Annotated in this window: 54 protein-coding genes (2 of these 54 running past the window's edge); 32 read left to right on the forward strand and 22 right to left on the reverse strand. The window is 63.1% G+C overall.

The annotated features are described in order from the left end of the window. Both JEQ47_RS06380 and JEQ47_RS06385 read left to right on the forward strand, forming a co-directional pair. Positions 1-175: the end of an RNA degradosome polyphosphate kinase gene (locus JEQ47_RS06380; RefSeq protein ID WP_198875515.1), read on the forward strand. It extends 1991 nt beyond the left edge of the window; 175 of the gene's 2166 nt are visible here — the last part of the coding sequence; its start codon lies off the left edge, out of view; the stop codon is at positions 173-175. Positions 176-177: 2 nt separating this feature from the next. Continuing rightward, positions 178-1713, forward strand: coding sequence for a Ppx/GppA phosphatase family protein (locus tag JEQ47_RS06385; RefSeq protein ID WP_198875516.1), 1536 nt, complete (start codon positions 178-180; stop codon positions 1711-1713). Here the strand turns inward: JEQ47_RS06385 and JEQ47_RS06390 are convergent. From JEQ47_RS06390 to rnd, 3 genes are read right to left on the reverse strand one after another with little or no spacing between them, the layout of a single operon-like run. After that, positions 1710-2060 (reverse strand): HepT-like ribonuclease domain-containing protein, encoded by a 351-nt coding sequence (locus JEQ47_RS06390; RefSeq protein ID WP_198875517.1) that lies wholly within the window; start codon positions 2058-2060, stop codon positions 1710-1712. The two genes, JEQ47_RS06385 and JEQ47_RS06390, sit on opposite strands and share 4 nt — an antisense overlap. Continuing rightward, positions 2060-2365: a nucleotidyltransferase family protein gene (locus tag JEQ47_RS06395; RefSeq protein WP_198875518.1), complete on the reverse strand. Its 306-nt coding sequence runs from the start codon at positions 2363-2365 to the stop codon at positions 2060-2062. The genes JEQ47_RS06390 and JEQ47_RS06395 overlap by 1 nt, the downstream gene beginning before the upstream one ends. A gap of 35 nt (positions 2366-2400) precedes the next feature. Next, positions 2401-3570 (reverse strand): ribonuclease D, encoded by a 1170-nt coding sequence (gene rnd / locus JEQ47_RS06400; RefSeq protein WP_198875519.1) that lies wholly within the window; start codon positions 3568-3570, stop codon positions 2401-2403. 185 nt (positions 3571-3755) lie between these two features. Between rnd and aspS the strand changes: the two genes are divergently transcribed. After that, positions 3756-5549, forward strand: coding sequence for an aspartate--tRNA ligase (gene aspS / locus JEQ47_RS06405; protein ID WP_198875520.1), 1794 nt, complete (start codon positions 3756-3758; stop codon positions 5547-5549). Here aspS and JEQ47_RS06410 read toward each other — a convergent pair. Continuing rightward, positions 5546-5797: a DUF3601 domain-containing protein gene (locus JEQ47_RS06410; RefSeq protein ID WP_198875521.1), complete on the reverse strand. Its 252-nt coding sequence runs from the start codon at positions 5795-5797 to the stop codon at positions 5546-5548. The two genes, aspS and JEQ47_RS06410, sit on opposite strands and share 4 nt — an antisense overlap. A 100-nt stretch (positions 5798-5897) precedes the next feature. Here JEQ47_RS06410 and JEQ47_RS06415 point away from each other — a divergent pair, with 100 nt between their 5' ends. The 14 genes from JEQ47_RS06415 to JEQ47_RS06480 all read left to right on the forward strand — a co-directional run bounded on the left by JEQ47_RS06415 (position 5898) and on the right by JEQ47_RS06480 (position 20812). Beyond that, positions 5898-7496, forward strand: coding sequence for an EAL domain-containing protein (locus JEQ47_RS06415; protein ID WP_198875522.1), 1599 nt, complete (start codon positions 5898-5900; stop codon positions 7494-7496). A 164-nt stretch (positions 7497-7660) separates the two neighbouring features. Continuing rightward, the gene (locus JEQ47_RS06420; protein WP_328768348.1) at positions 7661-9946 is read left to right on the forward strand and encodes an NADP-dependent malic enzyme; all 2286 of its coding nucleotides are present in this window, start codon (positions 7661-7663) and stop codon (positions 9944-9946) included. Continuing rightward, positions 9943-10233: a Dabb family protein gene (locus tag JEQ47_RS06425; RefSeq protein WP_198875523.1), complete on the forward strand. Its 291-nt coding sequence runs from the start codon at positions 9943-9945 to the stop codon at positions 10231-10233. The genes JEQ47_RS06420 and JEQ47_RS06425 overlap by 4 nt, the downstream gene beginning before the upstream one ends. Before the next feature lie 52 nt (positions 10234-10285). Beyond that, entirely contained in the window at positions 10286-11257 is a 972-nt protein-coding gene (locus tag JEQ47_RS06430) for a ribose-phosphate diphosphokinase (RefSeq protein ID WP_198875524.1), read from the forward strand. A gap of 57 nt (positions 11258-11314) precedes the next feature. Then, on the forward strand, positions 11315-11713 hold the full coding sequence (locus JEQ47_RS06435; protein ID WP_198875525.1) for an FtsB family cell division protein: 399 nt from the start codon (positions 11315-11317) through the stop codon (positions 11711-11713). Between the two features lie 114 nt (positions 11714-11827). After that, a complete protein-coding gene (pdhA, locus tag JEQ47_RS06440) occupies positions 11828-12847 on the forward strand; it encodes a pyruvate dehydrogenase (acetyl-transferring) E1 component subunit alpha (protein ID WP_198875526.1) in 1020 nt (339 codons plus the stop codon). A gap of 8 nt (positions 12848-12855) precedes the next feature. Beyond that, positions 12856-13248: a hypothetical protein gene (locus JEQ47_RS06445; RefSeq protein WP_198875527.1), complete on the forward strand. Its 393-nt coding sequence runs from the start codon at positions 12856-12858 to the stop codon at positions 13246-13248. A gap of 1 nt (position 13249) precedes the next feature. Further along, positions 13250-14641: a pyruvate dehydrogenase complex E1 component subunit beta gene (locus JEQ47_RS06450; RefSeq protein WP_198875528.1), complete on the forward strand. Its 1392-nt coding sequence runs from the start codon at positions 13250-13252 to the stop codon at positions 14639-14641. Positions 14642-14652: 11 nt separating this feature from the next. Beyond that, positions 14653-16005: a pyruvate dehydrogenase complex dihydrolipoamide acetyltransferase gene (locus tag JEQ47_RS06455; protein WP_198875529.1), complete on the forward strand. Its 1353-nt coding sequence runs from the start codon at positions 14653-14655 to the stop codon at positions 16003-16005. A 12-nt stretch (positions 16006-16017) separates the two neighbouring features. Next, positions 16018-16665 (forward strand): SGNH/GDSL hydrolase family protein, encoded by a 648-nt coding sequence (locus JEQ47_RS06460; protein WP_198875530.1) that lies wholly within the window; start codon positions 16018-16020, stop codon positions 16663-16665. A 24-nt stretch (positions 16666-16689) separates the two neighbouring features. Further along, entirely contained in the window at positions 16690-18129 is a 1440-nt protein-coding gene (gene lpdA / locus JEQ47_RS06465) for a dihydrolipoyl dehydrogenase (protein ID WP_198875531.1), read from the forward strand. 153 nt (positions 18130-18282) lie between these two features. Then, complete coding sequence (locus JEQ47_RS06470) at positions 18283-19323, forward strand: Gfo/Idh/MocA family protein (protein WP_198875532.1); 1041 nt, start codon at positions 18283-18285, stop codon at positions 19321-19323. Between the two features lie 92 nt (positions 19324-19415). Continuing rightward, a complete protein-coding gene (gene lipA, locus JEQ47_RS06475) occupies positions 19416-20366 on the forward strand; it encodes a lipoyl synthase (protein WP_198875533.1) in 951 nt (316 codons plus the stop codon). A 2-nt stretch (positions 20367-20368) separates the two neighbouring features. Then, positions 20369-20812 carry a type II toxin-antitoxin system RatA family toxin gene (locus JEQ47_RS06480; protein ID WP_198875534.1) on the forward strand — a complete coding sequence of 148 codons (444 nt, stop codon included), beginning with the start codon at positions 20369-20371 and terminating at the stop codon, positions 20810-20812. Positions 20813-21281: 469 nt separating this feature from the next. Here the strand turns inward: JEQ47_RS06480 and JEQ47_RS06485 are convergent, their stop codons facing one another. After that, on the reverse strand, positions 21282-21782 hold the full coding sequence (locus tag JEQ47_RS06485) for a CinA family protein (RefSeq protein WP_198875535.1): 501 nt from the start codon (positions 21780-21782) through the stop codon (positions 21282-21284). Then, positions 21782-23002, reverse strand: coding sequence for a bifunctional 2-C-methyl-D-erythritol 4-phosphate cytidylyltransferase/2-C-methyl-D-erythritol 2,4-cyclodiphosphate synthase (locus tag JEQ47_RS06490; RefSeq protein WP_236020660.1), 1221 nt, complete (start codon positions 23000-23002; stop codon positions 21782-21784). The genes JEQ47_RS06485 and JEQ47_RS06490 overlap by 1 nt, the downstream gene beginning before the upstream one ends. A 167-nt stretch (positions 23003-23169) precedes the next feature. Between JEQ47_RS06490 and dusB the strand changes: the two genes are divergently transcribed. The 3 genes from dusB to ntrC are packed head-to-tail and all read left to right on the forward strand — an operon-like array spanning position 23170 to position 26731. Then, the gene (gene dusB, locus JEQ47_RS06495; protein WP_268905702.1) at positions 23170-24150 is read left to right on the forward strand and encodes a tRNA dihydrouridine synthase DusB; all 981 of its coding nucleotides are present in this window, start codon (positions 23170-23172) and stop codon (positions 24148-24150) included. A 14-nt stretch (positions 24151-24164) separates the two neighbouring features. Continuing rightward, positions 24165-25286 carry a two-component system sensor histidine kinase NtrB gene (locus tag JEQ47_RS06500; protein WP_198875748.1) on the forward strand — a complete coding sequence of 374 codons (1122 nt, stop codon included), beginning with the start codon at positions 24165-24167 and terminating at the stop codon, positions 25284-25286. After that, positions 25283-26731: a nitrogen regulation protein NR(I) gene (ntrC, locus tag JEQ47_RS06505; RefSeq protein WP_198875537.1), complete on the forward strand. Its 1449-nt coding sequence runs from the start codon at positions 25283-25285 to the stop codon at positions 26729-26731. Before JEQ47_RS06500 ends, ntrC begins: the two co-directional genes overlap by 4 nt. Here the strand turns inward: ntrC and JEQ47_RS06510 are convergent. Further along, on the reverse strand, positions 26728-27630 hold the full coding sequence (locus JEQ47_RS06510) for a DMT family transporter (RefSeq protein WP_198875538.1): 903 nt from the start codon (positions 27628-27630) through the stop codon (positions 26728-26730). The two genes, ntrC and JEQ47_RS06510, sit on opposite strands and share 4 nt — an antisense overlap. A 360-nt stretch (positions 27631-27990) precedes the next feature. On the opposite strand from JEQ47_RS06510, the gene JEQ47_RS06515 reads away from it, so the two are divergent. The 4 genes from JEQ47_RS06515 (at position 27991) to hflX (ending at position 33513) form a co-directional block, all read left to right on the forward strand. Next, complete coding sequence (locus JEQ47_RS06515; protein WP_198875539.1) at positions 27991-30324, forward strand: sensor histidine kinase; 2334 nt, start codon at positions 27991-27993, stop codon at positions 30322-30324. After that, positions 30324-31706 carry a nitrogen assimilation response regulator NtrX gene (gene ntrX / locus JEQ47_RS06520; protein ID WP_198875540.1) on the forward strand — a complete coding sequence of 461 codons (1383 nt, stop codon included), beginning with the start codon at positions 30324-30326 and terminating at the stop codon, positions 31704-31706. Before JEQ47_RS06515 ends, ntrX begins: the two co-directional genes overlap by 1 nt. 182 nt (positions 31707-31888) lie before the next feature. Next, the gene (gene hfq / locus JEQ47_RS06525; RefSeq protein WP_035078721.1) at positions 31889-32140 is read left to right on the forward strand and encodes an RNA chaperone Hfq; all 252 of its coding nucleotides are present in this window, start codon (positions 31889-31891) and stop codon (positions 32138-32140) included. Between the two features lie 8 nt (positions 32141-32148). Then, entirely contained in the window at positions 32149-33513 is a 1365-nt protein-coding gene (gene hflX, locus JEQ47_RS06530; RefSeq protein WP_198875541.1) for a GTPase HflX, read from the forward strand. Here the strand turns inward: hflX and mazG are convergent. The 8 genes from mazG to JEQ47_RS21010 form a co-directional block, all read right to left on the reverse strand. Further along, positions 33510-34319: a nucleoside triphosphate pyrophosphohydrolase gene (gene mazG / locus JEQ47_RS06535; protein WP_198875542.1), complete on the reverse strand. Its 810-nt coding sequence runs from the start codon at positions 34317-34319 to the stop codon at positions 33510-33512. The genes hflX and mazG overlap by 4 nt on opposite strands. Before the next feature lie 219 nt (positions 34320-34538). Continuing rightward, complete coding sequence (locus tag JEQ47_RS06540) at positions 34539-35375, reverse strand: MBL fold metallo-hydrolase (RefSeq protein WP_198875543.1); 837 nt, start codon at positions 35373-35375, stop codon at positions 34539-34541. Between the two features lie 4 nt (positions 35376-35379). Continuing rightward, positions 35380-36159: a TatD family hydrolase gene (locus tag JEQ47_RS06545; RefSeq protein ID WP_198875544.1), complete on the reverse strand. Its 780-nt coding sequence runs from the start codon at positions 36157-36159 to the stop codon at positions 35380-35382. A 1-nt stretch (position 36160) separates the two neighbouring features. After that, positions 36161-37711 (reverse strand): methionine--tRNA ligase, encoded by a 1551-nt coding sequence (gene metG, locus JEQ47_RS06550; RefSeq protein ID WP_198875545.1) that lies wholly within the window; start codon positions 37709-37711, stop codon positions 36161-36163. Beyond that, positions 37708-38733, reverse strand: coding sequence for a DNA polymerase III delta subunit-related protein (locus JEQ47_RS06555; RefSeq protein WP_198875546.1), 1026 nt, complete (start codon positions 38731-38733; stop codon positions 37708-37710). The genes metG and JEQ47_RS06555 overlap by 4 nt, the downstream gene beginning before the upstream one ends. Further along, positions 38730-39416, reverse strand: a complete 687-nt coding sequence (gene tmk / locus JEQ47_RS06560) for a dTMP kinase (RefSeq protein ID WP_198875547.1) — start codon at positions 39414-39416, stop codon at positions 38730-38732. Before tmk ends, JEQ47_RS06555 begins: the two co-directional genes overlap by 4 nt. A gap of 393 nt (positions 39417-39809) precedes the next feature. Next, entirely contained in the window at positions 39810-40952 is a 1143-nt protein-coding gene (locus JEQ47_RS06565; RefSeq protein WP_328768363.1) for a D-alanyl-D-alanine carboxypeptidase family protein, read from the reverse strand. 64 nt (positions 40953-41016) lie between these two features. Beyond that, entirely contained in the window at positions 41017-42057 is a 1041-nt protein-coding gene (locus tag JEQ47_RS21010; RefSeq protein ID WP_328768365.1) for a septal ring lytic transglycosylase RlpA family protein, read from the reverse strand. A 252-nt stretch (positions 42058-42309) separates the two neighbouring features. Between JEQ47_RS21010 and metH the strand changes: the two genes are divergently transcribed. Both metH and JEQ47_RS06580 read left to right on the forward strand, forming a co-directional pair. Then, positions 42310-46077, forward strand: a complete 3768-nt coding sequence (gene metH / locus JEQ47_RS06575; protein WP_198875548.1) for a methionine synthase — start codon at positions 42310-42312, stop codon at positions 46075-46077. 171 nt (positions 46078-46248) lie between these two features. Then, positions 46249-46584 (forward strand): hypothetical protein, encoded by a 336-nt coding sequence (locus tag JEQ47_RS06580; protein ID WP_198875549.1) that lies wholly within the window; start codon positions 46249-46251, stop codon positions 46582-46584. A gap of 105 nt (positions 46585-46689) precedes the next feature. Here JEQ47_RS06580 and JEQ47_RS06585 read toward each other — a convergent pair whose 3' ends face one another. The 3 genes from JEQ47_RS06585 to folD all read right to left on the reverse strand — a co-directional run bounded on the left by JEQ47_RS06585 (position 46690) and on the right by folD (position 48610). Next, positions 46690-46986 carry a GIY-YIG nuclease family protein gene (locus JEQ47_RS06585; protein WP_198875550.1) on the reverse strand — a complete coding sequence of 99 codons (297 nt, stop codon included), beginning with the start codon at positions 46984-46986 and terminating at the stop codon, positions 46690-46692. A 164-nt stretch (positions 46987-47150) separates the two neighbouring features. Further along, positions 47151-47711: a DUF1643 domain-containing protein gene (locus JEQ47_RS06590; RefSeq protein ID WP_198875551.1), complete on the reverse strand. Its 561-nt coding sequence runs from the start codon at positions 47709-47711 to the stop codon at positions 47151-47153. Beyond that, positions 47708-48610 carry a bifunctional methylenetetrahydrofolate dehydrogenase/methenyltetrahydrofolate cyclohydrolase FolD gene (folD, locus tag JEQ47_RS06595; protein WP_198875552.1) on the reverse strand — a complete coding sequence of 301 codons (903 nt, stop codon included), beginning with the start codon at positions 48608-48610 and terminating at the stop codon, positions 47708-47710. Before folD ends, JEQ47_RS06590 begins: the two co-directional genes overlap by 4 nt. A gap of 76 nt (positions 48611-48686) precedes the next feature. Between folD and JEQ47_RS06600 the strand changes: the two genes are divergently transcribed. The 4 genes from JEQ47_RS06600 to JEQ47_RS06615 all read left to right on the forward strand — a co-directional run bounded on the left by JEQ47_RS06600 (position 48687) and on the right by JEQ47_RS06615 (position 51789). Next, positions 48687-49295, forward strand: coding sequence for a DUF1176 domain-containing protein (locus JEQ47_RS06600; RefSeq protein ID WP_198875553.1), 609 nt, complete (start codon positions 48687-48689; stop codon positions 49293-49295). Positions 49296-49298: 3 nt separating this feature from the next. Continuing rightward, positions 49299-49733 (forward strand): DUF1801 domain-containing protein, encoded by a 435-nt coding sequence (locus JEQ47_RS06605; protein ID WP_198875554.1) that lies wholly within the window; start codon positions 49299-49301, stop codon positions 49731-49733. Between the two features lie 331 nt (positions 49734-50064). Next, a complete protein-coding gene (locus JEQ47_RS06610) occupies positions 50065-51540 on the forward strand; it encodes an AMP nucleosidase (protein ID WP_198875555.1) in 1476 nt (491 codons plus the stop codon). 66 nt (positions 51541-51606) lie between these two features. Beyond that, a complete protein-coding gene (locus JEQ47_RS06615; protein ID WP_198875556.1) occupies positions 51607-51789 on the forward strand; it encodes a CsbD family protein in 183 nt (60 codons plus the stop codon). A 66-nt stretch (positions 51790-51855) separates the two neighbouring features. On the opposite strand, the gene eno is transcribed toward JEQ47_RS06615, so the two are convergent. Continuing rightward, positions 51856-53133 carry a phosphopyruvate hydratase gene (gene eno, locus JEQ47_RS06620; RefSeq protein ID WP_198875557.1) on the reverse strand — a complete coding sequence of 426 codons (1278 nt, stop codon included), beginning with the start codon at positions 53131-53133 and terminating at the stop codon, positions 51856-51858. Positions 53134-53273: 140 nt separating this feature from the next. Further along, on the reverse strand, positions 53274-54767 hold the full coding sequence (locus tag JEQ47_RS06625) for a hypothetical protein (RefSeq protein ID WP_198875558.1): 1494 nt from the start codon (positions 54765-54767) through the stop codon (positions 53274-53276). 128 nt (positions 54768-54895) lie between these two features. On the opposite strand from JEQ47_RS06625, the gene JEQ47_RS06630 reads away from it, so the two are divergent. Next, the gene (locus JEQ47_RS06630; protein WP_328768372.1) at positions 54896-55327 is read left to right on the forward strand and encodes a VOC family protein; all 432 of its coding nucleotides are present in this window, start codon (positions 54896-54898) and stop codon (positions 55325-55327) included. A 3-nt stretch (positions 55328-55330) separates the two neighbouring features. Here the strand turns inward: JEQ47_RS06630 and JEQ47_RS06635 are convergent, their stop codons facing one another. Then, entirely contained in the window at positions 55331-55777 is a 447-nt protein-coding gene (locus tag JEQ47_RS06635) for a GNAT family N-acetyltransferase (protein ID WP_198875559.1), read from the reverse strand. Continuing rightward, a complete protein-coding gene (locus JEQ47_RS06640) occupies positions 55774-56175 on the reverse strand; it encodes a rhodanese-like domain-containing protein (RefSeq protein WP_198875560.1) in 402 nt (133 codons plus the stop codon). Before JEQ47_RS06640 ends, JEQ47_RS06635 begins: the two co-directional genes overlap by 4 nt. A 59-nt stretch (positions 56176-56234) precedes the next feature. Here JEQ47_RS06640 and ftrA point away from each other — a divergent pair, with 59 nt between their 5' ends. Then, positions 56235-56592, forward strand: partial view of a transcriptional regulator FtrA gene (gene ftrA, locus JEQ47_RS06645; protein WP_198875561.1) — the 5' end (the start) only. Its footprint extends 629 nt past the window's final position; only the first 358 of its 987 coding nucleotides appear in the window; it begins with the start codon at positions 56235-56237; the stop codon falls past the right edge of the window.

Below are 56592 nucleotides of genomic sequence, written 5' to 3' on the forward strand. Positions count from 1 at the left end.
GGTTGCCTATCTCAAGGACAACCAGCAGAGCTGGGAAGTGCTTCCCGATGGCAGTTCCCATCGTATAAAGGTGAGCGAGGGCGAGGAACCGTTCAACGCCCACGACTACTTCATGACCAATCCGTCCCTGTCGGGTCGCGGCAGTGCAGGCATGGCGGAGAGCGACGAGGCTTGAGTTTGACACAGTTTTGGGGCGTCGACGCCGATCCGACCGCGCAGGGGCGCATCAAGGGTGCCCGACCGGTCGCTGTCCTCGATATCGGCTCCAATTCCGTGCGTCTCGTCGTTTATGAACGTCATGCGCGGGCGCTGACCCCGCTCTACAACGAAAAGTCGGCCTGCGCCCTCGGGCGCGGGATTGCCCAGACAGGCCGCCTGGCCGAAGCCAATATGGACAAGGCCATCGAGGCCATGAAGCGCTTTGCACTGGTCGCGCGGATGATGCGGGTGGGCAAGGTGTATATCCTTGCCACCTCGGCTGTCCGCGATGCGGCCAATCGCAAGGAATTCGTCGCAGCCGTCGAAGCGGTGATGGAAGCGCCGGTCAGGGTGCTCACCGGCGAAGAAGAAGCGCATTACGCGGCCCTGGGCGTCGTCGCCGGCATTCCCGGCTTCACCGGGGTGGTCGGCGATCTCGGCGGCGGCAGCCTCGAGCTTTCCGACATCGCCAATGGCCGGGACAACAATGGCGAGAGTTTCGAGCTCGGCGTGATCCGCTTGCAGGATGATGCCGACGGTTCCCCCAAGAAGGCTGCGGCCCTCGTCCGCGAGCGGCTCAAGAACTCGATCATCGCCAATGATGAAGAAGGCGCGCGCTTCGCCGCCATCGGCGGCACCTGGCGTTCGTTGGCCAAGCTGCATCAGAGCCATCGCGACTACTCGCTGCACATGGTGCAGGACTATGTGGTCAAGGCGGATGACATGATCGCCTTCTGCGAGGACATCGTTGCTGCCGACTCGCTCAAGGCCTATCCAGGCTCGACCAATGTCAGCAATTCCCGTCGCGAGCTCGTGCCCTTCGGTGCGGCGGTGATGGCGGAAATCCTCAAGGTCGGCCGCTTCGGCAGCGTGGTCTTTTCAGCCCTCGGTGTGCGCGAGGGTTATCTCTATGGCAAGCTCGACGAGCGGGAGCGGGAAATCGACCCGCTGATCCAGGGCGCCGAAGAACTGTCGGTGCTGCGCTCCCGTTCGCCCGCCCATGCCAACGACCTCATCGAATTCACCAGCCAGTATTTCGACTGCGCGCGCATCGCGGAAACCCCGGAAGAATTGCGGCTGCGCATCGTCTCCTGCCTTCTCGCCGACATCGGCTGGCGCTCGCATCCCGACTATCGCGGGCCGCAGAGCGTCGACTCGGTGGCCTATGGTTCGCTGACCGGCGTCGATCATCCTGGCCGGGCTTTCCTCGCTCAGGTCATCGCGGTGCGCTATGATGGGCCCAAGACCAAGGCGGCACAGCTTCTGGCGCCACTCGGTTCGCCCGAATTGACGGCACGGGCCAGGCTGATCGGGTCGCTGATGCGGGTGGCCTATCCCATGACGGCAGCGATGCCGGGCATCCTGCCGCGAACGCATTTCACGCTCGAGGGCACGACGCTGGTGCTGAACCTGCCGGCCGACTATGCCTTCCTCAACGGCGATCACCTGCGCAACCGCGTCCGGCAATTCGCCGAAGGGGCAGGGCACACGGATTCACGCGTGGTGGTGGGCTAGACGACGTCAGGATCGGCCAGCATTGCTGCGACGGATGACCTAAGCGGCCGCAGGTCCTGCTCGTAGATGCGCCACAATATTTCCAGATCCGTGAGGTGATAGGCATGGCGCAGAACATTGCCCAGCGCCGCCATTGCACGCCAGGGGATATCAGGGCCATGCGATGACTTCAGGTCGTCAGGAACATGGCGCGACGCCTCGCTGATGATTTCGAGGTAGCGCTCGAAAGCCGCGCGGGTATGCGGCCGTTCAGCGAGCGTTTCCACGTTGAGGCCGTCGAGCAGACACAATGCCAGGTCGGCGCTCTCTGCAATATGCTCAAGGCGGTTCCGGAGCGCGTCGACCATCAGAAGACAACAATCTGGTCAGCGGATGTATTGGCCAGGAATTTTGGCGGGGCGCTGCGGCGAAGGACGATCTGGGCGGAAAGCCCTATGTGATCCTCGACCAAGTGACCGATGCCGATGATGTCGAGGAGGGACAGCTTCCGGTCCGGATCGACTTCGATCATCAAGTCGATATCGCTGTCTGCCCGGTTGTCACCGCGAGCCCGCGAACCGAACAAAGCAAGATGCGTGACACCATCGCGCTCGAACCGAGGTTTCAGTTCGAGGAGTTCTTTCAGCAATTGTTCGCGGGCCAGATCACGCATGGTCCCAGAATATCATGCTGCCTCAGCCCGGCCAACTACTCCGCCGCTTCGGCCTGGTTGACGGCGAATTCGACCACGCCCTTGCGGGTGGCGATGAGGCCGATGCGGCCATGCTTGATGGCCAGCGCCTTTTCGCCGAACAGTTTGCGCCGCCAGCCCTTGAGGGCAGGGACATCGGCATCGTCATCGAGCACCAGAGCATCGATTTCGTCCGAGGTGGCGATGATGCGGGCAGCGACGCCATGCTGTTCGGCAACGGCCTTGAGCAGCACGCGTACCAGGTCACCCACCGCGCCCTTGGGCGAAGGGCCGCGATAGCGGTCCGGCATGGCGGGCAGGGCGGACTTCGGCAGGGCTTCCACGTCCTTGAGCAGGGCCATGATCTCGGCGGCCGCACCGGACCGGCCAAAGCCACGCGGCACGGCGCGGAGCTTTTCGAAAGCCTCCGAGGTCAGCGGGCGCTGCGTTGCGAGTTCACCCAGCACGTCGTCCTTGAGGATGCGACTGCGCGGCTGATCGGTATCCTGCGCCTTTTGCTCGCGCCACTGCGCCAGAACCTTGAGTGCCGCGAGATCACGCGGGCGGTTGAACTTCATCTTCAGCCGCTCCCAGGCCTGCTCGGGCTGGACGACATAGGTGTCGATGCTGCGTAGCGTGGTCATCTCGTCTTCGACCCAGTCCCAGCGCCGGGTCTGTTCGACCTGCTGGCGCAGCTCGCGATAGATGTCGCGCAGATAGGTCACGTCGGCCAGGGCGTAGGTGCTCTGCTTTTCGGTCAGCGGTCGGGCCGACCAATCGGTGAAGCGCGAGGACTTGTCGAGCTCGACCTTGCAGATGGCGCGCACGAGGCTGTCATAAGAAGCGCTGTCGCCAAAGCCGCAGACGCTCGCGGCCACCTGGGTGTCGAAGATATTGTGCGGCACGGCGCCGGTCAGCTTGACGAAGATTTCCACGTCCTGCCGCGCGGCATGGAAGACCTTGGTCACATTGGGATTGGCCAGGAGCTTGAAGAAGGGCGCAAGCTTGATGTCCGGGGCGAGCGGATCGATCAGCACGGCTTCGTCGTCGGTGGCAACCTGGATCAGGCAGAGACGCGGCCAATAGGTGGTTTCGCGCAGGAATTCAGTATCGACCGTTACAAATTCGAACTGGGCCGCGCGCTCACAGAATTCGGCAAGCTCGTCGGTGGAAATAATCAGGTCCATACTGATACCGTCTCAAAATCGTCAACATTCTTCCTAGCAGGTGGCGGGCGATAGCTCCACCTTCGATTTCCCTTGCGGTAAAGCCCGGAAAGCCGATATGCCCCCGCTGCTTGACAAGCGGGGACTGCCATGCGCTTTTCCCGCCCGAGATTCCGGCCTTTATCCAGCATTTTTCGAGACCTGACATGACCCTTCATCGCTACCGTTCCCACACCTGTGGTGCCCTCACGGCGGGCGATGCCGGCAATAATGTCCGTCTCAGCGGTTGGGTTCACCGTGTGCGCGACCATGGCGGTCTGCTGTTCATCGACCTGCGCGACCATTATGGCATCACCCAGTGCGTCATCGATCCCGACTCGGCGGCGTTTGCGGCGGCCGAGAAGGTGCGCTCCGAATGGGTGCTGCGCATCGACGGCGAAGTGAAGCTGCGCGACGCCGCGGCCGTGAACCCCAACATCCCGACCGGCACGATCGAAGTGTTCATCCGGGAGATCGAGGTGCTGTCCTCGGCCAAGGAACTGCCGCTGCCGGTATTCGGCGACGCCGACTATCCCGAGGACATTCGCCTCAAGTATCGCTTCCTCGACCTGCGCCGCGAGAAGCTGCACGCCAATATCGTCAAGCGCACCAAGATCATCTCGGCCATGCGCGCAGGGATGGGCGAGGCCGGCTTTACCGAATTCTCGACGCCGATCCTGACCGCATCGTCGCCGGAAGGCGCGCGCGACTTCCTCGTGCCCAGCCGCATCCATCCGGGCAAGTTCTTTGCGCTGCCCCAGGCGCCGCAGCAGTACAAGCAGCTCCTGATGGTGGCCGGCTTCGACCGCTACTTCCAGGTAGCGCCCTGCTTCCGTGACGAAGACCCGCGCGCCGATCGTCTGCCGGGCGAATTCTATCAGCTCGACCTCGAAATGAGCTTCGTGACCCAGGAAGACATCTGGTCGACGGTCGAACCGGTCATGACCGAAGTGTTCGAGAAGTTCGCCGATGGTAAGCGCGTAACCAGGGGCTGGCCGCGCATTCCCTATGACACGGCGATCCGCAAGTATGGTTCGGACAAGCCGGACCTCCGGAACCCGATCGAGATCCAGGGCGTCACCGAGCACTTTGCCGGTTCAGGCTTCAAGGTTTTCGCCAACCAGATCGAAGCCGATCCGAAGGTCGAAGTCTGGGCCATCCCGGCCAAGAACAAGGCCGGCGCCGAGCCGATCGGCCGCGCCTTCTGCGACCGCATGAATGCCTGGGCACAGGGCGAGGGGCAGCCTGGCCTTGGGTATATCTTCTTCAAGGACGGGCAGGGCTCGGGCCCGATCGCCAAGAACATCGGCGAAGAGCGCACGGCCGCCCTCAAGGCGCAGCTTGGCCTCGACGACGGCGACGCGGTGTTCTTCGTCGCCGGCCGTCCTGACAAGTTCTACAAGTTCGCCGGTGAGGCCCGCACCAAGGTCGGCACCGATCTCGGTCTCGTCGATACCGAGCAGTATGCTCTGTGCTGGATCGTCGACTTCCCATTCTACGAGTGGAGCGAGGAAGAAAAGCGCCTCGACTTCGCCCACAATCCGTTTTCCATGCCGCAGGGCGGGATCGAGGGTCTCAACGGGCCAGATCCGCTCTCGCTCAAGGCGTATCAGTATGACGCGGTCTGCAACGGCTACGAGATCGCCTCCGGGTCGATCCGTAACCAGGAGCCCGAGACCATGGTCAAGGCTTTCGAGCTGACCGGCAAGTCGCGCGAGGAAGTCGAGGAGCAGTTTGGCGGCCTCTACCGCGCCTTCCAGTATGGCGCGCCGCCGCATGGTGGTGCGGCCTTCGGCATCGACCGCATCGTCATGCTGCTGTGCGGCGTGGCCAACCTGCGCGAAATCACGGCTTTCCCGATGAACCAGCAGGCCGAAGACCTGCTGATGGGCGCGCCGAGCCCGGCCAGCGCCAAGCAGTTGCGCGAACTCAGCGTCCGGATCAACGTCCAGAACAGCTAAGCCGGCGTCAGATAATCCGACAGGCGTTCGATGATGGGGCCTTGCTCCTCATCGCGCCACTGCATGCGGATTTGCCGCTCATGGCCCGTCTCATCGGTGACAAAGATCGAGAGCCCGTCATCGTAGGGGAGGAAGCTGGTCCTCAGAAAGGTCCATTCCTCTCCCACTGGATGGGTGCGGCGGTCGAAGTCGACGAAGGCCTGGGTCACACGATATTTCGCGCCTGAAGTCAGGAAGTGATAGCTCATCTCGCCTCCATGGTTAGCGTCGGTTAATCAGCGTTAACGACCCGTTAAAACTTGCCTTGCTAGTCAGGTAGGCAAGATTTTCCGGGTTCGGATTCGCAGGTTGAAGTCCAGATTCTCACATGTCCTGATGCTGATGGGCGCCGTTCTGGCGTTCGTCCCCATCATTGCGGTGGACTACCTGCTAGACGCCTATGTCCAATATCGCGAAAAAGCCTATGCCCAGCACTATGTTGAGTCCCTGAGCTCACATATCAATGCAAGTGCGATGGACGGCGTCGCGGCGCTTCGCCAGGTGATCGCCGCCAGTCCTTCGCTCTGCACGCCGACCTTTGTCACCAATGCCCAGACTGCCATCGAGGCGAGTCTCAACCTCAAGCAGTTCCTGGTCGAAAATCTCGACGGCGTGCAGTATTGCGACGCCTATGGCCGCATGGTGACGCAATCGCCGCTATCGCAGCCGCTGCCGGTTCCGGGTCTTACCGAAACCATGACCGTTGTGAAGCTGGGCGACATGGCCATGCCGGCCCTCAAGATCACCCAGACCTTCGGGGAAACGCGGCGCGTGTCGTCCTTCGTGCCCCTGCTGGGCCAGAGCGAGGCGGCGCTCGCCGACACCATGGCCGACGCGGCGATGATGCGGGTGACGCTCACCAACGGCCTTTCCATCGTGACCATCGGCGACCCGTCCGGGTTTGACCGCCGCGCCTCGAGCGCCGACTACATCAGCGCTCAGGGCTATGCCGGCCAGTTCCCGATCAAGGTCGAATTCGCCGTGCCCTTTGCCATGGTGCGGGCCGGCTATGCCGATCTCGACGTGGTGTTCACGGTCATCGCCTGCGTTGCCAGCGCCGTCTTCCTGCTCCTGAACCTGAGCTATGTGCGCCGATCGCGTGTACCGGCCTTTGATCTCGAACGGGCCATCGAGCGCAACGAAATCAAGCCCTATTACCAGCCGGTGATCAACCTGCGCACGGGCGAACTGGTGGGCTGCGAAGTGCTGTGCCGCTGGGAAAAGCGCAACGGCAAGGTGATCCCGCCGGGCGCCTTCATCGACTATGCGGAAGTGACCGGCCTTGCCATCCCGATGACCGTGTCTCTCATGCAGCAGGTTCGCAATGATCTCGGCGAGTTGAGCAAGACCATGCCGGAGATGAAAATCTCCATCAACCTGTTCGAGGGCCACTTCCGCGACGTCGGTATCGTCGAGGACGTGCAGGCAATCTTCGGGCAGTCGCCGATCAGCTTCCGGCAACTGGTGTTCGAGATCACCGAGCGCCGGCCGCTCAACAATTCCATGACCACGACCAGCGTGATTTCGGGCCTCCATGCGCTCGGCGCGCGGCTGGCCATGGACGATGCCGGCACAGGCCATTCGAACCTGGCCTATCTCGCGACCTTGGGCGTCGACGTCATCAAGATCGACCGCATCTTTGTCGACATGATCAAGCCGGGCACGACCCAGGTGCCAGTGCTGGACGGGCTCATCGCCATGGCCAAGGACCTCGATTGCGAGATCGTGGCCGAGGGTGTCGAGACCGAGGAACAGGCGCTCTACCTGCGCTCGCGCGGCGTCTTGCACGCCCAGGGCTACATCTTTGCCCCGGCGCTCAAGATCGGCGCCTACAAGGAACTGGCGCTGGCTCTGCATGCATCCACCCATGCGCCGCCGCGGCTGGAAGTGGTCGCGTCCGCAGCCTGATGGATTTCCACGCTTCCTGTCGCCACGCTGTCACCTGAAACGATGCAGCTTTCGGCGTGCCGTAATTTCGCCGCCGACTCGACGGCTTGGGCTGTTCCGGTCTTTTCAATCCGCGTGATTGATGGCACCAACGCGTCCAACTGGACTGCCGGGGAGTGAGCTTCGTGTCGACCGATATCAATGAACAGCGCAGGGCCCTTCGCGAGGCGGCGCTGCATTTCCATGAGTTCCCCAAGCCGGGCAAGCTGGAAATCCAGCCCATCAAGCCGCTCGGCAATCAGCGTGACCTTGCCCTTGCCTATTCCCCCGGCGTCGCCGCCCCCTGTGAGGAAATCGCCGAGACCCCCGAAGCGGTCGCCCGCTATACGTCGCGGCAGAACCTCGTGGCGGTGATCTCCAACGGCACGGCCGTGCTGGGCCTGGGCAATATCGGTGCCCTGGCCTCGAAGCCGGTCATGGAGGGCAAGGCTGTCCTCTTCAAGAAGTTTGCCGGCATCGACGTGTTCGACCTCGAGATCGACGAGATCAATCCGCAGAAATTCATCGACGCCGTGGCGCCGCTCTGGCCGACCTTTGGCGGCATCAATCTCGAGGATATCCGCGCGCCGGACTGTTTCGAGATCGAGGAGACGCTGCGCGAGCGCATGCCGATCCCGGTGTTTCATGACGACCAGCATGGCACGGCCATCATCGTCGGCGCCGCGGTGCTCAATGGCCTCGAACTGAGCGGCAAGAAGATCGAAGACGTGAAAATCTGCACGTCCGGGGCAGGGGCCGCGGCCATTGCCTGCCTCAACGTGCTGGTGGCGCTCGGTGCCAAGCACGAGAATATCTGGGTGGCCGACAAGGATGGCCTCGTCACCCACAAGCGCAACGACGTCAATGACAAGTGGCGCGGCCAGTTCCGCCGCACCAGCGAGGCGACGACGCTGGCCGAAGTCATCGACGGCGCCGACGTGTTCCTCGGCCTCTCGGCCGCCGGTGCGCTGAAGCCGGAAATGCTGGCCAAGATGGCGCCGCGGCCGCTGATCCTGGCCCTGGCCAATCCCAATCCGGAAATCATGCCGGAAGTGGCCAAGGAGACCCGGCCCGACGCCATGGTCTGCACCGGGCGCTCAGACTACCCGAACCAGGTCAACAACGTCCTCTGTTTCCCGTTCATCTTCCGCGGCGCGCTCGACGTGCACGCCACCACGATCAACGAGGAAATGAAGCTCGCGGCAGTCCGCGCTATCGCCAAGCTGGCGCATGAGCCGGGCCTCGAAGTCTCGCCCTCTGGCGCACCGGCCGTTTATGGCCCCGAGCACATCATTCCCAACCCGTTCGACCAGCGCCTGATCCTGCGCATCGCCCCGGCCGTGGCGCGCGCGGCGATGGAGTCGGGCGTTGCCAAGAAGCCGATCGAGGATTGGGACGCCTATCTCGACAGCCTCAACCGCTTCGTTTTCCGCTCCGGTCTCGTGATGAAGCCGATCATCGACCGGACCCAGGGGCAGGGCAAGCGCGTCGCCTTTGCCGATGGCGAGGACGAGCGCGTGCTGCGTGCCGCCCAGGTGCTGCTTGAAGAAGGCATTGCCCGCCCGATCCTGATCGGCCGTCCCGCCGTGCTGGAGGCGCGCATCGAGCGCTTCGGCCTTTCCATCCAGCCGGGCCGCGACTTCGAGGTCATCAACCCCGAAGACGATCCGCGCTATCGCGACTATGTGAGCCTCTTCCATTCGCTTGTGGGCCGCAATGGCGTGACACCGGACACTGCCCGCACCATCGTGCGCACCAATACGACCGTTATCGGCGCCCTCGCAGTGAAGCGAGGCGAGGCCGACGCCTTGCTCTGCGGCCTTCAGGGCCGCTTCATCAAGCATGTGCGCGATATTCGCTCCATCATCGGCCTGCAGCCGGGTGTTTCGGAAGCATCGGCGCTCTCGCTGTTGATCATGCCGCGCGGCGCCTTTTTCCTGACCGACACCTATGTCAGTCAGAATCCCAGCGCCGACGAGATCGTGTCGATCACGCTTCAGGCGCGCGACCATCTCAAGCGCTTCAACATCGAGGCCCGGGCAGCGCTGCTGAGCTATTCCAATTTCGGTTCGCGCGACGGGGAAAGCAGCGAAAAGATGCGCGAAGCCTATGCCAAGCTCAAGGCCATCGCCCCGGACCTCATCGTCGAAGGCGAAATGCAGGGCGACCTGGCGCTCAACCAGACGCTGCGCGAGCGCTACATTCCCGATACGGTGCTGAAGGGCGAGGCCAACTTGCTGGTCTTCCCCGATCTCGACGCCGCGAACCTTTCCATGACGCTGCTCAAGGAAATGAACAATGCCCTCGCCGTCGGCCCCATCCTGATGGGCATGCAGGCGCCGGCGCATATCCTAGCGCCGTCGGTCACCAGCCGCGGCATCGTCAACATGGCGGCCATTGCAGCCAATGAAGCCCTGGGAGCCGCCAAATGATCCGGCACACTGTCGTCTTTACGCTCAAGCATGCCGCGGGTTCAGCCGAGGAGCGGTCCTTCCTCGACGCAGCCCAGGTGCTGGAAGCCATTCCCGGAGTCGAAAAGTTCGAGCGACTGCGGCAGACGAGCCCGAAGGCAGACTATGCCTTCGGCTTTTCGATGGAGTTCGCCGATCAGACCGCCTATGACGGCTACAATGCCCATCCCGACCACGTGGCCTTCGTGCGTGACCGCTGGGTGCCCGAAGTCGCCCGGTTCCAGGAGATCGATTACGTTGCGCTTTGAGGCGTGACGGGCTAAGAGCGGGCACCCGCAGCCAGAAGCCGAGGACCCCGTCATGAACCAGATCGCTGTGTTCAGTGGTGGCGCGCATCCGGAACTGGCCGAGGAGATCTGCGCCGAACTCGGCGTTCCGCTCAATCCGACGCGGGTCAAGCGCTTCTCCAATGACTGTATCGAAGTGCAATTGCAGGCCAATTGCCGCGAGCAGGACGTGTTCCTGGTCCAGACTTTCAGCGCGCCGGTACAGGACCATCTGACCGAACTTCTGCTGATGCTCGATGCGGCTCGGGGTGCTTCCGCGGCGCGCATCACGGCCGTCATTCCGCACTATGCCTATGCCCGCTCGGACAAAAAGGACGCGCCGCGCATCTCCATTGGTGGGCGCCTGGTTGCCGATCTGCTCAAGACCGCCGGTGCCGACCGGGTCCTGACCATGACCCTCCATTCGCCGCAGGTGCACGGCTTTTTCAGCGTGCCGGTGGATCACCTGCATGCCCTGCACGAGCTGGCGCGACACTTCCAGCGCCATGATCTTTCCAACACGGTGGTCGTGTCGCCAGATCTGGGCAATGCCAAAACGGCCGCTGCCTTCGCCCGCGCCCTGGGCCGCCCGGTCGCGGCAGGAGCCAAGGAACGGATTTCCGACACGCAGGTCAGGATCTCGGCCATCATCGGTGATGTGCGGGATCGGGACGTGATCGTGCTCGATGATGAAATCGCCAGTGGCGGTTCGATTCTCGAGCTCCTGAAGCACTTGCGTGCCAACGGTGCGCGGTCGGTGCGGATTGCCTGCACGCACGGCATCTTTGCCGGGGACGCCGTAGCGCGGCTGGCTGCCGAGCCTGACGTGGTCGAAATCGTCTGCACCAACACATTGCCCAATGCCCTGCGCCAGCCGCATGCCAAGCTGACTGTGCTGTCGGTGGCGCCGGCCCTGGCCGAGGCCATGCGGCGCATCAACAATGGCGAGTCGGTCAGTGCGCTTTTCGCCGAAGGGGCGCATCCCCAACGGGCGGCAGCCGAATAGGAAACGGGGTATTAATCCCTTGTCTGGCATGGTCAGGCGTCACGAACTGGTCTGCCCATGCCCACCCGTCTCAAACGTCCTCCATTCTGGCGTCCGCTGGCCCTGACGGTCACGCTGCTGGGCTTCCAGGCCTATCTGGGATACTCGGCCATTTCGGGCCAGTTCGGCATTGCCAGCCGCGAGGACATCCAGTCCGACATCGAAGTGCTGGAAGATCGGAGCGCCGCGCTGCAGGCGGAAATCGACGCCTATCGGCACCGCGTGTCGCTGCTCAATCCGCGCCACATCGATCCCGATATCGTGGCGGAGCGGGCGCGGGCACTGCTCAACATGGCCCATGCCGACGACGTACTGGTGATGGTGAACCCCGAGAACGGTCAACCAATATCCGGTCAATTCGTAGAATTAATCGATAGTGAGTTAATCTCTATTATCGAAGCAGATTCAACGCTTTAATATCGTTTTCGTGTTGCTGGCGGGGCAATGTTATTGCCCCGGCGCTTGCAGTATCATGCGCAAAGTGGCCTGATGGCCCAGCGGCAAATCCCCCCGACCCAAGCGGAGAGTAGAATGGCGCGCAAGGCGACGGCCACCCAGGCCAAGACGCAGCCCAACGTCCCCCAGTTCAGCGAACAGCAGGATCTCGAAGCGTTCCGCGAAATGCTGCTGATCCGCAGGTTCGAGGAAAAGGCCGGCCAGATGTATGGCATGGGCCTGATCGGTGGCTTCTGTCACCTCTATATCGGCCAAGAAGCTGTGGTCACCGGCATTACCATGGCCAGCGAGAAGGGCAAGGATTCCCAGATCACCGGGTATCGCGACCATGGTCACATGCTGGTCATGGGCCTCGACCCCAAGGGTGTGATGGCCGAGCTGACCGGACGCCAGGGTGGCCTTTCCAAGGGCAAGGGCGGCTCGATGCACATGTTCTCCAACGAGCATCGCTTCTATGGCGGCAACGGTATCGTCGGTGCGCAGGCCTCGCTCGGCACCGGCCTCGCCTTCGCAGCAAAGTATTCCGGCGATGGTTCGGTCGCGATCGCCTATTTCGGCGACGGTGCGGCCAACCAGGGCCAGGTCTACGAGAGCTTCAACATGGCCAAGCTCTGGAACCTGCCGGTCGTCTACGTGATCGAAAACAACAAATACGCCATGGGCACTTCCATCGAACGCGCCGCGGCAACGACCGATTTCTCCATGCGCGGCGCCTCGTTCAACATTCCGGGCGAGCAGGTCGATGGCATGGATGTCCGCATGGTCTACGATGCCGCCCAGCGCGCCATCGAGCATGCCCGCTCGGGCAAGGGCCCCTACATCCTTGAAATGCTGACCTACCGCTATCGCGGCCACTCCATGTCCGACCCGGCGAAGTACCGCTCGAAGGATGAAGTGACCAAGTATCGCCAGGAACGCGACCCGATCGAACAGGTCCGCGCCCGCCTGCTGGCCGGCGGCAAGATCAGCGAAGAGGATCTCAAGCAGATCGAGACCGAAATTCGCGCCATCGTCACGGAAGCAGCGGACTTTGCGACCAACGATCCGGAGCCGGCGGCGTCCGAACTCTGGACCGACATCACCATCGAAGCCTGAGGCCAGCGATGACCATCCTGCTAGGCGTTGTCCTGCTGTTTGCCGCGCTTTCGGCGGTTCTGGCCGCAATGCAGGCCACGGCCATCAGCCGGCTGGCGCCGGCAGGGCAATGGCGCGGCTGGCTGTTTGGCTGGTGGCGCTTCGCCGAAATTGAGCAGCGCGCCGGCCTAGCAGGTGAATCGCAGGCGGCGATCTACAAGCGCGCCGTGATCGCTACGCTGGTCTTCGTGGTGCTCGGGCTCATTCTCAGTGGCTGGGCCGTCAACGAGCGGCCCAGTGGTGCCGCCGAGGCCGAGCCGAAAAAAATTAACGGCTGGCGGACCGATTTCGCCGCCCTTACCCCCCATTCCATTCTCCGCCCTGTGGCTCCCACGCCCGGCGCGTTTTCCGTGGAGAGCTGATATGCCCCAAATCCTCATGCCCGCCCTGTCGCCGACGATGGAAGAAGGCAAGCTTGCCAAGTGGGTCGTCAAGGTTGGCGACAAGGTGAAGTCCGGCGACGTGCTGGCCGAAATCGAGACCGACAAGGCGACGATGGAAGTCGAGTCGGTGGATGAGGGCACCGTCACCGAGATCCTCGTGGCTGAAGGCACCGAGGGCGTGAAGGTCAATACCCCGATCGCCCTGGTTCTGGCGGAAGGAGAAAGCGCCGGTTCGGCTGCGGCGCCCGTCGCCGAAACCGCGCCGGAACCGTCCGAGGCTCCGGTCGTGCCGGCAGAGAAGGCTGCTGCTGCCGCGCCGTCCGCTGCTGTTCCGGCTGCGCCCAAGTTCGAGGCCCAAAGCGATCCGGACCTGCCCGAAGGCGTGGAAATGGTCGAAATGACCGTGCGCCAGGCGCTGAACGAAGCCATGGCCGAAGAGCTGCGCCGCGACAAGGACGTGTTCATCATGGGTGAGGAGGTCGCTGAATATCAGGGCGCCTACAAGATCACCCAAGGCTTGTTGCAGGAATTCGGCAAGGATCGCGTCATCGATACGCCGATCACCGAGCACGGCTTTGCCGGTCTTGCCGTCGGCGCCGCCTTTGCCGGTCTGAAGCCGATCGTCGAATTCATGACCTGGAACTTCGCCATGCAGGCGATCGACCAGATCATCAACTCCGCCGCCAAGCAGCTCTACATGTCCGGTGGCCAGGTCACCGCGCCCATGGTGTTCCGTGGCCCCAACGGCGCCGCCGCCCGCGTGGGCGCGCAGCACAGCCAGGACTATTCGGCCTGGTACAGCCATGTTCCCGGCCTCACCGTCATCGCGCCCTATAGCGCGGCCGACGCCAAGGGCCTGCTCAAGGCCGCGATCCGTTCGCCCAATCCGGTGGTCTTCCTCGAAAACGAAATCCTCTACGGCTCGACCGGCCTTGTGCCCAAGGTCGACGATTTCGTGCTGCCCATCGGCAAGGCCCGCATCGCCCGCAAGGGTTCTGACGTGACCATCGTCTCGTTCTCGATGGGCATGCGCTACGCCACCCAGGCGACCGAGAAACTGGTCGCGGCCGGCGTCGACGTGGAGCTGATCGACCTGCGCACCCTGCGTCCGCTCGACATCGACACGGTCATCGAGTCGGTCAAGAAGACCGGGCGCCTCGTCACCGTCGAAGAAGGCTGGCCGCAGGGCGGCATCGGCTCGGAGATCTCGGCCCGCGTCATGGAAGGGGCGTTCGATCATCTGGACGCGCCGGTGATGCGCGTGACGGGCAAGGATGTGCCCATGCCTTACGCCGCCAACCTCGAAAAGCTGGCGCTGCCCAACGTTGATGAAGTGATCGCGGCCGTCAACGCCGTGACCTATCGCTCGTAAGGAGATCCGGGATGCCAATCGATATCACCATGCCGGCGCTCTCCCCGACGATGGAAGAGGGCAAGCTCGCCAAGTGGCACGTCAAGGAAGGCGACAGCGTTTCCTCCGGTGACGTGATCGCCGAAATCGAAACCGACAAGGCCACGATGGAAGTCGAGGCCGTGGACGAAGGCAAGATCGGCAAGATCCTCGTGGCCGAAGGCACCGACAATGTGAAGGTCAACGCCGTCATTGCCGTGCTGCTGCAGGAGGGCGAAAGCGCTGACGCTGTTGCCGCGCCCAAGGCGGAAGCGCCGAAGGCCGAGGCTCCCAAGGCTGAAGCGCCTGCGCCGGCCGCCGCTCCGGCGCCGGTCGCGACCAATGCCAATACCGGTTCGAGCGCACCCGCCAAGGCTGCTCCGGCTGCTGCGCCGACCAAGTCCGAAGGCGGCAAAGTCTTTGCCTCGCCGCTGGCCCGCCGTCTCGCCAAGGAAGCCGGCATCGACGTTTCCGCCATTTCCGGTACGGGTCCGAAGGGCCGCGTGATCAAATCTGACGTGGAAGCCGCCAAGTCCGGCAAGGCGCCGCTCAAGGCTGCCGCCCCGGCATCGGCACCGGCCACCGGCGGCGTCGCGTCGTCGGGCATGAGCAAGAACCAGGTCATCGCGCTTTACGAGGAAGGCTCGTACGAACTCGTGCCGAACGACGGCATGCGCAAGGTCGTGGCCGCCCGCCTCACCGAAAGCAAGCAGACCGTCCCGCATTTCTATCTGACGCTCGATTGCAAGATCGACGCCCTGATGGCCGCCCGCGAGCAGATCAATGCCGCTGCGCCGAAGAACAAGGAAGGCAAGCCGGCTTACAAGCTGTCGGTCAACGACTTTGTCATGAAGGCCTGGGCGATTGCGCTGCAACGCGTGCCCGCGGCCAACGCGACCTGGGCCGGGGACTCGATCCTCTACCACAAGCGCTCCGACGTCGCGGTTGCCGTGTCGGTGCCGGGCGGTCTCTTCACCCCAGTGGTCAAGAGCTGCGATACCAAGACCCTTCGCGAAATCTCGGACGAGGTGAAGGATCTGGCGACCCGCGCAAAATCCAAGAAGCTGGCGCCGCACGAATATCAGGGCGGTTCGTCCTCGGTCAGCAATCTCGGCATGTTCGGCATCAAGCACTTTGCCGCCGTGATCAACCCGCCGCATGGCACGATCCTGGCGGTCGGCGCCGGCGAAGAGCGTGTCTATCCCGAGAACGGCCAGATCAAGATCGGCCAGTTCATGACCGCCACGCTCTCCTGCGATCACCGCGCCGTCGATGGCGCCTTGGGCGCGGAAGTGCTGGGCGTCTTCAAGGGGCTCATCGAGAACCCGGTGATGATGCTCGCTTAAGGAGCCGCGGCGATGAAGACGATTCTCGCCTATGGCGATAGCCTCACCTATGGCGCGGACCCCGGTGGCGGTCCGCGGCATGCCTTTGAGCATCGCTGGCCGACGACGCTGGAAAAGGGCCTCGGCGGCCAGGCGCGGGTGATCGCAGAGGGTCTTGGCGGTCGCGCCACGGCCTATGACGACTGGACGGCGGCGGCCGACCGCAACGGCGCCCGCATCCTGCCGACACTGCTCGACAGCCACAAGCCGCTCGACCTGGTCATCATCATGCTCGGCACCAATGACCTGAAACCCTTCGTGGCGGGCACGGCGGCCTATGCTGCCCGCGGTGCGCGGCGGCTGGTGGAGCTGACGCGTGGGCATTTTGCTGGCACCGGCGAAGCTGCGCCGCAGATCATTCTGGTGTCGCCGCCGCATGTCGTGCCGACCAGCAATGAAAACATGCTGAGCAATTTTGGTGGTCTTGAGCACCTGCTGCGCGAGTCGCAGGATTTTGCACGCCACTATCGCCGTCACGCCGAGGAAACCGGCGTGCACTTTTTCGACGCCGCCACGGTCGCCAAGGCCGATCCGCGCGACGGCGTGCACCTCGATCCGGCCAATACATCAGCTATCGGCGAGGGCCTCGTGCCGCTCGTCAAACAAGTCCTGGGTCTTTGAGCCCAAATCTACCTGGAGGCCCTTATGGCTGACCAATACGATCTTCTTGTCATCGGCGCCGGTCCCGGCGGCTACGTCGCCGCCATCCGCGGTGCGCAGCTTGGTATGAAGGTGGCCATTGTCGAGCGCGAGCACATGGCGGGCATCTGCTCCAACTGGGGTTGTATCCCGACCAAGGCTCTGCTGCGCTCGGCCGAAATCTACGGCCATATGGGCCATGCCAAGGACTATGGCCTGACTGCCGAAAAGTTCGGCTTCGACCTCGACGGCATCGTCAAGCGTTCGCGCGCCATTGCGGCGCAGATGAACAATGGCGTGCAGTTCCTGATGAAGAAGAACAAGATCGACATTATCTGGGGCGAGGCGACCATCACCAAGCCCGGCGAGATCAAGGTCGCGCCGTCCAAGAAGCCGATCGTGCAGCCGCAGGGCCCCGTGCCCAAGAATGCGCTGGGCGAGGGGACCTACAAGGCCAAGAACATCATCATCTCCACCGGCGCGCGTCCGCGCGTCCTGCCGGGCATCGAGCCCGATGGCGACAGGATCTGGACCTATTTCGAAGCGCTGAAGCCGGCCGAAATGCCGAAGTCGCTGGTGGTCATGGGTTCGGGCGCCATCGGCATTGAATTTGCGTCCTTCTATCGCTCGCTAGGCGCCGAAGTGACCGTCATCGAGCTGCTGCCGCAGATCCTGCCGGTGGAAGATGCCGAAATCTCCGGTCTCGCCCGCAAGCGCCTGGAAAAGCGCGGCATCAAGTTCCTCACCGATGCCAAGGTCGCCAAGGTCGAAAAGACTGGTAACGGCGTCGTTGCCCATGTCGAAACCAAGGACGGCAAGACCCAGCAGATTTCCGGCGACAAGCTGATTTCCGCTGTCGGCGTGCAGTGCAATATCGAAGGCCTCGGCCTCGAAACCGTGGGCGTCAAAACCGAGCGCGGCGCCATCGTCATCGACAACTATGGTGCCACGAACGTTGCAGGCATCTGGGCCATTGGCGACGTCGCCGGCCCGCCCATGCTGGCGCACAAGGCTGAGCATGAAGCCGTCATCACCGTCGAAAAGATCGCCGGTCTCAAGGTCCATGGCCTCGACAAGCTGAAGGTGCCCGGCTGCACCTATTGCGAGCCGCAGGTGGCCAGCGTCGGACTCACCGAAGCCAAGGCCAAGGAAGCTGGCCGCGAGATCAAGGTCGGCCGCTTCCCCTTCGTGGGCAATGGCAAGGCCATTGCCCTGGGCGAGCCCGACGGCCTCGTGAAGACCATTTTCGATGCCAAGACCGGCGAATTGCTGGGTGCCCACATGGTTGGCGCGGAAGTGACCGAGCTGATCCAGGGCTTCGTGGTAGCCATGAACCTCGAGACCACCGAGGAAGACCTGATGCACACCATCTTCCCGCATCCGACGCTGAGCGAAACGATGAAGGAAAGCGTGCTCGACGCCTATGGCCGCGCGCTGAATATTTGATCGGCGGCGTCGTCTACACACGGTGTCATCCCGGCGAACGCCGGGATCCACGCTCAACACCCTCAATACTCGGAAAGCCCGCAGCATGGATTCCGGCCTTCGCCGGAATGACTCGGTGGGTGGGGCTGGAACGAAACCACAGGAGTTATCCACATGGTCAAGGCGATCCAGATCGGGCTGGGACACTGGGGTTTCAGTTGGTCCAAGGAAGTTATCCCCAAAGTTCCCACTGTCGAGATGGTGGGTTATGTGGATACCAACCTGGAAGCCACAGCGCGTGTGCAGGCTGAACTCGGCGTTGACCCGAAACTCTGCTTTGCCAGCCTCGAAGACGCCGCCAAGCACAGCGATGCGACGTTGGCGCTCTGCACGCTGCGCACCGAAGCGCACTATCCAGTGGTCAAGCGCTGTCTCGAGCTGGGCTACAATGTCCTCGTCGAAAAGCCCTTCACCACCACCATCAGCCAGGCCAAGGAACTGGTGGCCCTCGCCAAGGCGCAGGGCAGGGTGCTGATGGTGAGCCAGAACTATCGACACCAGCCGGCGCCGATCGCCGCCGCCAGTTTGATTGCCTCGGGGCAGTTCGGCGCGCTTAACATGGTCAGCATCGACTTCCGCCGCCATGGACCGAGCCAGGGCTACCGCTATTGGGACATGCCCGATCCGCTCCTGGCCGACATGTCGATCCACCATTTCGACCTGATGCGCTTCGTGCTCGGCGATGAGCCGGTGCGCCTCTCCTGCCGCACCTGGAATCCGCCCGGCAGCCCGTTCCGTTTCGATCCGAGCGGTGTGGCGACCATCGAATTCGCCAAGGGCACCGTTGTGTCCTATCGTGCAAGCTGGATGAATACCGGCGCGGTGACGCCCTGGGCTGGCGAATGGGTGATGGACGGCGCCGAAGGGCAGATCGCCTGGAGCTCGCGCGACCATTTCCGTGATAAGGCCGGCCCCGATGTGCTGACGCTGACCCCGCTCGACGGCAAGACCGAGAAGGTCAAGCTCGACCCAGTCAAGTTCCCAGATCGCACCGGCACGCTCAATGCCATGGCCGGCGTGCTGGACACGGGCATCGTGCCTGTCGGGTTCAGCTCGGGCCAGGACAATCTGGGTTCGCTTGCGCTGGTGCAAGCAACGATCCTTTCGGCATCGCGCGGCGGTGACTGGGTCGATATGAAGGAAATTCTGGGCTAGACGCAGCGCATGGCTGCCAATCACCCATAAGGCCGGGTTGAACCGGCCGCCCAAGGGAGCGATATAGGGGCTAATCCCCAGTCAGGACTGACATGGTCACGCTCATCGACAATGCGGCTCGTCCGCGCCACCCGGAAAAGGCCAACCGGCCCGACAGCATCGTGCTGCGCAAGCCGGACTGGATCCGCGTCAAGGCGCCTGGCTCGCCGGTTTACAAAGAGACCCAGCAGATCGTGCGCGACAACAAGGTCGTCACCGTCTGCGAGGAAGCCGGCTGCCCGAACATTGGCGAATGCTGGAGCAAGAAGCACGCGACCATGATGATCATGGGCGAGATCTGCACCCGCGCCTGCGCCTTTTGCAACGTGCGCACGGGCCTGCCGACCGCCCTCGATCCGCATGAGCCGGAAAACGTGGCCAAGGCCGTCGAGACGCTCGGTCTCGAGCATGTGGTGATCACCTCGGTTGACCGCGATGACTTGCCCGACGGGGGCGCCCAGCATTTCGCCGATGTCATTCACGCCATCCGCGCGCGCAATCCCCGGACCACGATCGAAATCCTGACGCCGGACTTCCTGCGCAAGGATGGCGCTCTCGAGATCGTCGTGGCCGCGCGGCCAGACGTCTTCAACCACAATCTCGAAACCGTGCCGTCGAAATATCTCAAGGTCCGGCCCGGCGCGCGTTACTTCCACTCAATCCGGCTCTTGCAGCGGGTGAAGGAACTCGACCCCACCATCTTTACCAAGTCCGGCATCATGGTTGGCCTCGGCGAGGAACGGAACGAAGTGCTCCAACTCATGGACGACCTGCGCTCGGCCGAGGTGGATTTTCTGACCATCGGCCAGTACCTGCAGCCGACCAAGAAGCATTATCCGCTGCAGCGCTTCGTGACGCCGGAGGAATTCAAGTCCTTTGCCACCGTTGCGACCTCGAAGGGTTTCCTCCTGGTGTCTTCCAGCCCGCTGACGCGCTCGTCGCATCACGCCGGCGAAGACTTCGCGCGCCTCAAGGCCAATCGGATGGCTAGGCTCGGACACTAGGCATGAAGCGCTTCTTCGACCGTCATGTGCCGCATATGCCGCAGCGGATGTACGAGATCGTCTCCGATCTCGAGGACTATCCGCGCTTTGTTCCCAACTGCCGGGACATGCAGGTGCGGCCGGACCCCTCAGCCGGGGGCCAGGACGTGCGCCTGGCGCGCATGACCATTTCCTTCGGTCCGATCACCCAGGCCTATACGAGCCGGGTGACGCTCGACCCGCAGGCATTGACCATCAAGGCCAAAGCCGTGGACGGACCGTTTTCCTATCTCGATTCCGTCTGGAGCTTCGAGGCCGAAGGGCAGGGGACTCGGGTGCGGTTCGAGATCGACTTCAAGATCTCCAATCCGCTGATCGCGGCCGTCGCCGAGCCGGCCTTTGCGGCCAAGCAGGAAGAAATCATGCGCGCCTTCTGCGACGAGGCCGATCGGCGTTTCGGGGCTTAGGGCGCTGGCGCCGCCTACCCCCACCCAGCCTCCTCCTGAAGGAGGGGGAGGGGCACATCGAGCCTGCCTCACGGTTCCGGCGCACACCGGCCGGTCCCTCCCCCTCCTTCAGGGGGAGGTTAGGTGGGGGTGCTTTCCGATCGAATCTTATCTCCGCTCTCAAATCCTCCCCCATACTCCTCCCATCAACCGGGCAAAGATGGAGTTGCAACGATCAACTGCCCGGTGACAGTCGGGAGGGCTCTGAATCGTTATGGAGCCTGTGTCCGGAGATGGGTTCGTGGCAGTAATGCCCCCCTGGTGAAACTCCCTGCAAGCATGCCCGACGCCCCGAGACGTCTTGCGTCTCATAAAGCTAGTCCTCAGGGACGAAAGCCGTCTCGGGGCACCATCAACGACCGCAAAGCCGGAGGTCTCCTGACCGTCCGACGCTTCGACATGCCCCGGCGCTGCGGAGGATACTTTGACGCTAGGTGTCGTCGCTCGTCAGCACTTGCAGCACCAGGTCCAGCGCCGCGTCCACCGTTGCGCGGCGGATGGCGTCGCGTCCGAGGTCACCGAAGCGGTACTCGATGACGACGGTGGCCAGTTCCGACGATACCGCCACATAGACGAGGCCGACCGGCTTTTTCTCGCTGCCGCCATCGGGGCCGGCAATGCCGGTAGCCGCCACGGCAAAATCCGCATGGGCGGTATTGCGGGCGCCATCGGCCATGGCGCGGGCGACCTGGTTGCTCACCGCCCCATAGTCGGCGATCAGCCGCGACTGTACCTGGATCATCCGCGACTTGGCCGAATTGGCATAGGTGATGTAGCCGCCATAGACGGCGGCGGAGGCGCCTGGAATGTCGGTCAGCGCCGAGGCGATCAATCCGCCGGTGCAGCTCTCGGCCGTCACGATGTTCTGGTTACGCTCGGCCAGGATGCTGATGATCTGCTGGCCAACTGAAGGTTTCGCCTTGGATGCCATCAATCAGTCCTCGGCACTTCCACGCTGGCGCTGGCCATGGACACGATACCTTCCTCCCGCCCGATAAATCCGAGCTTTTCATTTGTCGTCGCCTTGACGGCCACGCGCTCCGCCGAAATCCCCAGAGTTTCGGCTATGGCGGCACACATGGCAGGGACGTGAGAAGCAATCCTCGGCGCTTCCGCGACAATTGTCACGTCCAGATTGACGATGCGGCCGCGGCGCTCTTTCACCAGTTCGCCCGCATGGCGGAGAAAGACGGTGGAGGCCGCGCCCTTCCACTGCATGTCGCTGGGCGGGAAATGCGTGCCGATATCGCCCTCGCCGATGGCGCCCAGTATGGCATCGGTCAATGCGTGCAGGGCGACGTCGGCGTCGGAATGACCCTGCAGCTTGGCCGTGTGCGGGATTTTGACCCCGCAGAGCCAGACGGCATCGCCCGCGGCGAAGGGGTGGACGTCGTAGCCCGTGCCGATGCGGGTTTCAAAACCTTGGTCTGCCATCAGGATGCGCTCGGCACGGATAAAGTCCTCGGGATGGGTGATCTTGATATTGTTGCGGTCGCCCTCGACCATGGCGACGCGCAGGCCGGCCCATTCGGCGATCTCGGCATCATCGGTGAATTCCCGTCGCACATTGCCGGCGCGCATATGGGCCGAGAAGATCTGCCCGAAGCGGAAGCCTTGCGGCGTCTGGGCGGCGAAGAGTTGCCGGCGGTCCTCGGTGGTCGCCACGAGTTCTCCATCCAGGGAGCGCTTGATCGTGTCGGTGACGGGCAAGGTGGGCAGGGCGCCATCGTGCCGATCGAGCCCGGCAAGGACACGTTCGATGAGGTCGGGCGAAACAAAGGGCCGGGCCGCGTCTTGGATCAGCACCCGATCCGGGCGCAGTGGCGCGAGGATTTTGAGGCCTTCCAGCACCGAAGCCTGGCGCGTCGCCCCGCCATGCACGGGCTGCATCAGCCGCGCGTTTTCGAGGCCGAGAGCGTCGTAGCGGTCGGCATGGTCGGCATGGATGACCGGCAGGACATAGGTGATCCGATCATGGGCAAGGAAGCCGGCAATGGTGCGCGCGAGGACTGGCGTGCCCGCGATGGCCCTGTACTGCTTCGGCTCGGCATTGCCGTCCGCGCCGGCGCGCTCGCCCTTGCCGGCTGCGACGATGATGACGGCGATGGATTTTGGAGGCATGGGCTGGGACTTCGAAGCAGAAACCGTCATTCGGATAGGGTCTAGCCCCGGTCCCGCCATGCGGCAAGAGCAGGGCTGATTTCCGCATCTGCGACCCCCTGAAGCGGTTGCGCGGGCAATGAAAATGATTATTGTGCGGGCACCATTGTAGAAGTGAACATTTCTGGGGCAGTTCGTTGGACGTCAGTGCCTGTGCATTGAGCATCGGAGGGCATGAAATACGCAATCGCGCGTTTCTGGCACCGATGGCGGGGATCACCGATCGGACGTTCCGCGAGATCGCCGAGCGCTTCGGCGCGGGCCTCGTCGTGTCCGAAATGGTCGCCAGTTCAGCCCTGACGACCGGCCATGAAGGCATGGTGCGCAAGCTCACCCGGGCCGGGTCGCTCCCCCATGTAGTACAATTGGCCGGCTGCGAAACCCAATGGATGGCCGAGGGCGCCCGGATTGCCGAGGCGGCGGGCGCCGACATCATCGACATCAATTTCGGATGCCCCGCAAAGCGCGTCACCAATGGATATGCCGGCTCGGCGCTGATGCGCGTGCCGGACCAGGCTCTCGCCATCGTGGAGGCCGTAGCGGGGGCAACCAGCAAGCCCGTCACCATCAAGATGCGCCTGGGCTGGGATGACGAGAGCCTCAACGCGCCGCAGATCGCGCAGCTTGCCGTGGGTGCCGGCGCGCAGATGATCACCGTGCATGGCCGAACGCGGCAGCAATTCTACAAGGGCACAGCCCGCTGGGCGCCGGTGCGCGAGGTTGTTGAGGCCGTCGACGTGCCGGTGGTCGTCAACGGCGACATCATCGATCTCGCCTCGGCCCGGCAGGCGCTCGAACAGTCGGGTGCGGCTGCCGTCATGCTGGGCCGTGGCGCGCAGGGCCAGCCCTGGCGCGTCGGGCAGATCGGCGCCGGGCTTGCGGGCAAAGATGGTCCCGCCGCGCCGGAGGGAGCAGATCTCGCCGAACTGGTGCAGCAGCATTACGAGGACATGCTGGTCGATTACGGCACCGAAGTGGGGCTGCGAGCCGCGCGCAAGCATCTCGACTGGTACGCAGAAGCGGCAGCGCTGAACCTCGACAAGCCGACCCGCCGCGCCCTGCTCGACAATGAAGATACCAAATCGGTGCTGTCGCTGATCGGCACCCTGTTTTCCGGTGACTGGAGGAGTGCGGCGTGAGTTCTGCCGTTCTGATGGATGTGGATTCGCTCCCGGCACGGGCCGTGCTGCAGGCGCTGCCGCAACCGATCCTGGTGCTCGACGAAAAGCGCGGCATCCAGTTCGTCAATTATGCCGCCGAGGCCTTCTTCGGCGGGTCGATGAGCGTGCTCACGCGGCAAACCCTCGACGACCTGATCGCCTTTGGCTCGCCGATCATCTCGCTGGTCGAAACCGTGTCGCAGCGCCGTGCGCCGATGACCGAATATCGGGTCCGGGTCGGCTCGTCCCGCTTTGGAGATGAGCGCATTGCCGACGTCTTCGCCACCCCGATTTCCGATACCGATGGGCGCGTCGCCGTGCTGATCCAGGAACGGACCATGGCCGACAAGATCGATCGGCAGATGGTATCGCGCGGCGCGGCGCGTTCGGTGACGGGCTTGGCGTCCATGCTAGCTCACGAAATCAAGAACCCGCTGTCCGGCATACGCGGCGCGGCGCAACTGCTCGAACAGACCATCGCCGCGGACGAAGTGCCGCTGGCGAGGTTGATCCGCGAAGAGACCGACCGCATCGTTCACCTGATCGACCGGGTGGAGGTATTCGGCGATGAGCGTCCGATGGAGCGCGAGCCGATCAACATCCACGTCGTGCTCGACCGCGTTAAGCTCTTGGCGCGCAATGGCGTGGCGCGCGGCATCACCTTTCACGAGGAATACGATCCGTCGCTGCCGCCGGTCTTCGGCAACCGCGACCAGTTGATCCAGATATTCCTCAATCTCATCAAGAATGCCTCGGAAGCGCTTGAACGGACACCAAAACCGGAAATCAAGCTGACCACAGCATTCCGTCCCGGTATCCGCATCAGCGTAGCCGGCGTGGCCGAGCGTATCTCGTTGCCGCTAGAGATCGTCATCGAGGACAATGGTCCGGGCGTGCCGCCCGACATCCTGCCCTTCCTGTTCGATCCCTTCGTAACCACCAAGACCAATGGCTCCGGCCTCGGCCTTGCGCTCGTCGCCAAGATCGTGGGCGACCATGGCGGCGTCATCGACTGTGACAGCCGCCCCGGCCGCACCCGTTTCCGCATCCTGCTGCCGGTGGCCAGCGGTGCCTTCCAGACTCCCGCCGACGCCGAAGAGGTCTCGCCCCTATGAGCCATGTGGTTCTGCTTGCCGACGACGATGCCGCAATCCGCATGGTGCTCAACCAGGCGCTGACGCGGGCCGGCTACGAAGTGCGCCCGACGGGCAATATCTCGACCATGTGGAACTGGGTGAGCCGCGGGGAGGGGGATATCCTCATCACCGACGTGGCCATGCCCGACGGCAATGCCTTCGAGGTGATGCCGAAGATCAAGAAGCTCCGCCCGGAGCTGCCGATGATCGTGATGAGCGCGCAGAACACCTTCATGACGGCCATCCGGGCCTCCGAAGTGGGCGCCTATGAGTATCTGCCCAAGCCATTCGACATCACCGAGGTGCTGTCGGTGGTGGCGCGGGCCCTGGCCGACGCCAAAAAGCCGAACAATGCCGAGCGCAAGACCGAGGAACCCGGCGAGACCATGCCGCTGGTGGGTCGCTCGACCGCCATGCAGGACATCTACCGCGCCCTGGCGCGGCTGATGCAGACCGATCTCACAGTCATGATCACCGGCGAAAGCGGCACCGGCAAGGAGCTGGTGGCCCGGGCCCTGCATGACTTCGGCAAGCGCCGCAATGGCCCGTTCGTCGCCATCAACATGGCCGCAATTCCGCGTGACCTGATCGAAGCCGAGCTGTTCGGGCACGAAAAGGGCGCCTTTACCGGCGCCAATACCCGCTCGTCGGGCCGGTTCGAACAGGCCGAGGGCGGCACGCTGTTCCTGGACGAGATCGGCGACATGCCCATGGACGCCCAGACCCGATTGCTCCGCGTGCTGCAGGAGGGCGAGTACACGATGGTGGGTGGCCGCAGTGCCATCAAGACCAATGTGCGCATCGTCGCGGCTACGCACCGCGATCTCAGCCAGATGATCCGGCAGGGCCTGTTCCGCGAGGATCTCTATTATCGCCTCAATGTCGTGCCGATCCGCCTGCCGCCGCTCCGCGAGCGCATCGACGATATCACCGACCTGGTGCAGCACTTCCTGCGCCTGGCGCAGCGCGAGGGCGAGCCATCCAAGACCATTTCGGCCGACGCCATCAAGCTGATGCAGAACTACAGTTGGCCGGGCAATATCCGCGAGTTGGAAAACCTCGTGCGGCGGTTGTCGGCGCTCTATGCCGACGAGCAGATTTCCGCGGAAATCGTCCAGAACGAGCTCAATATCGTTGACCGGCCTTCGGTCAGCACGGCCGCCGGGCCCATGGATATCTCCATGGCCGTAGAAACCCATGTTGGCCAATTGCTTCGGGAATACGAACCGAACCTGCCGCCGAACGGCATGTATCAACGGGTTATCGACAAGGTCGAGGCGCCTCTGATCGCCATGGCGCTCAATGCCTGTGGCGGCAACCAGATCAAGGCAGCGGACCTGTTGGGCCTCAACCGCAATACACTGCGCAAGAAGATCCGGACCCACTCGATCGAGATCGTCAAGCACAGCCGCCGCGGCGGCTAGGGCGCGTCGACGATCTCGCGGCGGTTGCGGTGCTCGCTGAGCGCCAGGGTCAACCCCGCTGCCACGACGAGGAAGGCGCCGACATAAACGGTCGTCGCCGGCATTTCGCCCCAGAACAGATAGCCGAAGATAAAGCTCCAGATCAGGGCGCCGTATTCGACGGTGCCCAGGACGCTTGCGGGTACCTGCCGCGCCGCTTCCACCAGAGTGAACTGGCCCATGCCGCCGACAAGGCCCGCAGCGACGCAAAGCGCCCACTCGGTCATGCTCATACCCTGCCATGCCGGCAAGACGAGCACGCTCATCAAGGCGACATGGATGAGGTTCTGCGCCAGGACCTGGACCAGCGTCCCGTCACTCCTGGAGATCGTGCGCATGAAGATCATCGCCACGGCCCAGCAAAAGGCTGCACCCAGGACCATCAGCACCGGCCAGTCCAATACGAAGCCGCTCGGGTTGGCCGCGACCACCACGCCAAAAAATCCGATGGCGGCCCCGCCGACACGTGCCAGATTCAGCTGCTCCTTGAGGAAGACGACCGCCAGGATGGTCGTCATGATCGGCGCGACATAGTAGAGCGTCGTCATCTCGGCGAGCTGCAGCTCGCGGCCGGCGCTGTAATACATGACCCAGGCGGCCAAGGTCATAAGGCCGCGTCCCAAGATGAGAACGAGGTTGCGGGATTTGAGGAGGTCCTTCACGACCTTGCGGCGCCCGATGAGCACGCAGAGGACGACGACGACAAGGCCGCGCACAAGAAGAATTTGGGCGGCGGGCAGGGCGGTGATGACGCCCTTGATCATGGCGTCATGAACCGAGAACAGGGTATAGGCGCCGATGCCGAGGGCCATGCCGGCCAGGCTGGCGGTTTCGACACGGGCGGGGGCGGGCGCGGACACAGGGAGGGACTCGGCGGGCGGGATTGCTCCAGTTGCGCCTTTGTCACGGTGGTTGTCCAGCGAGATCGGTCATGGTTCGGCGCGCCGAGAGCGTGGGGTTCATTGGCGCGGCCTGCCTTAATGGTCCGGGAATTCGTGCCCGGCGGGCGTAGCTCTCCAGGCCTCCATGGCTGAAAACGGCCCACCGGCCGTTTTCTCCTCGTCATGGAGTGTCACATTTTGGCAACATTTATGTTGAAGGGTCGGCCGAATTGGGTCAGGCTTCGCTTTCCTGCCCGTGCTGCACCCTCCAGCGGGCAGCCGGGCGGGTCACTCAGCGTGCGCGACATTGTCGCCAAAGCGAAGGAAACTAGGCATTTCATGGCGGACTTGGTCTCGGCCAACGATGAACGACTGAGCGAATCCGCGCCTGAAGCCAGGCGCGGCCGCTATACGATTTCGCACATGCGGCAGAATCAGTCGCTGCGCGTTCTCGGATTTGTCATCGTTTTTGCTTCGGTGCTGATGTCCTCCGTGTCCTTCCTGATGGTCTCGGGCATCACGGCGATCGAACCATCGCCTTTGGCCTGGACCATTATCTGGATCGTCACGGGCGTGCTGGTGCTGCTGGTGATCGCGCTAGTGGTGACCGAGGCTGTGTTGTTGTTCCAGGCGCGCCTGCGGAGCGAGCCCGGCGCAGGTCTTCAGGTGCGCATGGTGGCGATGTTCGCCTTCGTGGCGGCCGTGCCGGCGGCGCTGGTCGCCGTGGTTGCCACCGTGGCGCTCAATCAGGGCCTCGATCAATGGTTCTCCGAGCGGACTCGGGCAATGGTCGAGAGCTCGCGTCTCGTGGCGCGGTCCTACATGCTCGAACACGCGCAGGTGCTGCGCGACGATATCATCTGGGTCGCCACGGAACTGGAGCAGGCTCGCGGCACCTATGAGGACGAGCCGGAACGGTTCGAGCGCATCCTGACCGCCCTGGCCGTCACCCGGTCGCTGCCATTCACGTCACTGATCAATCGCGAGGGCGAAACGCTGATGCGCGCCCAGATCAATGTCGGCGGATCGTTTCCAAAACTTCCTGCCGGGGTAACCGACGGGGTCGTGGAAGGCATTCCAACGCCCATTGCGCCGGGTGCGACGCAGTTCGTGGGCTCGGTAATCAAGCTGCGCGGCTATGACGAGACCTATCTTTTCGTGGCGCGACCGGTCGATGCCGAAGTGCTCGAATATATGCGGCTGACCGACGAGAACATCACCGAGTACCGGGAATATGCGTCCAACCGGCTGGTGTTCCAGATCACCTTCACGATCATGTATGTGGGCCTCGCGGTGGTGCTGCTGCTGGCGGCGCTCTGGGTCGGCATTGCCCTGGCCAACCGCTTCGTCGATCCGATCCGAAACCTGATGATTGCCTCGCGGCGCGTGAGTTCGGGCGATCTCGACGTGCAGGTGCCGGTGCAGGAGGGCAGGGGCGACCTGCGCGACCTCTCGAACGGCTTCAACCGCATGACCCAGCAGCTCAAGACCCAGCGGCTGGACCTACTCAAGGCCAATGAAGTCAACGAAAAGCGCCGCCAGTTCACCGAGGCGGTGGTGGAGGGCGTGTCAGCCGGCATTATCGGCCTCGACCCCTATGGTGCCGTCACGCTCGTCAACGCGCGTGCGTGCGAAATGCTGGGCAAGACGGAAATCGAGCTCATGGGCGAGCCGATGGACCAGATCATGTCCGAGATCGGCCCCACCCTCGAAAAGGCCCGATCGGCCCGCCGCGGGCAGGTGCGCGATCAGATCCAGCTCGGCAACGAAACCAACCGCCGCATCTACCAGGTGCAGCTCACCCGGGAAGGCTCGATCACCGAGTCCAAGGGCTATGTTCTGACCTTCGACGACATTACCGACCTTGAATCGGCCCAGCGCACCAGCGCCTGGGCGGACGTGGCGCGACGCATCGCGCATGAAATCAAGAACCCTCTGACACCCATCCAGCTTTCGGCCGAGCGCCTGCGCCGTCGCTATGGCAGCAAGCTCGAGGACGATCGCGATGTCTTCGACAAGTGCATCAACACCATCGTGCGGCAGGTGGGCGACATCGGGCGCATGGTAGACGAGTTCTCGGCCTTTGCGCGCATGCCGGAATCGGCGCCGGAAACCGGCGATCTCAGCGATACGATCCGCCAGGCGGTGTTCCTCGAAAGCGTCCGCCTGCCCGAGGTCACCATCGTGACACTGCTGCCCGAAGAATCCATCGTTGCGTGGTTCGATGGACGGCTGGTGTCGCAGTCGCTGACCAATCTCATAAAGAATGCAGTCGAAGCATTCGAGGGCATGTCGTTGTCGGGTGAGTGGCAGCCGACCATCACCGTCGAGGCGCATGTCGAGGGCAATCATGCCCGCGTGTCCGTGTCGGACAATGGCAGGGGCTGGCCGGCCGAAAACCGCCAGCGTCTGCTGGAGCCCTATATGACGACCCGGGAAAAGGGCACCGGGCTGGGGCTGGCAATCGTCGCCCGCATCATCGAGCAGCATGGGGGCATCGTCGAGCTGATCGACGCGGACCCCGATCCGCAGGGCAGGGTGGGCGCTTGCGTCACTTTCACCCTCCCTCTGCATTCCCCTGCATTGAGTACCACCGAGGCAGAATCCGCTCCCGCGGAAGACAATGCTGCCCAAGAGGAGGAGCCGCATTTTCCTGCGGTTGTTCGTAAGTAATGGCACTGGATATTCTGATCATTGACGACGAGGACGACATCCGCGACCTGATCGCGGGCATCCTCGAGGACGAGGGCTACGAAGCCCGCCAGGCGCATGACGCCGACAGCGGCCTCAACGAGATCGCGCGGCGTCGGCCGAGCCTGGTGTTTCTCGATATCTGGATGCAGGGCTCCCGCCTCGACGGGCTGCAACTGCTCGATGTGTTCCAGAACCAGCATCCGGACATGCCCGTGGTGATGATTTCGGGCCACGGCAATGTCGAAACGGCGGTGTCGGCGATCCGCAGGGGCGCCTATGACTATATCGAGAAGCCGTTCAAGATCGACCGTCTCCTCCATGTGACGCAGCGGGCGATGGAGGCGACGCGTCTCCGCAGCGAGGTGGCCGAACTCAAGGAACGGTCGGCCAGCAAGAGCGCCGACATGGTGGGCACGTCGCCCGCCCTGCAGCAGATCCGCGGCATTATCGAGAAATCCGCGCCGACCAATTCGCGCATCTTCATCTCCGGTCCATCGGGCGCCGGCAAGGGCCTGGTTGCCCGCCAGATTCACCAGCGCAGCCCGCGCGCGAATGCCCCCTTTGTCGAGATCAACGCCTCGCTGTACGCGCCGGACGAAGTGCCGGTCGTGCTGTTTGGCCGTGAGGCCCGGGACAAGACCGGCCTGCTCAAGGTCGAGGTCGGAGCACTGGAGCGCGCTCATGGCGGCACGCTCTACCTCTCCGAGGTGACGACCCTGCCGCAGCAGGTGCAGGCGGCCCTGCTGCGCACCCTCGTCGAGAACCGGTTCAACCGCGTGGGCGGCAGCCAGGCAGTGCCGATCGACGTCCGCATCATTTCGTCCAGCTCGCAGAATGTGGCTGCACAGGTGGATGCCGGCGAGTTCCGGTCCGATCTTTTCCATCGGCTTTCCATCGTTCCCTTGCCGCTGACCCCGCTCCGGGAGCGCCGCGAGGATGTGCCGCCCCTGGTGTCGGTGTTCATTGAGCAGGTGTGCCGCATGCACAACCTGCAGCGCCTGGCAGTGGGCGACGACGCAATGGCCGTCTTGCAGGCTCAGGAATGGCCCGGCAATGCGCGCCAGCTCCGCAACTCGCTGGAGCGCCTGCTGATCCTGATGAAGGACCAGCAGCCCGAAAACGGCGTCATCACCGCAGCCATGCTGCCTTCCGATATCGGCGAGGTGCTGCCCACAGTGGGAGACACAGATTCGTCGGCTCACCTGATGAGCCTGCCCTTGCGGGATGCGCGAGAAGTGTTTGAGCGGCAGTATCTGCTGGCGCAGATCGAGCGGTTCGGCGGCAATATCTCCAAGACTGCCGAATTCGTCGGCATGGAGCGCAGCGCGCTGCATCGAAAAATCAAGTCCCTGGGCCTCTGAAAATGTTATGAAAAAGCGTCACAGCCATGCGATGAGGGCGGGTAGGCAGTCCGCTACAACTGTGCCATAGTGCTTTCATATGATTATTCGGGCTTTGGGGCTGGGCGGCAGTCCTTGCGGGTCCGGACGCAAGTCATTGCGAATAAAACAGCGACAATAAAAGCCGCGGCAAAGAGGCCTAAATGCCCAGCGAGAAGCAGCAAAACCTTCAGGATTCCTTCCTCAATCACGTTCGCAAGCAGAAAGTCCCGGTCACCATTTTCCTGGTGAACGGTGTGAAATTGCAGGGCGTGATCACCTGGTTCGACAATTTCTGCTTGCTGTTGCGCCGTGACGCGCAGTCGCAACTGGTTTATAAGCACGCCATCTCCACCATCATGCCCGGCGCGCCGATCCAACTGTTCGACCCCGAGCAGAACAACGATCACGACTGACGGCGTACATGGACGATTTTGACGACGAGGCGGGCGCCCATCCGGGCGGCCCGAAGCCCTATATCGACCGGCAGGAACAGCCGACGCGAACCGGGCTCGTCTGTCCCGACGTGCGCGGCAAATCTTCCTATCACAGCATCGAGGCGCGTCAGGCCGAGTTCGAAGGCCTGGCCGAGGCCATTCGCCTCGACGTGGTGTTTTCGGACGTCGTGAAAGTCCGCGAAATCCGTCCGGCCACTTATATCGGGGCCGGGCATGTCGAAGCCCTTGCCACCAAGGTAAAGGCTGAGAACATCGAACTGGTGCTCGTCGATGCGGCGCTGACGCCGATCCAGCAGCGCAATCTCGAGCGCGAAACCGGCACGAAGGTGCTCGACCGTACCGCTCTCATCCTCGAAATCTTCGGCGAGCGGGCCGCCACGCGTGAAGGCGTGCTGCAGGTCGAACTCGCGCATCTCAATTACCAGAAAGGGCGTCTGGTGCGCTCCTGGACCCACCTCGAACGCCAACGCGGCAGCGGTGGCACCGGCTTCATGGGCGGCCCGGGCGAAACGCAGATCGAAAGCGACCGGCGGCAGATCACCGAGCACATCGTGCTGCTCGAGGACCGGTTGGAAAAGGTCAAGAAGACGCGTGCGCAGCAACGCGCTCAGCGCACCCGCGCGGCCATTCCGGTTGTGGCGCTGGTCGGTTACACGAATGCTGGAAAGTCGAGCCTGTTTAACAGGTTGACCGGTGCAGGGGTGTTTGCCGAGGACTTGCTTTTTGCCACCCTGGACACAACCGTGCGCAAGGTGGAGTTGCCGCATGGCCGAGAGGTCATGCTGAGCGACACCGTTGGCTTCGTGGCCGACTTGCCGCATGACCTGGTGGCCGCGTTCCGCGCTACCCTGGAAGAAGTCGTGGATGCCGACATCATCCTGCACGTCCGCGATATCGCCAACCCCGACCATGCCGCACAGGCGCAGGATGTGCTGACCGTACTCGACGAGCTGGGCGTCTCGTCGGAATCCACGCCAATCATCGAGGTTTGGAACAAGATCGACCTGCTCGAAGAGCCAGGCCTGTCGCTTGCTTCGGCGGCGCCGGCGGGCAAGGTTCTCGCCACCATGCCGGTTTCGGCACATACCGGGCAGGGCATCGAGGAGCTGCTCGACCTGGTCGAAAAGTCCCTGGGCGAAAAGGCGCGGACGTATCACGTCCACGTTCCGCACAGTGCCGGGGCCGATATCGGCTGGCTGCATAGCCATTCCGAAGTGATTTCGCGGGATGCCAGTGAGAAGGGCCAGGATTTCGTGGTCCGCGTCGATCCGCGTCACAAGACGGCTTTCCTCGAACGCTTCAACGGCAGGATCGAGCTTTCCGACCTCTAAGATTTGTCGCGGCTGCGAATTTCGTTCCAGTAGCCATCCAGTCGCTGGAGCCCAGCCGATGCGGGTTCGATGCCGTCCTCGCGGCAGCGGGCCTCGACATAGTGGAAGCGGCGGGTGAATTTGGCATTGGCGTCGCGCAGCGCCGCCTCAGGGTCGACACCGGCCTTGCGCGCGAGATTGGCCACGGCGAACAGCAGGTCGCCGATTTCTTCCTGTACCGCTGCCTGATTTCCCGAAGCCTCCGCTTCGACGACCTCGTCGAGCTCCTCAACCACCTTGGCGCGCACGGACACCAAGTCCGGCCAATCGAAACCCACCTTGGCGGCGCGCTTGGTCAACTTTTCGGCGCGAGCGAGAGCGGGGAGAACCTGCGGGACATCGTCGAGAATGGAGGGCTCGGCTTCGCCTTTGCGTTCGGCCTTTGCGGCCCGTTCGGCGACCTTGATCGCTTCCCAGCGGTCCTGCGCGTCGCTGGCGCCATCTGCCGTCACGTCGCCAAAGACATGCGGATGCCGACGGATCAGCTTTTCGGTGATGGCCAGCACGACGTCGCCAATATCGAAGTGGCCGGCTTCCTTGGCCATCTGCGCGTGATAAATCGGCTGCAGCAGCAGATCGCCGAGTTCTTCGCGAAGATCGCCAAAATCCTCGCGCTCGATGGCGTCGGCCACTTCATAGGCTTCTTCGATCGTGTAGTGACGGATAGAGCGGAAATCCTGTTCGAGGTCCCAAGGGCAACCGCCATCTGGATTGCGCAGCGCGGCCATGATCTCGATCAGACGGGAAATGTCTCGGGAAGGCTGCATCGGACGGTCCTCGGAATCGCTGCGCTCACCTTAGCAAAGCATGCGGGAGAAGCGACCAGGGGAGTAGGCCGACCGGCCAAAAGACGAACGCGCAGCCGCTCGCCACCGGCAATCCATATTTCGCATAATACAGATTATGGAACTTTTATATGCTGGGAATTGCACGGAATGTGGTGTGCCGCCGGTAGTTTAACGCAGCAGTCTCTGCCGAGGATAACTTCAGCGGTTCAGCACACGCCCGGTCAGGACGTCGATTTGCATGCCGTCAAAGGCTGGCGTGACGTTGCCCGGCGTCTCGGCGTCGGTGCGATGGTAGTCGAGGTCGATATGCATGTTGGTCAGCACGGCCTGGCGCGGCGCGAAGCGTTCGATGAGGTCGAGCGTTTCCGGCAGGCTCAGATGGCTGGGATGCGGCGTCGGCCGCAAGGCATCGACGATCCATGTATCGAGACCGGTCAGCGCATCACTGGCGCTGGTCGGCACGGATGACAGGTCCGGCGTATAGGCCAGCCCGCCAATGCGGAAGCCCATTGCATTGATGTCGCCATGCACGAGGCTGAAGCCCAGGACATCGAGTGGGCCGCCCGGCCCATCTATAGTCAGCGTCTGGCCATCAAGGATTTCGTGGGCATTGAGGATGGGCGGATAGGAACTGCCTGATGGCGTCGAAAAGCAGTAGCCGAAGGATGCGTAGAGCCGCTCGCCGCATTCGGGTGTGAAATAGACGTCGACACGACGGCGGTTGTGCAGCGCCAAGACCCGCAAATCGTCGATGCCATGGATGTGGTCGGCATGTTCATGCGTATAGAGTACGGCGTCGACCCGATCGACCTGGGCATCGAGCAACTGTTCACGCAGGTCGGCCCCGGTATCGATAAGCACCCGCGTGGGCTCAGCTATTCCGTCTGTCCAGGCTTCTATCAGTAGCGCGCAGCGGCGGCGGCGATTGCGCGGTTCGTGCGGGTCGCAGGCGCCCCAGACATTGCCGATGCGTGGCACGCCGCCGGATGATCCGCATCCCAGAATGGTCGCGATGATCCGGTCCGGCTGGGCCATGGCGCTATTTCAAGCCGGTTTTTGAGAACAAGCGGCCGAAGTTTGCCGTCGATTCAGTGCCGATCTGTTCGAGCGAAATTCCCCGGATTTCCGCGAGTTTCTGTGCGGTATGGCGGACAAAGCTCGGTTCGTTGGACTGGCCGCGATGCGGGATCGGCGCCAGGTATGGCGCGTCGGTCTCCACGAGGTAGCGATCCGCCGGCACGATACGGGCAACGTCTTGGATTTCCTGGGCATTTTTGAATGTCACGATGCCGGAAAAGGAGATGTAGCCGCCCAGAGCGAGCGCGCGCTGCGCCAGATCCATACCGGCAGTGAAGCAGTGCAGGACGAAGGGGAAAGCCCCCTGCCCGCTCTCTTCCTCGAGGATCTTGGCCATGTCGTCATCTGCCTGCCGGCTGTGGATAACCAGTGGAAGACTGGTGACGCGGGCGGCGGCTATATGGCGCCGGAGCCCTGTGGCCTGGGCCTCGCGCGGGGCGTTGTCATAGAAATAATCGAGGCCGGCTTCGCCGATGGCAACGCAGCGTGGATGGGCACTTAGTCGGACAAGTTCATCCGTCGTGACATGCAGCTCCTCATGCGCATTGTGCGGATGGGTGCCGACCGAGCACCAGACGTTCGCATAACGTTCCGCGAGGCCGGCATAGGTGGAGAAGTTTTCCACACGTGTGGAAATCGTCACCATGCCAACCACGCCGGCGGCCGCGGCGCGAGCGAAAACCCCGTCGAGATCGGCAGACAGGGCTTCGAAATCGAGATGGCAGTGGCTGTCGATCAGCATGTCATTCGGCCGGCTTTTCGACGCGTGCAAAAACGCCCTGGGGTGCCGGCAGCTCGGAATTTGCTAGCAGACTGTTAGCGCCAAGCGCCGCTTCAAGCGTCCTCTGGTCATCCGGCACGCCGATCTGGTCGAGAAGCCGCGCTGCGGAGGCCGGAACGAAGGCCTGCATCGGGATGGCAAGACGACGAACGGTGTCGGCGGTGACGTAGAGCACGGTGGCCATGCGCGCCGGATCGGTCTTCTTCAGCGCCCAGGGTTCCTGCGCGGCAAAATAGTTGTTGGCCGAGCTCAGCGCGGCAATGATCGCGCCGGTGGCCTCGTGGATCAACTGCTGGTCCATGGCCTTCTGGGCGGCCGTGAGCGCCTCGGTGACTTCGGCGATGATGGCATTGTCCCCATCGGTCAGGGGGCCCGGCTCCGGCACCCTGGCGTCGCAGTTCTTGTTGATCATCGAGAGCGACCGCTGCGCCAGGTTGCCAAGGTTGTTGGCCAGGTCGGCATTGACGCGGTTGACCAGCTTTTCGTTGGAATAGTCGCCATCGTTGCCGAAGGAGACTTCGCGCAGGAAGAAGTACCGCACCGCATCAGGACCGAAAGTCTCGATCAGCTCGAACGGGTCGATGACGTTACCCAGCGACTTGCTCATCTTCTGGCCGTCGACGGTGAGGAAGCCGTGAGCGAAGACGCGATGCTGCACGTCTAGGCCGGCGCTCATCAGGAATGCGGGCCAGTAGACGGTGTGGAAGCGGATGATGTCCTTGCCGATGACATGGAGGTCGGCCGGCCAGAACTTCTTGAAGAGCTCGGAATTTTCGTCCGGATAGCCGACGCCGGTGATGTAATTGGTCAGGGCGTCGACCCAGACATACATGACGTGGCCTTCGGCTCCCGGAACCGGTATGCCCCAGTCGAAGGTGGTGCGGGAGATCGAGAGATCCTGCAGGCCGCCCTTGACGAAGGAAATGATCTCGTTGCGACGCTCTTTGGGCGCAATGAAATCGGGGTTGGCTTCGTAGAGATCGAGAAGCTTCTGCTGATAGGCCGAAAGGCGGAAGAAGTAGGTCGGCTCCTCAACCCATTCGACCCCGGCGCCCGAGGGGGCAAAGCGCTTGCCATCCTTCTCGGTCAGTTCGGCCTCGTCGAAATAGGCCTCGTCGCGCACCGAATACCAACCCTTGTAGGTGGACTGGAAGATGTCACCGTTGTGGCTGGCCTCCATCTTCTTCCAGATGGCCTGCGAAGCGTCGTGGTGCCGCTGTTCGGTGGTGCGGATGAAGTCGTCGTTAGACAGGTTCAGCGCGGCGGCGAGCCTGCGGAATTCGCCGGCATTGCGATCGGCCAGTTCGCGGACCGGAATACCTTCCTTGGCTGCCGTCTGCACCATCTTGATGCCGTGCTCGTCGGTGCCGGTAAGGAAGTAGACCTCCCTGCCCTCCAGCCGCTTCCAGCGCGCAATGGCGTCGGTCGCGATCATCTCATAGGCGTGGCCGATATGTGGGGCGCCATTGGGATAGGAAATCGCGGTGGTGACGTAGAAGGGCTTGGCGGTCATGCTGGCTCGACGGGATTGGCATTGAGGGCGCAGTGCTTCCTGATGGCGTCGAAGATCACCACCAGCGTCTGCTTCATATCGAGGTTGACGCTGTCGGCTTCGCCAAGAAGTGCGCCCGCCTTCTCCCATAGGTCCGTGGCAGAGGCAAGACGCCTGCGCGCGCCCGGCTGCATGGCGGCCTCGCGCATCTCCGTAGCCAGCCAGTCATTGAGAATTTCCCGGGCAAAGGACATGTCCGGCCCCTGCGCATCGCCGCCCAAGGCGTCGGCGAGTTGCAGTTCCGCGGCAATGGGAGCGGCTTCGGGCTGCCGCAACCAGAGTTGCAAGGCGCCTACGGGCGAGTTTTCGCCGAGCGCAAGCGTTTCGAAGGCGCGCCGTGGCCGGCCGCCGGAAAGCTGGATGGCGCGATCGAGTGCAGCACCGTCAAGCTCGGGGAGGCTCGCCGTGACGACATCGGCAATCTGGTCGTTACTTAACGGGCGCAGGGCGAGGTTGTGGCAGCGCGAGCGGATGGTGGGCAGCAACTGGCCCGGCCGGTGGGAGATCAGCAGGAAGGTCGTGTCAGCGGGCGGCTCTTCGAGCGTCTTGAGGAGCGCGTTCGCAGCATTGGGATTGCAGTCGTCGATGGCATCCAGAATGGCGATGCGGTGCCCGGTGCGGCCGCGCGTATGGTGGAGGCCGTCGCGCAGCTCGCGCACGTCTTCCACCCGGATGACGGAATAATAGCCCTTGGCATCCTTGGGACGCCGCCGCAGCACGGAGAGATTGGGATGGGCCATGGCGGCCACCTGCTCGCTCACACGGTGCTGACTCTCGTCGCCGGTCGCGGTGAGGATGGCCACGGCCAGTTCGAAGGCCAGGGTGGCTTTTCCAATACCCTGTGGGCCGTGCAGCATGATTGCGCCGGGCAGACGACGATCGGCAAGCTGCGCAAGCACGGCGCTACGGGTGGCGTCGTGGCCTATGGCGGACTGGCGCTGCTCGGGCAGCGGCAGGTCCGGAAGGGCAGATGGATCGGTCACGAAACCGAACCGGTCTGCAATTCTGGAAAGCGGCCGCTGACGACTTCCCAGATGGCGGCTTCGAGCCGGGCCTCATCCTGTTCGGCCGAGATGACGACGCAACGATCGGCATTGCGGGCGGCGATATCGAGGAAATTCTCGCGCAGCCGCTGGTGCCAGTCGAGTTCTTCCTTTTCGAAGCGGTCGCCGGTGAGCTGAAGCCCGTCCTCGACGGCACGTTGCTCGACGCGCTTGAAGGCGACGGCTGGGTCCATGTCGAGGACAATGGTCAGATCAGGCGTGTGGCCGTCAAGCGCGAGGGTCTCGAGCGCATCGATGAGGCGATCATCGACACCGCCGGTCAGGCCCTGATAGGCGCGCGTCGAGTCGCAGAAGCGGTCGGAAATGACCCAGGTGCCTTTGGCCAGGTTCGGCGCGATGAGCTGGTTGACATGGTCGAGGCGCGCCGCCGCGAAGAGGACAGCCTCGGCACCGGCCCCCCAGGCCTCGGAGCGGCCTTGCAGGATGAAGGAGCGGATGGCTTCCGCCTTGGGCGTGCCGCCCGGCTCACGTGTGCGCACCGCTTCGACGGCGTGATCGGCCAGATTGTTGAGCAGCCGCCGGACCTGCGTGGATTTGCCGACGCCCTCGCCGCCTTCAAAGGTAATGAAACGGGCTGGCCGTCGATTGGGCGCTTCGAGCATGGGCAGGCGATTCCTTGGACCGAATACCTTTTAGGTTACATGGATGAATGGCGAAAGATGGGAGTGATTTACCGGGCTCAATCTGGCCGTCCTCGGGCTTGACCCGCGAAGTTGCTGCAAGGTCCCGGACTGTCGTGAGTGGCCCTCGGATCAAGTCCGAGGGCGGCCTGGTGGTGGGGGGTGGGATGGACACCGAATTTCCGGCGTCCCACACCCCCACCCTAGTCCCGCTAGTGCGCTTCGCGCCCAGCTTTACTACCCTCCCCTCAAGGGGGAGGGTGGGAAGGAGCCGCGCGCTATTTGCCTGCCGGCTCTGCCCGCCATTCGAGCATAGCTCTCATGGCCTTTTCGCTTCAAATCGCTCCACTGGAGCGATTTGCCCTCCGGGACAGCTCAAAGCCAGCCTAATGCCAACTGCTTCAGTGCATCGGTTGCGCGGCGGACGAGGTCGCCTTGGGTGACGGTTTCGCCGGCATAGAGCGGAGCAGACTGAACGAGCTGGTCGTTGCAATAGACCCGCAGCTCGGCAATCCGATCACCCTGGGTGACCGGCGGCATGATCGGAGCCGAATAATTAATGGTGGCGCTGAGGCACTGGCGCGACCCGCGCGGCAGGTAGAGGGCGATCTCGCCGTCACCCACCAGCGGCACGGTGGCCGAGGCACCACCATAGACATTGGCATGAGCCACGACCTGCCCCTCGGCATAGGGGGTGAAGCGCTCGAAGGCGCGCGCGCCCCAGGTGAGCAGCTTTCTTGCTTCCTCGGTGCGTTCGCGCATCGAGGTGAGGCCATGAACGACAGCAATGAGCCGGCGATCGCCCTGGTCGGTGGAGGTCACCGACCCGTAACCGGCGGCTTCCGTATGGCCGGTCTTGAGGCCGTCGACACCGATGCCCATTTCAACGAGCGAATTGCGATTGGCCTGGTTGATGCCGTTCCACTCCATCTCGGGTTCGGAGAAGTAGTGGTAGTATTCCGGGAACTGCTCGATGAGATAGCGGCCAAGCGCCGCGAGGTCGCGCGCGCTCGAATACATATCCGGGTCCGGCAGGCCGGTCGGATTGGTGAAATAGGAGCCTTCGAGCCCGATCTGTTGGGCCAGCTCGTTCATCATGACGGCAAAGGTGCCCTCGGAGCCGGCGATCCCTTCGGCGAGGATGATGGCCGCGTCATTGCCGGACTGGATGATCACCGAGCGGATGAGGTCTTCCACCCGGATCTGGGAGTTGAGATCGGCAAACATGGTCGAGCCGCCCGAAGAGGCGCCACCGGTGCGCCAGGCATGCTCGGAGACGAAGAACTCGTCATCGAGGCTGACCCGCCCTGCCCTGATCTCGTTGAACACCACCGCCAGCGTCATCAGCTTGGCCATGGAGGCGGGCTCGAGAGCGCTGTCGGCATCTTTCTGATAGATGACGGTGCCGGACTCGTAGTCCATCAGCACGGCGAACTTCGCCTTGGTATCGAATTCTGCCTGGGCGAGGACCTGACTGGCCAGAGCCAGAAAGGCAGCAATAGCAAACAGCACTCTCACGGGCGTTCCCCTCGCACCTTCGGGCCGGACAACGCTAAGGCCCGGCACGATGTTTCTTCCTCTACTAATAGAGAATTGTGTCAGTCAGGCCAAGTTCTTGCGCGAGCTGACGGGCATCGTCCACCGTGGCGCCGGGCTTGAGCCAGGTCAGCGTGAGGCGCGTGGCGGGAGCACCATTGACCGTGACCAACTCCTCGCTGACGGCGCCAAGCACCGCGAATTCCTGCGCCAGCGCCACGGCATTTGCCGGATCGGCGAAAGTGCCGAGCCCCATGGTGATGGCGCGGCTGTCGGCGTCGACGGAAGCTGCCCACTCTGCCAGATCGGCATTGCCTTCGGCCATGGCGTTGACGGCTGCATGCGCAGAGCCGATATCGGCCTCGGCCTGCTGGGGGGAATAAGAGAAAAGCCCGGTGAAGAAACTGGTGGTCATGCCGACAAGGCTGCGATTGCTCTGGCTGCCGGAGCTGGCGACGCGGGTCGGGCCGGTGTCGTAATCGGCAGGGCCATTGTAGCTGGCCACGAGCGTGCGGGTATCGTCGCCCTCGAGCGGGGCCTGGCCGACATATTCGACACGAACATTGGCCGAGCCCTTGTTGACATAGCCCAGCATGGCGGCCGCCTGATGCGACAAGTCGATGATGCGGCCCGAGACATAGGGGCCGCGATCATTGACGCGCACGACGAGCGAGCGACCATTGTCTGTATTGGTCACGCGCACATAGGACGGCAGCGGCAAGGTCGGATGGGCAGCGGTGATCGCGTTGGCAGAGAAAATCTCGCCATTGGCGGTGCGGCGGCCGTGAAAATCGGAGCCGTACCAGGACGCAGTACCGGCGGCGGCGTAAGTCGGATCGTGCTGGGGCACATAGGTCTTGCCGCGCACCGTATAGGGCTTGCCGACCTGATAGCGTCCGCCGCCCCTGGGCGGATTGGGATTGCTGGTGACGCGCGGCGAAACGGCGACGCCATATTCGCTGGAGGTAAAGGCGGCGCGCTTGACGGTGGCACCGAGTCCTCCGCCAGTGGCGCAGGCGGCCAGCATGGGGGCAACCAGGGCGGCCAGACAGATGGCACGGACGGCGCTACGCCAAGGGGTCGTCACTACGCAATACTCTTTTGAACACACACACTTGCGCGGGAGCATAGCTGCTGCCGGCGCTTGTTCACAGAAAGGAACAATTTTCTGGTTTAGGAGCGGTTAAGGCCAATGAAGCGTTAGCAGCTTCGATGGCATTTTCGACATTGTCCGCGCCGTTCCGTCACTGTGGCGGCCTCAACGCTTGACTGATATAAAGATATCTTTATGTGATGTATGCGACGCCCGTCTGCGTCCATCAACTTGAAGAAAGCGAGGATGGCGATGAGCCCCTCCCCCAGCACCGATCACCCTGCCCTGCCCGACTGGAACGAGGTGCGCGCCGCGCTCAGCGCCGCGATGGCCGACCGTATCCTGGTGCTCGACGGTGCCATGGGGACGATGATCCAGCGGCTGGGCCTGACCGAAGAGAATTTCCGCGGCACGCGGTTCCTCGACTGGAGCCATCCGCTCAAGGGCAACAACGACCTCCTGGTCATCACCGAGCCCAAGATGATCGAGGATATCCACTACGCCTATTTCATGGCGGGTGCCGATATCGTCGAGACCAACACCTTCTCGGCAACTTCGGTGGCCCAGGCCGACTATGCCTGCGAGGAAGCCGTCTATGACATCAACTTCCAGGGCGTGGTGGTGGCGCGGCGGGCTGCGCTGCGGGCCGAGGCGGAGGATGGCCGCCGGCGTTTTGTCGCGGGCGCCCTCGGGCCGACCAACAAGACCTCGTCCATGTCGACCGACGTCAACAGCCCTGGGCATCGCGCCATCACCTTCGACGAGCTGGTGACCGCCTATGGCGAGGCGATCCGCGGGCTGGTGGATGCCGGCGCGGATCTGCTGCTGTTCGAGACCATCACCGACACGCTCAACACCAAGGCCGGCATCTTTGCGGCGCAGCGCCTGTTCGAAGAGCGCGGCATCGACGTGCCGATCATGATTTCGGGCACGATCACCGACCTTTCGGGCCGTACGCTGAGCGGCCAGACGCCGACGGCATTCTGGTATTCGGTGCGCCATGCGCGGCCGCTGACCATCGGGCTCAACTGCGCGCTCGGTGCGGACCTGATGCGCGACCATATCGCCGAGCTTTCCGGGGTAGCCGACACGTTCATCTGCGCCTATCCCAATGCCGGCCTGCCCAATGAAATGGGCGCCTATGACGAAACGCCCGAGCAGATGGCGAGCCAGCTCGAGGCCTTCGCCAGTGCCGGCCTGCTGAACATCGTGGGCGGGTGCTGTGGTTCGACGCCCGACCATATCCGCGCCATCGCCGAGACGGCGGCACGGTTCGCGCCGCGCAAGGTACCCAATGCCGACAAGCTCCTGCGGCTGGCCGGGCTCGAGCCCTTTACGCTGACCAGCGACATCCCCTTCGTCAATATCGGCGAGCGGACCAATGTCACCGGCTCGGCGCGGTTCAGGAAGCTGATCACGGCTGGTGACTATACCGCGGCGCTCGATGTGGCCCGCGACCAGGTGGCCAATGGCGCCCAGGTCATCGATATCAACATGGATGAGGGCCTGATCGACAGCAAGCAGGTGATGATCGAGTTCCTCAACTTGCTGGCGGCCGAACCCGACATTGCCAAGGTGCCTGTGATGATCGACTCGTCCAAGTGGGACGTGATCGAGGCTGGCCTCAAATGCGTGCAGGGCAAGGCGCTGGTGAACTCGATCTCGCTCAAGGAAGGCGAGGAGCAGTTCATCCACCATGCAAAGCTGGTGAGGGCATATGGCGCGGCCGTGGTGGTGATGGCCTTCGATGAGACCGGCCAGGCCGACACCAAGGCGCGCAAGGTGGAAATCTGCGCGCGGGCCTACAAGATCCTCGTCGAAGAGGTCGGCTTCCCTGCCGAAGACATTATCTTCGATCCCAATGTGTTCGCCGTGGCGACGGGCATCGAGGAGCACAACAATTACGGCGTCGACTTCATCGAGGCGACGAAGGAAATCACCGACAGCCTGCCGCATGTGCACATTTCGGGCGGCATCTCGAACCTCAGCTTCTCGTTCCGCGGCAATGAGCCGGTGCGCGAGGCCATGCACGCCGTGTTCCTCTACTATGCCATCCAGAACGGCATGGACATGGGCATCGTCAATGCCGGGCAGTTGGCGGTCTATGAGAGCATCGACCGGGAGCTGCGCGACGCGTGCGAGGATGTGATCCTCAACCGGCGGCCCGATGCGACCGACCGCATGCTGGAACTGGCCGAGCGCTACAAGGGCCAGGCCGGCGGCGAAGCCAAGGCAAAGGACACGCGGTGGCGCGAACTGCCGGTGGGCGAGCGCATCTCGCATGCGCTGGTCAACGGCATTACCGAATTCATCGAGGCCGACACGGAGGAGGCCCGCCAGACCTACGACCGGCCGCTGCATGTGATCGAAGGGCCGCTGATGGCGGGCATGAATGTGGTCGGCGACCTCTTCGGCTCGGGCAAGATGTTTTTGCCGCAGGTGGTGAAATCGGCCCGCGTGATGAAGCAGGCCGTGGCCTATCTCCTGCCCTTCATGGAGGCCGAGAAGCAGGCCAATGGCGAGGCCTCGGGACGACAGAGCGCCGGCAAGGTGCTGATGGCGACCGTTAAGGGCGACGTGCACGATATCGGCAAGAACATCGTTGGCGTCGTCCTGGCCTGCAACAATTATGAGATCATCGACCTCGGCGTCATGGTGCCGACGCAGAAGATCCTCGAGACGGCGCGGGCGGAAAATGTCGACGTCATCGGACTGTCCGGCCTCATCACCCCGTCGCTCGACGAAATGGTGCATGTCGCGGCAGAAATGGAGCGTGAGGGTTTCGATATTCCGCTGCTGATTGGCGGGGCGACGACCAGCCGCGTCCATACGGCGGTAAAGATCCATCCACGCTATGCCCGTGGCCAGGCCGTGCATGTCAACGACGCCAGCCGCGCCGTGGGCGTGGTCTCGAACCTCCTTTCGGACGAGACAAAGGTAACCTTTATCGAACAGGTTCGGGCCGATTACGCCAAGGCGGCCGCGGCGCATGAGCGGGCGGAAGCGGAGAAGCGGCGCCTGCCGCTCGAAGCCGCGCGCGCCAATGCGTTCAAGCCGGACTGGGCGGGTTTCACGCCGACCAGGCCGAGCTTTTTCGGCACGCGGGTGTTCGAGGAATTCGACCTCGCGGAACTCGCCCAATATATCGATTGGACGCCCTTCTTCCAGACCTGGGAACTCAAGGGCCGCTACCCGGCCATTCTCGAAGACGAGAAGCAGGGTGAAGCCGCAAGGGCGCTGTGGGCCGACGCCCAGAAGATGCTCCAGCAGATCATCGACGAGAAGTGGTTCGCGCCCAAAGCGGTGGTGGGCTTCTGGCCGGCCAATGCGGTTGGCGATGACGTGCGCCTTTATACCGACGAGAGCCGTTCCGAGGAGCTGGCAACCTTCTTCACCCTGCGCCAGCAGCTTACGAAGCGCGACGGCAAGCCGAACATGGCGCTGAGCGACTTCGTCGCGCCCGAGGGCATCGGCAAGCCTGATTATCTCGGCGGCTTCGTGGTGACGGCGGGCCTTGGCGAAGTCGCCATTGCCGAGCGCTTCGAGCGGGCCAATGACGATTATTCGTCGATCCTCGTCAAGGCATTGGCCGATCGCTATGCCGAGACGCTGGCCGAATTCATGCACATGAAGGTGCGCCGCGAGCTCTGGGGCTATGCCGCCGACGAGACGCTGACGCCCGACGAAATCATCCTCGAAACCTACCAGGGCATCCGCCCGGCGCCGGGCTATCCGGCCCAGCCGGATCACACGGAAAAAACCACGCTGTTCCGCCTGCTCGATGCGGAGAACACGGTGGGCGTGGAACTGACCGAGAGCTATGCCATGTGGCCGGGCTCGTCGGTCTCGGGGCTCTATTTCAGCCATCCGGACGCCTACTATTTCGGCGTTGCCAAGGTGGAGCGCGACCAGGTGCACGACTACGCTCAGCGCAAGGGCATGGCGGTCGAGGAGGTCGAGCGCTGGCTCGCGCCGATCCTCAACTACATCCCGAATGCGGTTGCGGCGGAGTGATTTCTCCCCATCGGGGAGAGGTGGCTCGGCGAAGCCGAGGCGGAGAGGGGGTGCTTGCCGCAGCGGCGGTGACGCATCGAACACCCCCTCCCTACCTCTGCTATGGGCTAAGGGGCTTGGCGCCGGTGCCCTCCCCTCAAGGGGGAGGGTGAAAGGAAGACAATGTCCCGCATGAACCCTATCCCCGTGACCCTCGTCACCGAACCCGGCACGCTCGTGCCGCTGGATGGCGATACGGCGCTGATCCGGCTCAAAGCCAATTCGGGGCATGGGCATGCGGATGGCGACACCTGTGTCGCCTGTGCGGCCCGGACTGACGTGCGGGCGCTGCTTTACAATCTCCTGGAGGAGCATCGGCGCGAGATGCGGCCGGCTTTTTCCCGGGTGGTGGTCGATGCCAGTGCCGTGGCTGACAAGGACCAGGTGGTCGCGGCGCTCACCGGCAAGCTCCCGGCGCAGGCCCTGCGGGATCATACAGTGGCGCGGATGTTTTATCTCGTAGGGTAGCTTCTGGCGAGGTGACCCTCCAAGACACCAGACTTGTGCTTACGCTGGTGCATGGATTCCGGCCTTCGCCAGAATGACTCGGTGGGGGGATGGATTGGGGATAACCTAGAGACCCCAGTCGTTTGAAAGATCGCGCCAGGTCGGGTTCATCTCTTCGATCAGGCGTTTCTTCCAGTCGCGCTTCCAATCCTTGATGTGCTTTTCGCGCTGAATGGCAGACACCGGATTGTCGTGCATTTCGTACCACACTAGGCGCTGTATATCATGGCGCGCGGTGAAACTGTTCGGGTGGACCTTGTTCTTGTGTTGCCACATGCGGCCAAAGGGATTGCCCGTCACTCCTGTGTAGAGTGTGCCGTTCTTCATGCTGGCCAAAATGTAGACGATGTAGGTCCGTGGCATTTTCCGAGCCAATCATTTTGGCTCAGAGGCTGCAACACCCACGCCGTCATCCCGGCGAAGGCCGGGATCCATGTCCGGGTATCTCCGCAGGTTGAGTGAGTGTGGTTAGTCCTGCGCGTGGATTCCGGCCTTCGCCGGAATGACTCCGTGTTAGCTGAGTATTATTAGAACCGCACCAATTGCGTATCCGCCCTGAGATACAGCGGATGCTTCGGGGACCCATCGGCATTGGTCCCGAAGCACCAGAGATCGATGCCGTCGGCCTTGAGGGCTTCAACCAGCTCCCGTCCCGCGGGGGCCAGGGCCTTGTTGAGCTTGCCATGGCAGAGCACGACCCGCCCTGCCCCGCGCGCCGCTTCGCGGATGGCGGGGATGTTGGCAGGCGAGACGGCGACGACCCCAGGGGCAATCAGCATTTTCGGGTCGGTGGCGCGATAGTCGCCGACATTGCACTTCACCATGGCCGAAAAGCCTTCGCGGCGGGCAAAGGTCCATTCGCGGGCGCAGGTCGGATCGTCCACCGTCGCGTCGGCCGTGGAGGGGTTCATGCCGATGAAGAGGATGTAGTCCGCCGGAAAAGTGTCGCCGAGCCAGCGGCGCATCACCTGGCGATAGCGGCCATCAGCGCTCATGACGGCGTCGCCCTTGACGCCGGCACCAAGGCGCAGGCGCACCTTGCCGCCCGGATCGTGTGCTTCCGGCTCCTGTCCGAAAAGATCGCTCATGCGGTCAGGTCGCTCGGCGGGGTGAGGCCGTTGATCAGCGAGGCGGTGGTGATGGTATTGGCCAGGAGGCAGGCAATGGTCATCGGGCCGACGCCCCCCGGAACCGGGGTGATGGCGCCAGCGACTTCCGACGCTGCCGCAGTATCGACGTCGCCGACCAGACGCGTCTTGCCTTCGCCGCGCTCTGGCGCGTCGATGCGATTGATACCCACGTCGATGACCACGGCGCCCGGCTTGATCCAGTCACCCTTGATCATCTGCGGGCGGCCCACGGCGGCAACGACGATATCGGCCTGACGCACGACAGCGGCCAGGTCCTTGGTGCGCGAATGGGCGACAGTGACCGTACAGTTGTCGCGCAGCAGCAGTTGCATCATCGGCTTGCCCACGAGATTGGAGCGGCCGATGATGACGGCATGCATGCCTTCGAGGCTGCCGAGTTCGTCGCGCAGCAGCATGAGGCAGCCGAGCGGCGTGCAGGAGACCGGGCCCGGCAGTCCGATCTGCACCTTGCCGACATTTGCGGGGGTGAAGCAGTCGACATCCTTGGCCGGGTCGATGGCCTCGATGACCTTGTTGGGGTCGATATGCTTGGGCACCGGCATCTGCACCAGAATGCCGTGCACGGCCTTGTCCTCGTTGAGGCGGCGGATCAGTTCGAGCAGTTCAACCTCGGTCACGTCGGCCGGCAGCTCGTACTTGTAGGAGTTCATGCCGACTTCGGCGGTCTGCTTGGCCTTGGAGGACACATAGACCTGGCTGGCCGGGTCTTCGCCCACGATGACCACGGCAAGGCCAGGGGTGATGTCATGCTCGGCCTTGAGGCGCGCGACATGGCCGGCGATGCGGCCCCGCAGATCTTCGGCAAAGCGTTTTCCGTCGATGATTTTTGCGGTCATATCGGCCCCGATCTGCTTGAATGGCGCTGCGCGGGAGGAGGTCCGGCGCATTTGGCTTCGACATAAGGGATGCTCGATGATCCGTCCATTGCTTTGGCTGCCGCTGATAGCCCTTTCCGCCCCTGCCGCCCTGGCCCAGGAGGCCTCGCTCGAAAAGCGGGTGATGAAGCTCCATGCGTTGGCGGGCGGCGACTGGTGTGAGCCCGACGGGTTCCTGATGGACGAGGAAGAGCGGTTCAACAGTTGGACCTTTTCCTACCAGCCAAGCTGGGACCCGGAGGGCGAGCCGGAAGAGGTAACGCTGTTCCGCGTGTGGTGCATGTCGGGCGCCTACAATGCCAACCACGCCTTCTACATCCTGACCGAATCCAACGGGCTCCTGCCACTGACCTTTGCCATGCCGACCTATGAAGCCAAATATGAAGAGGATGACGGCCTCGACGGTCCGCTGGAAAGCCTGACGATGACCGGGATGGGCACGAGCAATTTCCTCGTCAACTCCGTGTTCGACGAGGACTCGCTGACCATCACATCGCATTCGCTCTGGCGGGGCATCGGCGACGCCGCCTCATCAGGCTGGTGGGTATTCGCCGATGGTGAGTTCACGCTGCAGCAATACGACATCGACGCCAGCTATGACGGCGAGGTCAATCCGGAGACCATCGTCGATTACTGGAGGGGATAGGTCATGGCCGAGCAGAAGACCAAGCCCAATACAGGCGACGTGGATGAATTCCTCGCCCAGGTTGAAGACCCGGTGAAACGGGCCGATTCGCAGGTGTTGGTGACCATGCTGTCAGAGGTTTCGGGGCACCAGCCCGTGCTCTGGGGCACCATGATCGGCTTCGGGCAGTATCACTACAAGTACGCCTCGGGGCATGAAGGCGATGCGTTGCGGATCGGCTTTGCACCGCGCAAGGGCGACATCAGCCTCTATACGCTGGTGGCCTATGATGGCGCGGCCCAGGCGGAGCAGGATGCGTTGCTGGCTCGGCTGGGCAAGCACAAAGCCGGCAAATCGTGCCTTTACGTCAAGAAACTGGCTGACATCGACATGGGCGTGCTGCGGGAACTGGCAGAATTCGCCTATGCACACATGGCCGCCAAATGTCCTGAACAGTAACAAAGCCCCAAAAAACGGATCGCCCCACCGCTCGAAAGCAGTGAGGCGATCTGGGGGGACGTGATCCACCGCGCTGTTGAGGGCTTGGGGGACATACGGCAAATCACTACCCGCTCATCGGTTGCATGGGTCGTTTGCGTATCCGATGAACTGATGAGGAAGATGGGTGACAATTGCGGCGAGAAAAGAGCCGCTCACCGAAGTGTGAATATTGCTGCGGCAGGTGGGGTCGCGTTGAGAAGCCGTCACACGCGGCCTATATTGGCGGGCAGACAAAAGACGATTCCAGCATCCTGCCACCCGATCCGCGGGCGGTATCCAAGGGGGAAGAATGACGCTACTCAGCCCGCCGCGCCTCGAAACGCAATCGTTCACCGACCCGAAAGCGGCATGGGCGCACATCGCCCAGATCTACCATCGCAACTGCAATTTCATCCGCGACCATCTCGAAGGCCTCAGCCGTGGCGACGTGCCGACCGGCCGCGTGCGCGCCTTTTATCCGCAGGTGGAGGTGCGTTCGACCAGCTATTCCAAGCATGAAAGCACCCTGCCCTACGGCTACCTGCATACGCCCGGCCTCTATCGGACCACGGTGACGGCGCCGGACCTGTTCAAGGGCTATCTGCAGGAGCAGTTCGCGGTCATTCTCAAGAACCATGGCGGCACGATCGACGTGGGCGAGTCCGAAACGCCAATCCCGCTGCATTATGCCCTCGGGCTGCGCCAGCATGTCGATGGCTCGACGCTCAACGCGCTGGACATTCCGCTGCGCGACCTGTTCGACGCGCCGGACCTTGGCAATACCGATGATGAAATCGCCAATGGCACCTATGTGCCGCCGCGCGGCGGCCCCTACCCGCTCTCGGCCTTCACGGCGCCGCGGGTGGACTATTCGCTGTTCCGGCTGGCCCATTACACCGGCACCGATGCCGAGCATTTCCAGAACTTCGTGATCTTCACGAACTACCAGTTCTACATCGACGAGTTCTGCCGCATTGCCAAGGATCACCTCAAGGGCAGCCACGAGGTCTATCAGAGCTTCGTCGAGCCCGGAAACGTGGTGACCGACAACATGCTGCGCGGCGGCGGGGTTTCGGGGACAACGCCGGTGCGCACGCCGCAGATGCCGGCTTATCACCTGGTGGCCGAGCGCGGCAAAGGCATCACCATGGTCAATATCGGCGTGGGTCCCTCCAACGCCAAGACCATTACCGACCATATCGCCGTGCTGCGGCCCCATGCCTGGATCATGCTGGGGCACTGCGCGGGCCTGCGGAATTCGCAGGAACTGGGCGACTATGTGCTGGCCCATGCCTATGTGCGCGAGGACCATGTGCTGGACGCCGACCTGCCGCTCTCCGTGCCCATCCCGGCACTGGCCGAAGTGCAGGTGGCGCTCGAGCAGGCAGTGGAGGAGGTCACCCAGACCGAGGGCATCGAGACCAAGAAGATCATGCGGACCGGTACGGTCGCGACCTTCGACAACCGCAATTGGGAACTGTGGGACCAGACGGCGATCACAAGGCAACTGAGCCAGTCCCGCGCCGTGGCGCTGGACATGGAAAGCGCGACGATTGCGGCCAATGGCTTCCGCTTCCGGGTGCCCTATGGGACGCTCCTCTGCGTGTCCGACAAGCCGCTGCATGGCGAGCTGAAGCTGCCGGGCATGGCCTCGGACTTTTATCGCACGCAGGTCAACCGGCACCTGCAGGTGGGGTTGCGGGCCATGGAAATCCTGCGCGACCAGCCGGCCGAGCGGCTGCATTCGCGAAAACTCAGGAGCTTTGCCGAGACGGCCTTCCAGTAAACGCCAAGTGACGGAACGGCTTGCCTACAGCCTCGTTGTTCCTGCAGCAATCAACAGGAGCTGCAAATGCACAAGGACGAAGCAAAAGGCGTTGGCAAGCAGGTCAAGGGTGCGCTGAAAGATGCCGCCGGCGGCCTGACCGGCAACGAGCGGCTGCAGGCTGAAGGCAAGGCCGACAAGGCGACTGGCAAGGTCCAGCAGAAGGTCGGCGAGGTCAAGGACAAGGCCCGCGACGCGCTGAAGCACTAACCTGAACCTGCACAATGAAAAGGCCCGGCGTTTCCGCCGGGCCTTTTGTTTGCGTCGTGCGACCGATCAGCGGCCCTTGACCACCGAGTAGCCAGCATACCTGGCCGAGCCGCCGAGCTGCTCCTCGATGCGGATGAGCTGGTTGTACTTGGCCATGCGGTCGGACCGCGACAGCGAGCCGGTCTTGATCTGACCGCAGTTGAGCGCCACGGCGAGGTCAGCAATGGTCGAATCCTCGGTTTCGCCCGAACGGTGCGACATGACCGATGTGTAGCTGGCGCGGTGCGCGGTATCGACGGCGTCGAGGGTTTCCGACAGAGAGCCGATCTGGTTGACCTTGACCAAGATCGAGTTGGCGACGCCCATCTTGATGCCCGAGACAAGGCGCTTGGTATTGGTGACGAAGAGATCGTCGCCCACGAGCTGCACCTTCTTGCCGATGGCATCGGTCAGCGCCTTCCAGCCATCCCAGTCATCCTCGGCCATGCCGTCTTCGATGGTGATGATCGGGTAACGGGTAGCGAGGTCCTCGAGGAAGCGCACGTTTTCGTCGGAGGAGAGCGACTTGCCCTCACCGACCATCTCGTACTTGCCGTTCTTGTAATATTCGGTGGCGGCGCAATCGAGGCCGAGGAACACATCCTCGCCCGGCTGGTAGCCGGCCTTTTCGATCGAGCGCATGATGAAGCCGAGGGCATCATCGGCCGATTTCAGGTTGGGCGCGAAGCCGCCTTCGTCGCCGACATTGGTGTTGTGGCCTTCGGCCGACAGACCCTTCTTGAGGGTGTGGAAGATTTCCGAACCGATGCGGACGGCGTCGGCGATAGACTTGGCGCCGGCGGGCAGGATCATGAATTCCTGCATGTCGATCGGGTTGTCGGCATGCTCGCCGCCATTGATGATGTTCATCATCGGCACGGGCAGAACATGGGCGTTGGGTCCGCCGATATAGCGGTAGAAGGGCAGTTCGCTCGACTCGGCGGCAGCCTTGGCCACCGCCAGCGAGACGCCGAGAATGGCGTTGGCGCCGAGCTTGCCCTTGTTGGGCGTGCCGTCGAGCTCGATCATGGCCTGGTCGATGGCGAGCTGATCGAGCGCGTCCATGCCCAGCAGTTCATCGGCGATGATGTTGTTGACGTTCTCGACGGCCTGGGTCACGCCCTTGCCGTTGTAGAGCTTGCCGCCATCGCGCAGTTCCACGGCTTCGTGGGCGCCAGTGGACGCACCCGAGGGCACGGCAGCGCGGCCGAAGCTGCCATCGTCGAGCACCACATCGACTTCGACGGTCGGGTTACCGCGGCTGTCATAGATCTGGCGGCCGTTGACGTGGATGATTGAAGACATGAATGCCCTTCCCGGTGCTGGCTGTTAGGTCGCGTCGGCTTATGCGCATGCCGATGCGCTGGCTGTCGGCAGCCTGTCTAGACGCGCCGTGTGACAGTGAAAAGAGGGGGAACGCGAAAAATCGGCAGTGTGGCGGCCGATCAGGCCCCCGGACGCCGCTTGAAAAGGCGAAAGCGGCCTACCGGGGCAACTTCGTCATAGCGCGCGAGCAGTGCATCGAAGCCGGGATAGGTGGCGAGGAAGGTGAAGTAGTCAAAGCCGATCGCGTTGGCTATGCCGAGCTTGGAGGGGTTCATGTCGAAGGCGAGGACATCCGGCGGCGCGGCTTCGAACCGCGCAAGCATGCCGGCAAGATAGGCCTCGGATATGCTGATGGCCTCAATGGCTCGTGCATCTCCGGGCGGCGCTGCCAGGGCCGCCAGATGCGCGGGCAGGAACATCATGACGCCATAGGCATCGGCCCATTGCCGCCGTGCGGACAACACGGCCGGGTGCATGTCGCGGGGCGAGGTCATGAACGCGTAGACGGTTTCGACATCGGGGTCGGCAAACACGGTTTCGAGCCGGGCCACGCGGTCGCTGGTGCCGCCGGGTGATAGGTGGTCGCGGAGATTTAAGACGACCGGGAACAGGCAGGCAAAGGCGATGGCGGCAGCGGTGAGCAGGCGAAAGCGCGTCGCCTGCGCGGCCTGCACAGTGGCGGCAGCAATGACATAGAGCGATGCCGGCATGGTCTGATAGGCCCAGCCCTTTTGCTGCACGAGGGCGGCGACCAGGAACCCAAACGCGACGGCCAGGAAGGCGACGCTCAGCCGGTGGCAACGCGGATTGGCGATCAGCGCCAATAGGAAGGCGATCATGGGGAGGAGAAGCGCCGAACCCACTTCCAGCGCGACCGCGAGGAAAGATCGCTCGTAGCCGGAATAGGTCTTGAGGGCATCGGGTACCACCCCGAACAGGTAGCCGGGTGCGAACAGCGCGACGGCGGCGAGGTAGAGGACGCCCACCGCGACCATGACCAGGATTTCAACCCGCAGGAAACTCTTCCAATCGCGCGTGTCGATCATCCGCCAGAGTTCGACCGCAAGGGGTATGGCGAGGAAATAGGGTTTGAAGCAGACCCCGATGCCGGCGAGTGCGCCAATGAACAGCAGGCGCCAGACCGAGGGTCTCGCCCGCTCGTCGGGCAGGGCCGCAAGGCAGGCGTAGGGCAACAGGAGAAAGGCCGCCAGGTGTTCGCGCTGGCCGAAATCATAGGCCGGCAGCAGCAGAAAGGCGCCAAGGATGGCAATGAGGACGCCCCTTCCCCGCTCGCCGAGCATATCCTGCATCGAGCGTAGGCTGGCCGCAAAGGCAACCAGCGCCACCAGCAGGGTGAATGCGCGAAAAACGATGGCCGGTGGGGCGGCGAACTGTGTGACAAGCAGTCCCGGCAGGGAAAACAGCCACATGGCCATGGGCGGGTTGATATCGGCAATGTCCACGCCGATGCGATCGCCGGCGAGCACCCGTGTCGCCGTATAGAAGTGCCAGGCAGCGTCGTGGTTGAGCGAGAATGGAAACTGGACAAGGCCGGCCATGAGCAGGACAGCGGCCAGGACGAGAACAGGCGAAGCTTTGGTCCGGGCGAACATCTCGACTCAGGAGAGCGTGGCGACATGGGGAAGGTCGCGCGCAAAGGATAAGCCGACGTTAAACCGGGGATATGGCCAGCGCGGGCGCCCTGCCCTAACCTGTCGCTCCACGACAGGAGGAGAAAGACGTGACCGCATCCCTGATCAGCCAGGTGGCCCATACCTGCATCTTTGCCCGCGACCTCGATGCCGTGGAGGCCTTCTACCGCGATGTGCTGGGCGTGGCGCCGAAGTTCGACTTCAAGCGGGGCGAGGAGCGCATCGGCTTCTATCTCGATTTCGGCAATCGCACTTTTGTGGAGGTCTTCCGCAAGGGCGAGAGTCGCTTCGAAGAAAGCAACCAGATCAACCACATCTGCTTCGAGACCGGCGATATCGACGCCTTCATGGCGCATGTGCGCGGCACGGGCGTCGCCGTGACCGACAAGAAACTGGGCGTCGACCACACCTGGCAGTGCTGGCTGGCCGATCCAAGCGGGGTCAAGATCGAGATCTTCCAATACACGCCGGAGAGCATGCAGTTCGGGCCGGATGGCGCGGTGTGCCAGGTGGATTGGTAACCCTCACGCTACGGACCAGGCAAAACGTGCCTTGTCCATCCGGGTGGCGCCAAGCCCTTCGTAAAACGCGATCGCGCCGTGGTTCCAGGCCGGTGTCTGCCATTCCAGTCGCTGTACACCCCATCGGTCGGCATGATTGGCCGCGGCAGACATAAGAGCCTTGCCCAGTCCTTGCCCACGGTAATGTGCGGCGACAAACAGGCAATCGAGATGGGCGAACCACTGGCCCGACCACAGGCTGTAGTCTCGCGTCAGCGCGGCGTAACCGAGGAGGGCATGCGCCTCCTCGACGACGATGATATGACTGGGTGGATGAGTGCTGGTGAGCAGTTCCAGCAGCGCATGCGGTTGTATCGTCGCCGTGCCCTGCTCGTACCTGGCGTGATCCTGGATCAGCTCAAGCAGCCGGTCCAGATCCGCTGCAATGGCTTGGCGACAGTTGCTGGTCACAAGCCGTCGACCTTCGCCAGTTCAAAACCCTCGTCCACCCAACCGGTGATCCCGCCGGCCATGATCTTCACCGGCCGGCCGAGTTCGGCGAGGCGCAGTGCGCCGCGAGCGGCGCCGTTGCAGTGGGGACCAGCGCAATAGGTCACGAAGAGTGTGTCGGCGGGGTACTGCTCCATCTTGGAACGAACAATCTTGCCATGCGGCAGGTTTATCGCGCCCGGCACGTGACCGGCGGCAAACTGGGCAGGACCGCGCACGTCGAGCAGGACGAAATCCGGCCCCTTGTCGAGGGCGTCGTGGACATCCCAGCAATCGGTCTCAAAAGTGAACTCGGCGGCGAAATGCTCGCGCGCCAAGGCGCTTGGGGCGGCGGGTATACTCGTGACGCTGGTTGGCATGTGTGTTCTCCTTGCCCTGCCATTTCCGCCGTTCCGCCCCGCGCTTGCAATTGGCGCGAATGACAATATACGTAAAGATCATGCCAAACGCCGGTCCCTTTGTCGTCGCGCTGCTCTATGACGGGCTCTGCACCTTCGAATTCGGTATCACCGCCGAAATCTTCGGGCTTGCACGCCCGGAAATGGGAACGAACTGGTATCGGTTCGCCAGCAGCGCGGTCGATGACGGGCCAATGCGGGCGCATGGCGGCTTTTCGGTCATGGCCGACCACGGGCCGGAGATAATCGACGAGGCCGACGTCATCGTCGTGCCCGGATGGCGGGGTGCGGATAGCCCGGTGCCAGAGGCGCTGCTGACACGCCTCCGCGCGGCTCATGCCCGTGGTGCGCGACTGGCCTCGATCTGCTCGGGCGCCT

This window comes from Devosia sediminis, from assembly GCF_016411825.1.
Taxonomy (GTDB): Bacteria; Pseudomonadota; Alphaproteobacteria; order Rhizobiales; family Devosiaceae; genus Devosia; species Devosia sediminis.

Excerpts from the sequence above, each read along its gene's own strand:
- JEQ47_RS06390 (WP_198875517.1), bottom strand. The coding sequence starts at position 2,060 with ATGGTCGACGCGCTCCGGAACCGCCTTGAGCATATTGCAGAGAGCGCC.
- JEQ47_RS06395 (WP_198875518.1), bottom strand. The coding sequence starts at position 2,365 with ATGCGTGATCTGGCCCGCGAACAATTGCTGAAAGAACTCCTCGAACTG.
- rnd (WP_198875519.1), bottom strand. The coding sequence starts at position 3,570 with ATGGACCTGATTATTTCCACCGACGAGCTTGCCGAATTCTGTGAGCGC.
- aspS (WP_198875520.1), top strand. The coding sequence starts at position 3,756 with ATGACCCTTCATCGCTACCGTTCCCACACCTGTGGTGCCCTCACGGCG.
- JEQ47_RS06410 (WP_198875521.1), bottom strand. The coding sequence starts at position 5,797 with ATGAGCTATCACTTCCTGACTTCAGGCGCGAAATATCGTGTGACCCAG.
- JEQ47_RS06425 (WP_198875523.1), top strand. The coding sequence starts at position 9,943 with ATGATCCGGCACACTGTCGTCTTTACGCTCAAGCATGCCGCGGGTTCA.
- JEQ47_RS06430 (WP_198875524.1), top strand. The coding sequence starts at position 10,286 with ATGAACCAGATCGCTGTGTTCAGTGGTGGCGCGCATCCGGAACTGGCC.
- JEQ47_RS06435 (WP_198875525.1), top strand. The coding sequence starts at position 11,315 with ATGCCCACCCGTCTCAAACGTCCTCCATTCTGGCGTCCGCTGGCCCTG.
- pdhA (WP_198875526.1), top strand. The coding sequence starts at position 11,828 with ATGGCGCGCAAGGCGACGGCCACCCAGGCCAAGACGCAGCCCAACGTC.
- JEQ47_RS06445 (WP_198875527.1), top strand. The coding sequence starts at position 12,856 with ATGACCATCCTGCTAGGCGTTGTCCTGCTGTTTGCCGCGCTTTCGGCG.
- JEQ47_RS06450 (WP_198875528.1), top strand. The coding sequence starts at position 13,250 with ATGCCCCAAATCCTCATGCCCGCCCTGTCGCCGACGATGGAAGAAGGC.
- JEQ47_RS06455 (WP_198875529.1), top strand. The coding sequence starts at position 14,653 with ATGCCAATCGATATCACCATGCCGGCGCTCTCCCCGACGATGGAAGAG.
- JEQ47_RS06460 (WP_198875530.1), top strand. The coding sequence starts at position 16,018 with ATGAAGACGATTCTCGCCTATGGCGATAGCCTCACCTATGGCGCGGAC.
- lpdA (WP_198875531.1), top strand. The coding sequence starts at position 16,690 with ATGGCTGACCAATACGATCTTCTTGTCATCGGCGCCGGTCCCGGCGGC.
- JEQ47_RS06470 (WP_198875532.1), top strand. The coding sequence starts at position 18,283 with ATGGTCAAGGCGATCCAGATCGGGCTGGGACACTGGGGTTTCAGTTGG.
- lipA (WP_198875533.1), top strand. The coding sequence starts at position 19,416 with ATGGTCACGCTCATCGACAATGCGGCTCGTCCGCGCCACCCGGAAAAG.
- JEQ47_RS06480 (WP_198875534.1), top strand. The coding sequence starts at position 20,369 with ATGAAGCGCTTCTTCGACCGTCATGTGCCGCATATGCCGCAGCGGATG.
- JEQ47_RS06485 (WP_198875535.1), bottom strand. The coding sequence starts at position 21,782 with ATGGCATCCAAGGCGAAACCTTCAGTTGGCCAGCAGATCATCAGCATC.
- JEQ47_RS06490 (WP_236020660.1), bottom strand. The coding sequence starts at position 23,002 with ATGACGGTTTCTGCTTCGAAGTCCCAGCCCATGCCTCCAAAATCCATC.
- JEQ47_RS06500 (WP_198875748.1), top strand. The coding sequence starts at position 24,165 with ATGGATGTGGATTCGCTCCCGGCACGGGCCGTGCTGCAGGCGCTGCCG.
- ntrC (WP_198875537.1), top strand. The coding sequence starts at position 25,283 with ATGAGCCATGTGGTTCTGCTTGCCGACGACGATGCCGCAATCCGCATG.
- JEQ47_RS06515 (WP_198875539.1), top strand. The coding sequence starts at position 27,991 with ATGGCGGACTTGGTCTCGGCCAACGATGAACGACTGAGCGAATCCGCG.
- ntrX (WP_198875540.1), top strand. The coding sequence starts at position 30,324 with ATGGCACTGGATATTCTGATCATTGACGACGAGGACGACATCCGCGAC.
- hfq (WP_035078721.1), top strand. The coding sequence starts at position 31,889 with ATGCCCAGCGAGAAGCAGCAAAACCTTCAGGATTCCTTCCTCAATCAC.
- hflX (WP_198875541.1), top strand. The coding sequence starts at position 32,149 with ATGGACGATTTTGACGACGAGGCGGGCGCCCATCCGGGCGGCCCGAAG.
- mazG (WP_198875542.1), bottom strand. The coding sequence starts at position 34,319 with ATGCAGCCTTCCCGAGACATTTCCCGTCTGATCGAGATCATGGCCGCG.
- JEQ47_RS06540 (WP_198875543.1), bottom strand. The coding sequence starts at position 35,375 with ATGGCCCAGCCGGACCGGATCATCGCGACCATTCTGGGATGCGGATCA.
- JEQ47_RS06545 (WP_198875544.1), bottom strand. The coding sequence starts at position 36,159 with ATGCTGATCGACAGCCACTGCCATCTCGATTTCGAAGCCCTGTCTGCC.
- metG (WP_198875545.1), bottom strand. The coding sequence starts at position 37,711 with ATGACCGCCAAGCCCTTCTACGTCACCACCGCGATTTCCTATCCCAAT.
- tmk (WP_198875547.1), bottom strand. The coding sequence starts at position 39,416 with ATGCTCGAAGCGCCCAATCGACGGCCAGCCCGTTTCATTACCTTTGAA.
- metH (WP_198875548.1), top strand. The coding sequence starts at position 42,310 with ATGGCGATGAGCCCCTCCCCCAGCACCGATCACCCTGCCCTGCCCGAC.
- JEQ47_RS06580 (WP_198875549.1), top strand. The coding sequence starts at position 46,249 with ATGAACCCTATCCCCGTGACCCTCGTCACCGAACCCGGCACGCTCGTG.
- JEQ47_RS06585 (WP_198875550.1), bottom strand. The coding sequence starts at position 46,986 with ATGCCACGGACCTACATCGTCTACATTTTGGCCAGCATGAAGAACGGC.
- JEQ47_RS06590 (WP_198875551.1), bottom strand. The coding sequence starts at position 47,711 with ATGAGCGATCTTTTCGGACAGGAGCCGGAAGCACACGATCCGGGCGGC.
- folD (WP_198875552.1), bottom strand. The coding sequence starts at position 48,610 with ATGACCGCAAAAATCATCGACGGAAAACGCTTTGCCGAAGATCTGCGG.
- JEQ47_RS06600 (WP_198875553.1), top strand. The coding sequence starts at position 48,687 with ATGATCCGTCCATTGCTTTGGCTGCCGCTGATAGCCCTTTCCGCCCCT.
- JEQ47_RS06605 (WP_198875554.1), top strand. The coding sequence starts at position 49,299 with ATGGCCGAGCAGAAGACCAAGCCCAATACAGGCGACGTGGATGAATTC.
- JEQ47_RS06610 (WP_198875555.1), top strand. The coding sequence starts at position 50,065 with ATGACGCTACTCAGCCCGCCGCGCCTCGAAACGCAATCGTTCACCGAC.
- JEQ47_RS06615 (WP_198875556.1), top strand. The coding sequence starts at position 51,607 with ATGCACAAGGACGAAGCAAAAGGCGTTGGCAAGCAGGTCAAGGGTGCG.
- eno (WP_198875557.1), bottom strand. The coding sequence starts at position 53,133 with ATGTCTTCAATCATCCACGTCAACGGCCGCCAGATCTATGACAGCCGC.
- JEQ47_RS06625 (WP_198875558.1), bottom strand. The coding sequence starts at position 54,767 with ATGTTCGCCCGGACCAAAGCTTCGCCTGTTCTCGTCCTGGCCGCTGTC.
- JEQ47_RS06640 (WP_198875560.1), bottom strand. The coding sequence starts at position 56,175 with ATGCCAACCAGCGTCACGAGTATACCCGCCGCCCCAAGCGCCTTGGCG.